Source organism: Ventrimonas sp. (genome assembly GCF_048380235.1).
GTDB lineage: Bacteria > Bacillota > Clostridia > Lachnospirales > Lachnospiraceae > Brotaphodocola.
On the sequence record NZ_DBFCCJ010000041.1, the window covers coordinates 1 to 56009 of the forward strand.

A 56009-nucleotide genomic window follows, 5' to 3' on the forward strand; every position below is an offset into this window, starting at 1 on the left:
AATTTGCTTTGTGAGCGAGCATAGCGTCAGACCGGAGACCCTTGTTTGAGCACGCAGCGCGTGCGAGTTTGGGTCGCAGGTCTGACAATAGGCGGCGCAGTGAACAAAGCGCAAAATTCCACCGTTTCTGCGTTTCTGTACGCGCTTTCCGGAACTTCGGACCTTTTAGTGGTTCCGTCTCAATATTTTTATTTCCTGACGGAATCAAATTCTCTGCAGATTTCCTCGGATGGTGCCTTGGTTGCCAGAGATACGATCACGATGGCCAGTGCGGATACAAGGAATGCCGGAAGCAGTTCATAAATATTCCAGGTGCCTCCCATCGGGCGTACTAGGTATTTCCATACGAATACCATCACGCCGCCTGTTACCATTCCGGCCAGGGCACCCTGCAGGTTAGTGCGTTTCCAGAACAGGGCGAAGAGTACCAGCGGGCCGAATGCGGCACCGAAGCCTGCCCATGCGAAGGATACGATGTAGAATACGGAGCTGTCCGGGTTCCAGGCCAGGAATACACCGACAATGGCAATACCGACTACGGTCAGGCGGGCTGCCATCATGGAAGCTGCCGTGCTCATTTTAATCTTTAAGAAATCCTGGAGCAGATTCTGGGAGACACCGGATGCTGCGGTTAACAGCTGGGAGTCTGCGGTGGACATGGTGCACGCCAGGATACCGGCCAGAACCACGCCCGCAACCAGGGAAAGCAGGAAGTTGTGCTGTCCCAGCAGATGCGCGAACTGGATGATGACGGTCTCAGACTCAGAGCTCTGGGTAAAGAGCGGGATTGCGCCCGCCACGGAAGCAGCATAACCAATGATGCCGATTAAGATAGCCACGCACATGGAAATCAGTACCCATACGGTTGCGATCCGGCGAGAAAGGGTCAGCTTTTTCTCATCCTCAATTGCCATGAAGCGGAGCAGGATATGCGGCATACCGAAATAGCCAAGTCCCCATGCCACGGTAGATATGATGGTCAGCAGACTGTATGGAGCTGCGTTTCCGCTTGCACGGTCATGAATGTGGTTCATGGAAAGGTAACCGGCCAGGGAGGTTGCATTGTTTACGACCTCCTCCCAGCCACCGGCCATGTGGATACCGTAAAATACAATGATGATCAGAGAGATGGTCATAACAACACTCTGGATGAGGTCAGTGGTAGACACTGCCATAAAGCCGCCCATGACAGTATATCCTACAATAACAATGGCGCCTACGATCATGGCAACGTGATAATCTGCTCCGAACAGGCTGGAGAACAGGGTTCCGATAGCCTTAAAGCCGGAGGCGGTGTACGGAATAAAGAAAATCAGGATGATGATCGCGGAGATGCACATCAGGATATTCTTCTGATCGTGAAAACGTCTGGAGAAGAAATCCGGGATGGTGATGGCATTGCAGACTACGGAATAGCGGCGAAGTCTCTGTGCTACGATCAGCCAGTTTAAATAAGTGCCAACGCCAAGACCGATGGCAGTCCAGCCCGCGTCAGCGATGCCGGAAAGATAAGCCACACCCGGAAGTCCCATAAGGAGCCAGCTGCTCATGTCGGATGCCTCCGCGCTCATGGCGGTTACAAGCGGTCCGAGCTTCCGGCCGCCTAAGTAGAAATCGTCAGCGGAATCGCCGCTGCCCTGTTTGCTGAAATAGAATCCCACGTATACCATTGCCGCAAGATAAATGACAATGGCTGCCAGGATTCCAATCTGTCCTGATAGCATAAATTTTCCTCCTCATTCCCTTTGTCGGCATAAATAAAGAACCGACGTAACTGTTCAGTACCTTCACAGTTACGAACCGACAGCATGATGTGCTCAATTATAGCATGAACTAAAATAGACCACAATACAGAATGAAGTATAGAATGAATACTGTACGATTAGTGAAATATAAGCGAAAAACACTAGATTTTATAAGAAAAACAGAGTAGACGATATAATAAAAGAAAGTCAATACAAAAATTAAAATTTTTCATTTTTACAGCTTCCGGCCGGTCAGGGCTGGAAGCTGCTTAAGAATCCGGGCATGACTTTCCCGGCATATTCCACCAGGGAATACTCTCCCGAGCAGAGGCACCAGTCATAGAGAAGCGCCCGCTCGCACAGGGCATAGAGCTTTACCATCTCGTTCACATTCGAGCGGGTACTGAGCTGTCCGTCTGCCTGCCCCTTTGCAATGATCTTCCGCAGAAGCTTGTAATAAATACGGTTATGGTCCAGCAGATGCTTCTCACCATTGGTGGTAAGCTGGGTGGAATAAAGTCTTGCCAGAAGATCCAGGGAGATGCTGTTTTCGATCATACGAAACAGTTCCTGGTTTAAGAAGAGAAGCTGGTCCATGGCGCTCATGGCCGGTGTCAGCTCCAGGGTAAGCGCTTCATATTTTTCATCAAACAGGGAGCTTAAGGTGGAAAGAAGCGCATCCTTACCGTCAAAATAGTGGTAAAAGGATCCCTTGGAGGTGCCGGACAGGTCAATGATCTCTTCCACGGTGGTATCCTCATAGCCCTGCTCGTAGAAGAGCTTCCATGCGGCATTTACGATCTTTCCGCGTGTGTTTCGTGCGTTTTTCTTTGCCATAATATCCTCCTGCTTTTTTCTGTTCTGCTGTTTTGGCACTTCCCGGGCAGCCGCATTATTTCCGCCATTTTCGGCTCTTGATCCGCCAGATGCACAGCACCATGCGGATGAAGCAGTCTGCGGCAATGGCCAGCCATACGCCTGTCACGCCCAGCGCCAGGAGGTGGATCGCCAGCCATACCAGGCCGATCCGCAGTCCCCACATACCGATGATGCTCACCAGAAGGGAGAAACGCACATCGCCGGAGCCGCGGCAGATGCCGCCTGCGATGACAGTAAAGCTGAAGAAGATTTCCGTGGCTGCCGCAATAAACAGCGTTTTGCTGCCCAGGGCAATGACCTCAGGTTCCCGGCTGAACAGGCTGATGATGGGCCTTGAAAAAATGGCAACCGGCACGCAGGCTGCGATAATAACGACAGAACCGATCCAGCAGATGCGGAAGGCGAACCGGTCCGCCAGATCCCTGCGTCCGGCACCAAGAGCCTGGCCCACCAGCGCAGTAGCTGTGTAGGCGAAGCCGTAGGCCGGCAGATAAAGCAGTCCCTCAGTTTGATTGGTCAGATAGTGCGCTGCCAGGGAAATAGTCCCAAGACCGGAGATCATGGCGGTTAAGGCCACCTGTCCGGAGGTCAGAGTCAGACGTTCCAGAAGAACCGGAATACTGATATGCCAGAGCTGACCGAGTACCTGCCGTTCCACGTGGTAATCTGTATGGAACGGATGCAGCCGGATCGGTGTTTTGGCAGTTGTCAGGAACACCAGCAGAATGACCAGCAGAAGCATCTGGGAAAGCATGGTGGAGCAGGCCGCTCCTGCAACACCAAGCCCGGCGCCCCAGATGGAAATGGTGTGGGAGCCGATGGTTAGGCTTCGTACCGGATAGATCAGGAAAAAGTTTCCGACAATGTTGGCTGCGTTAGAGGTCAGATTGGCAGCCAGCGGGATCCGCGTGTTTCCGGCAGAACGAAAAATCGCGGAGAGTACTACCGAGAGTGTCTGGGCCGTGAGGCCGTAGCCGATGATCTGCATGTAGCGCTGTGCCTGGGGAATGACCTCCGGAGCAGCACCAAGCCAGATGGGGAGCGGATGGCAGATGAGCTCTACGCCAAGAGCCAGCAAAAGACCAAGCACGGCTGCGCACACAAGTCCCTGGGCCGTGATCCGGCGGGAACGATCATCATCACCGGAGCCTACTGCATGGGAGATCAGATAGGAAAAGCCCACGCTTAAGGAGGTGATAAAGCCGTTGATGAGCCAGATACTGGAAATATTGACAGCCACTGCGGCAGTGGCAGAAGCACCGATAGAGCCTACCATGGCGGTGTCGGCCAGGGATGCCATACAGATCAGAAATTGCTCCAGGATCGCGGGCCAGGCCAGCTTCAGGATGGTACGGTTTAAGTGGCTCTGTGCCTGGTCGGAGAGAATATCCGGTGCCTGTTTATTCATGATCCGGTACCTGGAAGCCGTTTTCTTTTAATACCCAGGAGGCAACGGCACGGTTGGTATCCAGCCAGGCACCGTGGGATTTCATGTAGCCGATCAGGCGGCTGAGCATCTGCACGCGGCTGGCCCGGCCTACAAACTGCGGATGCAGCACAAAATTGATCATGCGGCCCTCTACAGCCAGGGAATCAAATTCCTCTTTCCAGATCTCAAACATCTCATCCGGGGATTTGAGTCCGTAGCGCTCCGGGGCAGCATCGGTATAAAAGTCGTAGGCGGTATCATCGAAAATGGAATCCTTCGGAAGCTCCACCAGCGGAATGGTCTTACCGTCGATCTGATGAAGAAACGGGCCGTCACTGTCGCGCCAGTTGCTGCTGTAAATATAGCCATGCTCCAAAAACAGGCGCAGGCTGTAGTCATGGATAACGCCGCCCGGTGCTCGGTGTCCGGCAATCTTCTGCCCGGTCAGATCGTAGATGATCTTCTCACTGCGGTGCATGGTGGCATCTTCCTGCTCATAGGTAGTTTTTGTGGATTCCTCATGCAGATAGCCATGAAAGCCGATGTCGTGTCCTCTGCGTGCAATCTCCTTCACGACCTCCGGGTAATGCTCAGCGACTACGCCGGGAATGAAAAAAGTTGCCTTTACCTGGTGGCTGTCCAGCATGTCAAGGATGCGCGGTACACCCTGTTTGGGGCCGTAGGCGCCGCGGGAAAGGTTTGTCATATGGGCAGTACTGCCGTCTCCGTGAGTGGTCCACATCGTTTCTGCGTCCAGGTCAAATGCCATCATCACGGCAATGCGTTTGTTGTCAGGCCAGTTCATCATGCTCTGTTTCCTCCGTTCTGCTTCTGTACATAACGTGCTACATCCTCGCAGGTGGTGATCCATGCGCCGTGATTCTGCATGTAGGCAATGAATTCGCCTACCATGCCGATGCGGCTCGTGCGACCGATCATCTGCGGATGCAGCTTTAAGATGAAGATCTTGTTGCCCTCCAGGGCCAGACCGTCAAATTCCTGCTTCCAGTTGCCGAAGACCTCCCGGTTCGGGTACATACAGCGGACTGCAGGATCACTGAAGGTGAAATAATAATAGGTAAAGTCATCCATGGTGATATCGTTTGGGAGCTCTACCAGGGGCAGCTCCTTTTGATCCTTTTCCCAGAGATAAGCCCAGTCACAGTCCTTCATGGAAGAACTGTACAGATAGCCACGCTCAGCCAGAAGCTCCGGCATAAAATCCTGGAGCACGCTTTCCGGTGCCCGGTGTCCCACCGGCTTTTTTCCGGTGATCTCTGCGAGCAGCGCTTCACTTTTATCCAGGATTTTTATCATCTCGTCCCGGGAAAGCTCCGGATCGGATTCATGCCGGTAGCCGTGGCAGGCCAGCTCATGGCCGTGCCGGTGGATTTCCTCTACGGTATCCCGGTAGGTCTCGATCACAGCGCCCGGCACAAAAAAGGTAGATTTGATGTTCATGGTATCCAACATATCAAGGCATCTGGCCAGTCCCTCATGAGGGCCGTACTGACCTCGTGAAAAATCGGTAAAGCCAATGCTCGTTCCCTTGCTTTTGGCGCGGGATATCCGTAAAAATTCAGCGTCATAATCAAATGTAACCATCACGGCAATGCGTTTGCCGTCTGGCCAGGAAAACGCTGGTCCGTTTGTTTTTCCATCTGCAATGTACATAAAATGCTCCTTTCGCGGTCTGAAAACTTTCTTTTATAATTAGGAAGAGTTTTCCTTTCATAGTTCGATTATAAGCATGGGAAAGATCAATGTCAACCGCCCGGTCCGGTATAACCGCGCAGGAGTATTCTTATAAATATTTTGTATGGGAATTTATGAATAATATTCACCGGTTTAGTTGAAATGGGGAAATAAAAGTGATATAATCAGCCAGAATATTTATTTTTATGCACAATCATACACTTGAGGAGGAATGAAATTATGAAAAAACATATTCTTTTCGCAGCTGGTGCAATGCTGGCCGCTGTGCTTATGACCGGATGCGGCAGCAAGCCGGCAGAGACCACCGCAGCAGCGACAGCTGCCGAGACAGAGAGCACTGCAGCAGAGACAACACAAGCAGCAGGCAGCGAAGCAGAGAGCAGTGAGGCTGAGGTATCTGCAGATAACCCGTTTGCAGGCAAGACCGTGAAGGTTGGCTGTTCCGCAACCTTTGTTCCGTTTGAGTCCATCGAGATGGCAGCAGACGGAAGCAAGAACTATGTTGGCATGAATATTGATATTGTTAAGGCAATCGTTGAGAAAAACGGAGGAAGCGTTGAGTTTGTAGATATGCCGTTTAAGAGTCTGATGGCAGCAATCCAGGCCGGCCAGATTGATTTCTGCAGCGGCGGCATGGCACCGACCGAGGAGCGTGAGAAGACTCTGGATTTCTCCGAAATCTTCTTCTATCCGAGAAATGCGATCGTTTACCGCGCAGAGGATGATTACCCGGATCTGGATTCCCTCCAGGGCAAGACCGTAGCATATGTATTTGGTACCAACTATCAGCAGGTAGCTGAAAGTATCCCGGATGTCAACGCAGTTGGTATTCAGGGAAGCCCGGCCTGCATCGAGGAAGTAAAGAGTAAACGTGCGGATGCCTGCATCATTGATGGCGCCGGCGCAAGCGAATTCCTGAAGAATAACGATACGTTAAAGATGAGCCTTCTGGACAAGACCGATGACTGCTTTGCAATCGGCTTCCCGAAGGAGTCTCCGTACTATGAGACCTTCAACAACACTCTGAAAGAGATGATGGATGACGGCGAGTTAAACAAGATCATCGCAGAGCACTTAAGCGAGCAGTTCATCCTGGACTAATTTTGAAAAGAAAGGAAATCATATGAAGCTTGATTTTAGCAGTGTCTGGCAGTATTGGCCGTTCTTATACCATGGTGCACTGACTACTTTAAAAATAACGGCCATGGCGGCGGTACTTGGATTTATACTGGGTGTGCTTCTGTCGCTGATCAAAATCAGTAAATGTAAGCCTCTTGTCTGGTTTGGTAACTTTTACACCTCGATCTTCCGTGGTACCCCGCTTCTGGTACAGCTCTGTATCGTGCATTTTGGCCTTCCGCAGTTAACCGGTATGACCCTTACCACGATGCAGTCCGGTGTGCTGACCTTCTCACTGAACTCAGCTGCATATATTTCCGAGATTTTCCGTGGCGGAATCAATGCCATTGACCGCGGACAGTATGAGGCTGCCATGTCCCTGGGTGTGGGATATCGGGACATGATGAAGGATATCATCCTTCCGCAGGCAGTCAAGCATATCCTGCCGAGCCTGGTAAATGAGGCAATTTCCCTGTTAAAAGAGTCTTCCATCCTTTCCTATATCGGAGCGGTGGAACTGCTTCGTGCAGCAGACCAGATCACGGTACTGACCTTCCGGTTCTTTGAGCCGTATCTGGTGATCGCATTGATCTATTATGTTTTTGTCATGCTGCTGTCTATGGTAGCCAGTCGTGTAGAAAGGTGGGTGAACCGAAGTGATCGAGTTTCATGATGTCCATAAGAGCTTTGGCTCTCTTGATGTGTTAAAAGGAATCAATTTAAAGATTGAAAAGAGCCAGGTTGTTACCCTGATCGGTCCTTCCGGTTCCGGTAAATCTACGATTCTGCGGTGCATGAATCTGCTGGAGCGGCCGACCAGCGGCCAGGTGCTCATTGAAGGACAGGACATTACGGCACCGAAGACCGACATTCAGAAGATCCGCAAGGATATCGGCATGGTGTTCCAGCATTTCAATCTGTTTCCGCATATGACAGTCATGGAAAACATGGTCTATGCGCCGATCCGGGTCAATAAGATGCCGAAGGATCAGGCGAAGGAAAAGGCTCTGGAGCTTTTAAAGCTGGTCGGCCTGACCGAGAAGGCAGACGTGTATCCGGGCAAGCTTTCCGGAGGACAGAAGCAGCGTATAGCCATCGCGCGGGCGCTGGCCATGGAGCCGAAGATTATGCTGTTCGATGAGCCGACCAGCGCACTGGATCCGGAGATGGTAAAAGAGGTTCTGGAGGTAATCAAGGGCCTGGCCCACACCGGGATCACCATGGCGCTTGTTACCCATGAGATGGGCTTTGCAAGGGAAGTCTCCGACCGCATCTGCTTCATCGATAACGGGCAGATCGTGGAGGACTCCAACCCGGCCGAATTCTTTTCAAACCCGAAGAGCGAGCGTGCACAGAACTTCCTCGAGAAGGTGCTGTAGATCATATTGCAGAATGCCGGACGGCAGTGCGTACAAAAAATACGTACTGCCGTTTTTGCATAAAAGATTTGACATTCCTGCCGCGACAGGATATAGTTCTTAATACATTGCTGTTTTCCGTCCGGGCAGACTGCAATGGATAAAAAGAAAAAAGGCAGGGATGTTATGACTATTTACCAGGAATTACAGTTAAGCTCCGCAGGATCGAAGAATCTGATCCGGCGGTCAGAAAATAAAGAAGAAAAAAAGCGTCATATTTTTATTTATAACGCGAAGGTGTATCTTGTGGTAGCGTTTTGCTTTGCGGTGGTGACCGCCTTCAGCCTGCTGTTTGGTTCAGCCAACAGCATCGTGGGCGTGGTGGTGCTTCTGGCGCTTCTGGTGCTACGTCAGGCAGATTTCGGAATCCGCACGTCGCACGGACTCATCTGTATCGGATTGATCTTCGGCGTGCTGATTGCAGGTCCGCGCCTCTCCAATATGCTGCCACCGGGATATGCGTTTCTTGCAAACTGTATCTTCATCATGATTCTGATGGTGCTGGGCTGCCACAATGTGATCATGTCGAATCATTCTACATTCGTTCTGAGCTATCTGCTGCTTCAGGGCTACGATGTCAGCGGAGCCGATTATGAAAAACGTATCGTGGGACTGCTTTTGGGAATGCTCATCTGCATGGCTGTATTTTATAAAAATCAGAGACTGCGTCCGTACCGCAGAAGCTTTCTGGATCTGTTCCGGGAATTCCATTTCCGTTCGGCAAGAAACTGGTGGTATATCCGTATGACGCTGACGGTCTCCACGGCACTTCTCATCATGAATCTTCTGGGAATTTCCAGAGCCATGTGGGCCGGAATTGCCTGCATGTCCGTGTGCCTGCCATTTTCCGGGGATATGCAGCCAAGGGCGAAAATCCGTGGCTTATACAATGTTCTGGGCTGTGCGGTATTCGCTGTTTTATATTTTCTGCTGCCCCAGTCACTGCATCCATATCTGGGCATTTTGGGCGGAATTGGTGTCGGTTATTCTGCCGGATACGCATGGCAGACGGTGTTTAATACCTTCGGTGCACTTTATATTGCGTCCGGGGCCTTTGGACTAGTGGGAGCCATTGTCTTAAGAATCGGGACCAACGTGGGAGCAGCAGCTTATACCATGCTGTTAGATCAGATCTTAAACCGGCTGTTTGGCCGCGAAATGAAAAGGAGAGAAGGCTATGTTTGAGAGAGTCGAGTATACCGTAGCAAGAATTGACGGAGATTACGCATATTTACAGCGGGTGGACGATCCGTCCGCAGAAGAAAAATGCGTGGCAAGAGCGTTGCTTCCGGCAGAGATCAGCGAAGGCTGCCGCGTGGCATATGAGATGCTGGAATACAGTATGGCATAAAAGTGAATAAACGGTATAACCCCTCAGAGTTCTTCATAGACTGTAAAAAAGAATTCTGAGGGGTTTTCTTTTGAAGGATTATATCGAAGAGCGGGCCGTTGCCATTGCCAATTACATCATAGACCACAATGCCACGGTGCGGCAGACGGCGAAGAAATTTGGGATAAGCAAGAGCACGGTCCACAAGGACGTCACGGACCGGCTGGAGTACATAAATCCGGCGCTGGCAGCCCGGGCCAGGATCGTCCTGAACATCAACAAATCGGAGCGCCATATCCGCGGCGGCATGGCCACCCGGGAGAAGTATCAGCACAGGGTGGCTATCTGCAGCCGGGAGGAGAACTTGTAGCAGTGAGCGGCATGTTCAGTCATGCCGCTCTTTTTTATTGTCCCAGGTTTCACAGAAGCGGGCCGCAAAGGAAGGCTCCTCCCCTGCCGCGTAGAGATGGGAAACATCTCCGAATGTGCCGGCCCGAAAGCTTGCGATGCCCTGTCGACGCTCCTCCGTGTAAATGGTGGTGACGGAGGACGGTGCCGCGCACAGGCCGTGCCAGAGCGGCATCGGGGAAACGTGTATCAGATGGCTTAACAGCACACATTCCACGCCAAAATGACAGAACAGCACGATGGTGTCGCGGTTTGGCCGGACAGCACGGTAGTACAGGCCTTCCCGCTCATATCCGTGGGCGGCCAGGAGCCGGTCGAATTCTGAGGTGACCCGTTTGAATTCCTCTTCGACATGAATGGATCGCATGGCATCGGTATGATACCATTCTTCCGGATCATAATAGCGCAGCTCCTTTGTCCAGAGCTCCGGGAGCCAGTCCCAGATGCAGCTGGTCCGGTCCATGCCGGGTTTTATGATACGTGGAGAAAACTCCTGCAGCCATTCGCAGGTTTCGGCAGTGCGATTTAGCTTTTTTAAAGTCAGGGAAGCTGTGTCCTGTGCCCGGCCTAAAGGCGAGACATAATAAAAGTCCGCCGGAGTACGGACAAGCCGGTCAGAAAGCAGTTCCGCTTCCCGCCAGCCGGTTGGGGTTAAGGAGTCGATGGAATAGTCCGGATCAGCGTGTCTTACAATCAGAAGTTTCATGTTGGAATCCTTTCAGTCAAAACCGGAAGATAAGATCCGGTATCACATGTGATTTTGAGAGTTAGTTATGGTTATGATAACATAATTTCACAGTTTTTTGCATTGTGCATTTCTTTATTTTATTTTAAAATGAAACGGAAAACCATTACAATACGGAGGATCCCCCAATGAAGCATATCTTAGTAGCCATGCCTTTCGATGATACGCATAAGGCATACATAGAGAAAATCGGAACGGACTGTGAGTTTCGTTACACCACCATCAAGACTGCCACTGCAGAGGAGGTAAAGGCAGCGGACATCATTTTTGGCAACATCAGTCCGGAGCTTGTGAAGCAGAATGACCATCTGGAGTGGATGCAGTTAAATTCTGCAGGCTCTGACCAGTATTGCAAGCCGGGAGTCATTGGCCCGGATACGATTCTGACCTGTGCCACCGGTGCCTATGGTCTGTCTGTTTCCGAGCATATGGTTTCCATGTCCATGATGCTCTGCCGCAAGATGGATTTATATATGAAGAATCAGATCAACCATGAGTGGAAGGAAGAGGGCAGCGTAACCTCCATCTGGAATTCCACCACACTGGTAGCAGGGCTTGGTGATATCGGAAGTGAGTATGCAAAACGCATGAAGGCGCTGGGCAGTCATGTCATTGGTATTCGCCGCAACGTGGCAGAGAAGCCGGATTTCATCGACGAACTCTACACCATGGACCAGCTGGATGAGGTTTTACCGAAGGTGGATTTCGCTGTATTTATTCTGCCGAGTACCCCGGCGACCCATCACATCATGGATGAGCGCCGTCTGCGCCTGATGAAGCCGGGCAGTTATCTCATCAACGCAGGACGCGGCGATGCGGTAGACTGCGATGCGTTAAATAAAGTCCTGCGTGAGGGCGGTGCGCTGGCCGGTTGTGCGTTAGATGTAACCGAGCCGGAGCCGCTTCCGGCAGACCATCCCCTCTGGGATGCGCCGCGCACCATCATAACCCCGCACAGCGCAGGAAAATTCCATCTGCGTGAGACCTTTGAGCGCATTGTACGGATCACCGGGGAAAATCTGGAGAAATATCTGGCCGGAGAGAAGGAAGAGATGCGCAATCAGGTAAATGTAAAGACCGGAAATCGGAAATAGGCCCCGTTTTTGGTTTACGATCTCGCCTGCAGGTAATGTAGCATGGTCTGTGACACTACGGAGCTTGCGGTTCTGGAGAAGGCCAGACCGATGGTACGATGGTGGGGTGGATCCAATGGGCGGGAAACCAGCTGATTCGGAAATGCTTTCATGACCAGCTCCTGGGAAATGGTGATGCCCAGTCCATTCTGCACAAAGGCCATGATCAGATTATCATCCCGGAAACTGTAGACAATATCCGGCCGGCGCCGGCATTGGGACAGAAGATGCTGAATGTCATTGTCGCAGCCAGGTGTCTCGATGATCATGGGATAATCCAGTAAGCTTTCTAAGGAGACCTTCTCTTTTGCTGCCAGCGGATGAAATGCCGGAAAGACAGCACAGAGAGGGTCTTCTTTTAGTGGATAAAAGGTCAGGTCATCGGCCATGATCGAGGAGAGAAAGCCACAGTCAACCTGTCCGTGCAGGATCCATTCCCGGATCTCGTTATAGTTTCCATCCAGAACCTCAACTTCCACACCGGGATGATGTTCCGTGAAAAAATGGATCACGTCCGGCATCCACAGAGCAGTGATGCTGGAAAAGCTGCCTACCCGCAGCTTTCCTTCTATCTTGTGGTTGATGTTAAAGGCGGCCTGGCGCAGTTTATCCTTCTGGTTTACCATTTCCTGAATGTAGGGGATCAGCCGTGCACCGTTGTCCGTTAAGATTACACCACGTTTTATCCGTGCAAAAAGCTGAACGCCAAGCTCTTCCTCCAGCCCGGCCATCATCTGGCTGATACCGGACTGGGTATAATTTAAAGCAGTGGCAGCCCCGGAAAAGCTGCCGGTCTCACAGACCTTTAAAAATATCTCATAGCGGTCTTTCTGTTCCTTCATAATCTCCATCCATTACAAAAATTTATATATAGCAGTAAAAACATTTGATTTACTGATATCATAACACATGCTATCTTAATAAAGCAATATGGGCTGGTTTTTTGACAGTCCCATGAAAGAAAAAGAGAAGGTGTTTTGTTATGGAAAAGAAATCAAGTCATTTTTCGGGACAGATCGGATTTGTTCTTGCAGCTGCCGGAAGTGCTGTTGGTGTGGGAAACCTGTGGCGGTTCCCATATCTGGCAGCAAAAGACGGAGGCGGCCTGTTTTTGATCGTGTATCTGGTTCTGGTACTCACATTTGGCTTTACCCTGCTGACCTCAGATATTGCCATTGGGCGCAGAACAAAAGAAAGTGCCATCGGAGCTTACAGCAAAATGCAGGAAAGATGGAAATTTCTGGGAATCCTGACATTCCTGGTACCGGTTCTGATCATGACCTATTATGCAGTCATCGGAGGCTGGATTACCCGCTATGCGGTGGTCTACCTGAGCGGGCAGGCAGAAGCGGCAGCCCGGGACGGGTACTTCACATCCTTTATCACTTCACCGGTTTCGCCGGTCATTTTTGCACTTTTATTTATGGGCGTAACAGCGTTGATCGTTTATAATGGTGTTGAGGGCGGTATCGAACGGGTATCCAAGTGCATGATGCCGGTGCTTCTTGTTCTGGTGGTTATCATTGCCGGATATTCGCTGACACTGCATCATGTAGATGCAGATGGTCAGGTACGCACCGGTATGGAGGGCTTTTTGTATTATATCAGGCCGGATCTGGAAGGTATAACATTACGCCGGTTTTTACAGATCCTGCTGGATGCCATGAGCCAGATGTTTTTCTCCCTCAGTGTTTCCATGGGAATTATGATCACCTATGGTTCTTATGTAAAACCGGAGGTGGATTTAAACCGGGCGGTCAACCAGATCGAGATTTTTGACACCGGAGTGGCTTTGCTGGCCGGTGCCATGATCATTCCGGCTGTATACGTGTTTTCCGGAACAGAAGGGATGAGCGCAGGTCCGAGCTTGATGTTTATTTCTCTTCCGAAGGTCTTTGCGGCTATGGGGAAGGCTGGTGTGTTTATGGGAATCCTGTTTTTCGTAGCAGCAATTTTCGCAACCCTGACCTCCTGCATTTCCGTGCTGGAATCCATTACGGCCAACTGCATGGAGATTTTCCACACAGAACGCAAAAAGACCGTCCTGGTGCTGGCGGTCATTTACCTGGCAGCATCAGCGGTCATTGCGCTGGGATACAGTGTTTTTTATTTTGAAATTACGCTGCCGAACGGTTCTGGCGCGCAGCTTTTAGATGTTATGGACTACATCAGCAACAGTGTCATGATGCCGTTCATTGCCCTGCTTTCCGCCATTCTCATTGGCTGGATCAAAACTCCGGACTATGTCATCGGAGAGATGGAGCGAAATGGAGAGACCTTTGGACGAAAAGCAATCTACCGGGTGATGATACGCTACATCGCTCCGTTGATGATGCTTGTGCTGTTCTTGCAGTCTACCGGAATTTTTGCATGACCCCAGGCCTGCTTTCGTTCTTTTACAGAGTTAAACAGAAAAAATTTACAGAGCCAGGCATAGGCGCACCGGAATTAGAATAGGCTATTACTATCAAATTTTTTCGGGGAGGCTGTTATGGGAAAGAAAAAAAGCGGAAAGGTGCTGTTGGTGGCGGCTCTTTTGGCCTGGGTCTTCGTGGTGCGGTTTCTGACGGCCTGCAGCGTGGAGAAGGAAGATCTGCAAAAGGTGCGCGATCTGGAATTTACCGTAGTGGGAGAGACAGATCTTCCGGAGGAGCTGAAGAATGTGATCGGAGAGAAAAAGATGGCGCCCTTTAAGCTGACCTATACCGATGACCAGAATCTTTACATAGTCGTGGGCTACGGAGAACAGGAGACCGGAGGCTGCAGCATTTCCGTGAAGGAGCTTTACCTGACGGAGAATGCGATTGTGGCAGATACGGAGCTTCTGGGGCCGGAGAGTGCGGAACAGGCCGGAACAGAAAAATCGTATCCGTACATTGTCGTAAAAACCGAACATCTGGAGGAACCTGTTATATTCCAGTAATTTACTAGGAATTCATCTGCCGGTACTTGTATTTCTTTCATATCATATGGTAAAATAAAAGCTAAAATTCTAACGTATATTGCGGAGGATTGGGATTATGATTTTGAAAGATATCTGGTTGGATGTAAAAGCCGTACAGGAGCGGGATCCGGCAGCGCGGAGCGCACTGGAAGTGCTGCTGCTTTATCAGGGTGTCCATGCGCTGATCTGGCATCGGTTTGCCCATTGGTTTTATAAGCATCATATGTTTTTTATCGCGCGTCTGATCTCTCAGATTGCCAGATTTTTTACCCTGATCGAGATTCATCCCGGTGCGCAGCTGGGGCATGGCATTCTCATTGATCATGGCTGCGGTGTTGTCATCGGTGAAACGACTGTCGTTGGCGATAACTGTACTATTTATCAGGGCGTTACCCTGGGCGGAGTGGGTCTGAACAAGGGCAAGCGTCATCCTACTCTGGGCAATAATGTTACCGTAGGCTGCGGTGCAAAGATCCTTGGCGCCTTTGAGGTGGGAGACAACTGTAATATTGCTGCCAACGCGGTGTTGTTAAAGCCGCTTGACAACGATACCACCGCAGTAGGTATTCCGGCCCGGCCGGTCAAGGTAGCCGGGGTTTCCATTGAGAACCGCAAAAAAGCGGTTACCATGGAACATTTCGAAAAGATGGAACAGCGTGTTAAAGAGCTGGAAGCAGAGCTGGAGCATTTAAAGGGAGAGCTGGAGGAAGCCTCCAGGGAAGCGTAGCAGCAGACAACGCCCCGTATGGAGGCGGTATCATAAAAAGAAAAGCACTCACATAGACTTTCTGTAAAGGGTTTCTGATATGGAAAGAAAGGTGGGTGCTTTTTTATGCTGGAACTGGAAAAGCGGAACATACACAGGAACCGTCTGAAGAGCCAGACGGGAACGCAGGTGACCCTGGATGATGATTTTATCGTTCCGGATACCATGGATGATATCAGTGAGGTGATCCTGGATTCCGGACTGATCCAGCTGGAGCCGGTGAAGGTGCAGAGGGAGCGGATCACGGTGCGTGGAAAGCTGGAATTCCATGTGCTTTACCGGACAGAAGAAGGCGGACTGCAGACACTGGGTGGAGCAATCCCGTTCGAGGAAGGTATCAATGTGCCGGAACTGGAGGAAAAGGACTATGTCAGTGTGGGCTGGCAGCTGGATGATCTGGATACTGAGATGATTCATTCGCGCAAACTGGGGGTCCGGGCCATTGTGACGCTGGAGGTGAAGGCAGAAAGCCTGTATGACACAGAGGCCGCCGTGGATGTGAGAGACAGCGGGGCTGCTGACGGAGAAATTCATCTTCAGGTGAAGAAGAGGCAGATTCCCACAGCAGCGATTGCTCTTCGCAGAAAGGATACCTACCGATTAAAAGAGGATGTTACCCTGCCCGGCAGTAAACCGGCTATTGAACGTATGCTGTGGACTGAGATGAGTCTGGCCGGCTGTCTCGCGAAGCCGCTGGATGGTCAGATCCATCTGGAGGGAACCCTGATGGTATTTGTTCTTTACGAGGGCGGCGGAGACGGACAGGTGCAGTGGGTGGAGGAAAACATTCCGTTTTCCGGAGAAGTTAAGATGCAGGGAGCAGAGGCAGAGATGATACCGGCAATCGGCATGAAGCTGGTTCACCGGGAAATAGAGGAAAAACCGGATTATGACGGGGAACTGCGGGAACTTTCTGTTGACGCTGTGATCGAGCTGGATGTACGTCTCTACGAGGAGCAGGAACTGGAGCTATTGCAGGATCTCTATGCCACGAACCGGGAAATCGTGCCGGAAACCGCAGATGCAGTATTTGACCGGATCCTGACCCGAAACTTTGGAAAATGCAAGGTTGCGGAAAAGGTAAATCTGGAAACAGATCCCAGGGTCCTGCAAATCTGTCACAGCGGCGGAAGTGTGAAGCTGGACGGAGTGGAGAGCAGAGAGGAAATTCTGGCCCTGGACGGAGTTCTGGAGGTGAAGCTTTTGTACCTGACGGATGATGATGCGCGCCCGGTACAGGCAGTGACCCGGCTGGTTCCGTTTCATTATGAGGCAGAGGTGCCCGGAATCCGTGAGGACAGCAGCTGGTATCTGGAGCCTGGGCTGGAACAGCTGACTGCGGTTATGGCCGGAGGCGGACAGGCGGAGCTGCGTGGAGTGATCGCGTTTGATCTGTTGGTTTTGCAGTCTGAGCCGGGGCAGGTGATCCGGCAGGTACAGGTCCTGCCGGCAGATACGGAAAAGATGAAGGCCATGCCGGGAATCGTGGGATACTTTGTGCAGCCGCAGGATAGCCTGTGGGATGTGGCAAAGCACTTTCATACCACAGAGGACTCCATTCTGGCCTCCAACGAGCTGCCCGGCGGAGAAATCAAAGCAGGAGACTGCCTGATCCTGGTAAAGGAAATTGGATGAGTTTCCGGAAAAATAAAAAAACGGACAGACACAAAAGAAAACAGACCGGCGTAGGATATACTATGAAACATAGCTGATCCATGCAGATAGCGGCGAGTCAGCCAGAAACCGGGGTATCGCATCAGGCCGGTGCTTTTCATAGATCAGGGAAACCTGGGCGGCGCATGCTGTACTTGCAAGCAGCAGGCACCGCCTACATAGCGTTTTGTGGTGGGAACCGGAGCGTTGCGCGGCAGCGTTTCTTATGATAGGATGATAGGGAACGTGTGAACGGCTGATCCCGGAAAACCCGGAGAAGCCGGAAAAGAGGCATAACATGACAGAGGAAAATTATACATATATCCTGGAATGTGCGGACGGAACCCTCTACTGCGGATGGACAAACCATCTGCAGGAACGGGTTGCAGCCCACAATGCGGGGAAGGGTGCCAGGTATACAAAAAGCCGCAGGCCTGTGGTACTGAAGTATTATGAAACCTTCAGTACAAAGCAGGAGGCCATGCGGCGGGAATGGGCGGTCAAACAGCTAAGCCGGAAGGAAAAGCTGGAGCTGATCGAGGCGTTTACGCAACAAATGCGTACATCATGATGTAATGGCAGAGACTTCCACCCATTACGAACAGATGAAAGATTTCGTGAGAACCGAAATAGCGGTGCTTCTGGTTAAAGATCGGCAGCTTCATGGCATAGATCACGCCGCCTGCGGTATAAATGATACCGCCGGCCAGAAGCCAGCCAAAGGCCTGCCGCGGAAGTGCCGCGATGATCTTTCCAAAGGCAAGTACGCAGACCCAGCCCATGGCAATGTAGACCATGGAGGAAAACCACTTGGGACAGGTGATCCACAAAGCGTTGATGAGGATGCCTGCAGCAGCAATGCCCCATACCAGTGCCAGCATGATCCAGCCGGTGCGGTCTCCCAGAACCAGCATGCAGACTGGCGTGTAGGTTCCTGCAATCAGAATAAAGATCATCATGTGATCCACCTTGCGCAGCATGCGGTTGATCTTCGGTGAAATATCCAGTGTATGGTAAATGGTGCTGGCTGCATAGAGCAGGATCATGCTGATAATAAATATGGAAAGAGCCAGTACATGGGATTTGTCCGGTTCTGCGGCAGCCTTGATGATGAGCGGGGAAGCGGCGCACAGAGCCAGGATCATGGCGATAAAATGAGTCAGGGCACTGCCCGGATCTTTGATTTTCAGAGTCATGATGATTCCTCCTTTCGGAAATGTGATGAGCAAAAGGATACATGTAGTTTTGAAAACTACATTAAGCTGTTTTATATACTATACAGCGGTGCGGCAAAAAATGCAATAGATTTTCCTGAAAAACTTTGAAATTCAAACTAGTTGCCAAAATGCAGGCAAAAATCCCATTGCCGAAGGCAATTTTCAATGGATTTTTGCTCGTAACTGTGAGGGTACTGAACAGTTACGGATATTGTTAAAAAGGAGAGGAAACAGAAGAATGCTGAATATACTATATGAAGATGAAGCGGTGCTGGTGGTGTGGAAACCGGTGGGCATGGAGTCCCAGTCCGGCCACGGTTTTGACGCGGACATGGTCAGTGAGATCCGCCGGTATTTATCCACAGGAAAACCAGTGGATAATCACAAGCTGTCCACAAAATCTGTGGAACCTTATGTGGGAGTTATCCACAGACTGGATAAGCCGGTGAGTGGTGTTATGGTGTATGCCAAAACGAAAAATGCCGCAGCTGCGCTGAGTAAGCAGGTAGCAGAAGGGAAAATGCACAAGAAATACCTTGCTGTACTCTGTGGAAAACCTGTGGATAATGTGGAAAAGTATGTGGATTATCTGTTGAAAGATGAAAAGGAAAATACATCACGAATTGTGGATATGGGGATAAAAGGTGGAAAACGTGCAGAACTCATCTGCCGCGTGCTTGAGTCAAAGACGGTGGAGCCCTATGGGGAACTGACCCTTGCAGAGATTGAGCTTCTGACCGGCCGCCATCACCAGATCCGGGTGCAGATGTCCGGCCACGGGCTGCCGCTCTGGGGAGATAACCGCTACAATCCGGCATTTTGTCAGGGAGACCAGGCGGCAGGATCCATCGCTGCTGACAGTGCAGATTCTCCGGCAGGCGGTTTTGGCCGCAGACGTGCCCTGTCCGGCCGCAGGAGCGCCGCACAGGCCGGTACTGACCGCATAGCGGCCCGCCGTCCGCGTGCGCATCGTGCCGACATCGCGCTTGCAGCGTATGAACTCCGTTTTACTCATCCGGTCACCGGAAAGATCATGACCTTCCGGCAGAATCCGTCCGGCGGTATCTTCCGCAAGTTTGCGATCGGACAGGAGCATGTATAAATCCGTAAAGGATGGACAGACTAGAAAATGTACAAAGGAAGTACAAATCAAAAAGCGGGTGGATCCATGGGGAAACCGGCGGAGCACAAAAGATAATCCATTTACATATCTGCGATAATGTCGTATACTGATACTGCTTCGTTTAAACAAGCCTGCAGCGTGGATTCATGCGCTGAGCTGGATTAACGGAAAGAAAATGGAGGCAGGAACATGACATTTACCTATCCAGCGGTAATCACACCGCATAAAGACGATGATGGTTTCCATATCGTATTCCCGGACCTGGAGCTCTGTGAAGGAGACGGCCCGGATCTGGAGGATGCTCTGGATGACGCAAGAGAAGCAGCTTATAACTGGCTGATGGTGGAACTGGAAGAGGGAGGAGAATTCCCGGCACAGAGCCATGAGGAGGATATTGAGGTTCCGGAGGGCGGTTTCGTCCGCAGGATCATCGTGCGCATCAAGCTTCTTCCGGACAGTGACTGATACGTCTGGAGACAAGGACCAGGCTGTTTGCGGCAGCCTGGGTTGCCGAAGCAACTACGCCTCGGCATAAGAATGTGCCAGGGCACATTCTTTGTCACGAAAACGAATGATAAGGAGGAGTTGGATCATGAGATACACTGTAAAACCGCACAATGTGTGCGCAGCCTCTCTGTCTTTTGACTTAGATGGTGATGTTGTCAGAAACGTAGAATTTACCAGAGGCTGTGATGGCAATTTAAAGGCAATCAGTAAACTGGTAGACGGCATGACCGTAGACCAGATCTACAATACGCTGCATGGCAATACATGCGGTTTTAAGGATACATCCTGCGCAGACCAGCTGGCCCAGGCTGTGCGCAAATGTTACGATGAGAGCCGGAAATAGGCTGAAGGGGCTTAGCTCATCTTGTCTGCCAGGCGCAGAAATTCCTGCATTTCCCTGGTGACCCATTTATCCTTGTGGTAGAAAATCTGCCGCCAGGTCTGCATCTGGAAGCCGCGGACATTTAAGGCAGTCAGCTGCTTTTGCTGTAATTCCCGCTGGACCGTGAATTTCGGAAGAAATGAGATCCCGGTATTTTTCAATAGCATATGGATGATGAATTCTGTACTGCCGATTTCCAGAAACGGCTTTACGGAACGATTTATGGATGCCAGATACTGTTCAAGCATATGACGGTAGCTGGCATCTTTTTCTGTCAGGAAAAACGGAAAGCGCAGAACCTCATCAAGCTCCAGTTCACGCTTTGCCAGGGCCAGCTCATGGTCCGGGGAGGCCACAAAGATATTTTCTTCCGGTTCCTCCAGGGTCTTGCACCAGCGGTTGTTATAGATCCTCCGGTCCAGAAGATACACGATATCGATGGTGTTTTCGTTCATCCGGTCGAGCAGTACTCCGGGAGAATCCGTTACGATGCTGATGGTGACCTCCGGGTGCAGCCGGTGGTATTCGGCCAGAAGATCCGGGAAAATGGAAGCGCAGATGGACTCGATGGTGCCGAGGCAGAGCTTGCCGCTTAGCGTGGAAGGATCGGAAACTGCGTTTTTTGCCTGCTCCAGATCGTTGCGGATGGAGACGGCGTACTGATAGAATACCTGTCCCTGATGCGTCAGGGAAATCTGTTTTCCGATCCGGTCAAAAAGATGGACACCAAGCTCCTGCTCCAGCTGCTTGATCTGAATGGTGACGGCGGCCTGGGAGTATCCCAGATGTCTGGCTGCCTTGGAAAAGCTCTGATATTGTGCAACCTGCAGAAAGGTGCTGATCTCGCGAAATTCCATAGGAAATCTCCTTAGATAATTAAAAAATTTTAAACGATGTGATAAAAACTTTAAATTTTACATTAATGTAACTATATGGTACGATAAATTTATCAATAAGGCAAGCCACAATGATAAAGCAGGTCGGACATACCTGATCAATATGTGCCGTCTGTCAGAAATGCAGAAAAAGGGGAAAATCAGAATGGAGAAGAAAGATCCACGTTATCAGGCATATATTCAGATTCTGAAAGAGGAATTGATTCCGGCTATGGGATGTACCGAACCGATCGCGCTGGCCTATGCAGCAGCAGTAGCAAGAAAAACTCTCGGCGAGATGCCGGATAAGGTAGTCGTAGAAGCCAGCGGCAGCATTATCAAGAACGTAAAATCTGTAATCGTACCGAATACCGGTCATTTAAAGGGTATCAATGCAGCAGCGGCAGCAGGCATTGTGGCCGGTGACCCGGACAAGAAGTTAGAGGTTATTGCCACGGTAAGCCAGGAGCAGATCCGTCAGATGAAGCAGTTCATGGAAGAGGTTCCGATCCAGGTAGTGCACATGGAGGACGGCTGTACCTTTGATATCATTGTGACAGTATTTAGCGGCAAGTCCTACGCAAAGGTACGTATCGCAAACTTCCACACCAACATTGTTCTGATCGAGAAGAATGGAGAGGTTTTAAAGAGCGAGGCAGTTTCCGATGACAGTGAGGAAGGTCTGACCGATCGCACTCTGCTTGACATGGAGCATATCTGGGATTTTGCAATGACAGCAGATATTGACGATGTCAAAGCCCTTCTGGACCAGCAGGTAGCTTTTAACGTAGCTATTGCGGAAGAGGGTATCAAGAATGATTACGGCGCAAACATCGGTAAAGTGCTCCTTGATATGGACGGCAACAATGTACGTGTCCGTGCAAAGGCAATGGCAGCAGCAGGCTCTGATGCCCGCATGAATGGCTGTGAGATGCCGGTTGTGATCAACTCCGGAAGCGGAAACCAGGGTATCACCACCTCTGTACCGGTCGTTGTATATGCAAAAGAGCTTGGTGTCAGCGAGGAGAATCGTTATCGCGCACTGATCCTGTCAAACCTGACAACCATTCACGTAAAGACACCGATCGGCCGTCTGTCTGCTTACTGTGGAGCAGTAGGAGCAGGTGCCGGAGCAGGTGCCGGAATCGCATATCTGTGCGGCGGCGGCCTGAAGGAAGTAGAGCACACTGTAGTCAATGCCCTGGCAATCGTATCCGGCATTGTATGTGATGGCGCTAAGGCATCCTGCGCAGCCAAGATCGCGGCAGCAGTCGATGCCGGCATCCTCGGCTACAACATGTATATCCGCGGCCAGCAGTTCCGCGGCGGAGACGGTATTGTATCCAAGGGCGTAGAGAATACCTTACGGAATGTCGGACGTCTCGGAAAAGACGGTATGAAAGAAACCAACGAAGAGATCATCAAGATTATGATCGAAGCATAATTCGGGACAGAACCTGAAACAGGATAAAACCCTCTGCATCTGGTAACTTTTTGATGCAGAGGGTTTCTTTTTTTATTTTACATAGTATTGCGTGAAAAGTCAGACAGGATGTGATAATATAAAATTATAGATTTATGTAGCGTCAGAAATCCTGACTGTTTCAGTAAAGGAAGAATGTTGATGAAAAAAAGAAAAGGAAGAATTGCGCAGCTGCTGGTCATGAGCGTGATAACCCTGGCTATGGCACTGAGTATATACCGAAATCCGGAACATGAAAGTCTGGTTGTGCTTCTGCTTCTCTGGTGTTATTTTGGCTGGAATCTCTGGACCACCCAACAGCTTGCAAAAAGCCGTTCGGAGGCGGTGGTGGAACTGGAACGCAGTACGGTGCTGATCCGCTGCGTGACAGAGCTTTCTTCTCATGAAGACATGGATCGGGCAATCAATAACCTTCTGAAAATCGTGACGGAGTATTTTGAGGGAGACCGGTCCTATATCGTTAAGGTGGATTATGAGAACCAGCTGGTTCACAATACATATGAGTATGCCGCACCCGGGATCACAAAAGAAATTGACAATCTTCAGCAGGTGCCGCTTCAGGTTGTTCAGTCCTGGCTTGATATGTTTCAGAAGCAGGGTATGTTTTATATATCTGATCTGGACCGTGAAAAGAAAAAGGAGGCCAAGACCTATGATATTCTGAAAGCACAGAATATCAACAGTCTGATCGCGGTTCCATTTAAAAAAGACGGTACGGTGATAGGATTTTTTGGTGTAGACAATCCAAGGAAATACTACCGGGATTTTCAGCTCCTTTCTTCCATTCAGTTCTTTCTCATGAACCGTCTGGAGATGAAGGACCGCCAGGAACAGCTTCAGTATTTAAGCTACCGCGATCTGCTGACGAATCTGTATAACCGTAACTATTACATTCGCCTGCTGGAAAAATCCCGGGGCAGATGCTTTAAAAATATCGGAGTGGTTTATATTGATTTAAATGGTTTAAAGCAGATCAACGATGAGCAGGGGCATGAAGCAGGTGATTCCTTTATCCGTCGGGCAGCCCAGCAGATCGTGGCAGTTTTCCCGGAGCATACCTACCGGATCGGCGGGGATGAATTTGTGGTGATTTATCCAGACATTCTGCAGCAGCAGTTTGAATTCCTGATAAACCAGCTTCGCTTGAATGCCAGACAGCATCATGTCAGTATTTCCTGCGGTTCGGTCTGGAGAACAGAATGCATGGCTCTGGATGAGATGCTGAAGGAAGCCGACGAAAAAATGTATGAGGACAAAAAGAAATTTTATGAAAAAAGAGAACATGACCGGAGACGCGATATCCGGAGAAGCGAGTATATGTAAAGAACAGGTTATCCGGACCACCGGACGCAATAACTGCGGCGGACGCTGTGTGATCTGCGTACACATGAAAGCTGGAAAAATCGATCATCTGAGTACGGAGCACCCATGCGATGCACCTGAGGAAGAGATTCCGCTCACAGCCTGCGTGCGCGGTCTGAATTACCATAAGACCTTTCTGGGCGAGGACCGGCTGCGTTATCCTATGAAGCGGGTGGGGAAGCGCGGTGAAGGCAGATTTGAGCGTATCAGCTGGGAAGAAGCGGTAGATATCATTGCCTCCGAGTGGATCCGTATTCGCGATACTTACGGACCGGGAGCACGCTATGTTAATTATGCAACGGGCATCAGTGCCTTGAATCGCGGCAATAGCCTGGCGAAGCGCCTTCTGAATCTGGACGGAGGATTTCTTGATTATTACAATTCCTACAGCTCAGCCTGTATTCGGCAGGCAACTCCTCTCATGTATGGCACCAACGAGACGGGGCAGAACCCGGAGGACTGGCTGAATGCGAATTTCATTATCCTCTGGGGCCATAATCCGGAAGAAACAAAGTTTGACAGCGTTACCATGAACGTACTTCTGCGCGCAAAGAAGAAGGGCATTCCCATTGTCGTTGTTGATCCGAGAAAGAATGACACGGTGGTACGCTTGGAGGCAGAGTGGATTCCTGTGCGCCCTGCCACCGACAGTGCCATGATGGATGCCATGGCATGGGTCATTGTGGAAGAAAACCTGCAGGATCAGGAATTTCTGAACCGCTGCTGTATTGGCTTTGATAAGGAGCATATGCCGGATGGAGTGGACCCGTCAGAGTGTTATCTCTCTTATCTGTACGGTGAAAAGGACGGCGTGGAGAAAACGCCGGAATGGGCAGAAACGATCACCGGAGTACCGGCAGACACCATCCGAAGTCTGGCAAGGCGTTATGCCCTGGCAAAGCCGGCTGCCCTCATTCAGGGATACGGACCGCAGCGCAATGCTAATGGAGAACAGAGCACCCGGGGCGGCATTCTGCTTGCCTGTATGACCGGAAATGTGGGAATTTCCGGCGGCTGGGCCAGCGGAACCGCAGACTGGATGGAACATAAAAAACCATCCTGGCCGAAGCAGGTGAATCATTACAACCGTCAGATCCCGGTTTACCTCTGGACCGAGGCCGTGCTGCATGGCCATACCATGAACCAGCAAGATGGGGTACAGTGGATTGACGGACCGGAAGAACCGGTTACGCTGGAAAGTGATATCAAGATGATCCTCAATCTGGCGGGCAACACACTCATCAACCAGCATGGAGATATCAACCGTACGGCAGAGATCCTGCGGGATGAAAGCAAATGTGAGTTCATTGTAGTCAGTGATCTGTTTATGACGGCCAGCGCGAAATATGCCGATATCCTGCTTCCGGGAATTTCCATGTTTGAATGCGAAAACATTACCATGCCCTGGAAATATGGCAATTTCCTTGGCTTCAACAATAAGGTGATCGAGCCTTTGTATGAGGGAAGATTTGAGTATGACTGGCTCGCTGAGGTTGCGGATCGCCTTGGGTTAAAAGAACAGTTTACCTGCGGCCGTACCTCGTCAGAGTGGCTGGAATATTTATATGAAGAATTGAGAAAGACAGAAACAGAACTGCCGGATTATGAAGCCTTTAAAAAGCAGGCGCTGTTCCGCTATCAGAAGCAGCCGGTCCAGCCTGCTTTTGCAGAAGAACGCCGTGATCCGCAAGCACATCCGTTTCCGACAAAGAGTGGAAAAATAGAGATTTTCTCTGAGAAAGTATACAGGACAGAATTTAAAGAATTTGTGCCGGCCATCCCACGGTATGTGCCGCCGGTAGAGGGACCGCAGGATCCTCTGACAGAGAAATATCCGCTGCAGCTGACCGGCTGGCATACCAAACGGCGTTGCCACAGCATCCATGACAACAACCAGGCCATGCATAAGATCGATCCTCAGATGCTGTGGATGAATCCGGTCGATGCCGCAGCCCGGAACCTGCAGGACGGAGACCTGGCAGAGGTGTTCAATGACCGCGGCCGGATCCGCATGCCGGTGCGCGTCACCGACCGGATCATGCCGGGGGTGACCGCCATCTCCCAGGGCGCCTGGTACCGGCCGGACGAAAACGGAACCGACACAGCCGGTTCCATCAACGTGCTGACATCCCTGCACCCGACCCCTTACGCCCGGGGCAACGGGCAGCATACGAACCTTGTGGAGGTGACCCGGGAAGAATCCAGAAAATAAAATAGATTTCAAAACAAGAGGCTGACGCCAAGCGCCAGCCTCTTGTTTTGAAATCTATGGAGTATATTAAATGGCATAGAGGTCTTTGCTATGGTCCTCGCCGTAGATGCCCCATTTCTCAATGGCTACAGTCAGTTCCTTGCAGTCTTTTGCCTTTTCACGCAGTGGGATACCATTCATCACGGCATCGATGGCATTGCGGAATGCAATCGCACCGGCTCTCGGCCCCATCGGATGAGCGTGGATACCTGCACCAACACCAAGGAGAACATCCGGACCGCAGTCATCAACGAACTTCGGAACCAGTCCCGGAACTACGCCGCCGCCCACGAATGGAAGCATCGGCTTTAAATCATAGAATTTTGCCTTGGAAGCGTTGATGTTGGTGATGTAGTTATCAAAGGTATTATCAAATTTTCCGTACGGAGGCTGGGTCAGATAAATATCAGCACCGCTGAGACGGACAAGCTTGTTGACTACCTTGGAGCTTATGCCCTGGTACGGGGAACAAGTAAAGGCACCGTTGAAGCAGGAGTGAGCCAGAATCGGAACGGTGATCTCCGGATCCTCAGCCAGCATGCGGACTGCGCTGTAGCCAGTACCGTGAATGTCTACCATGATCAGGTTGCCACCGTTGTTGATGACGGTCATGGCATTCTCTTTCAGACGGCAGACTTCATCGGTGATGTTGCAGGCGTACATGGTATTCTCACCTTTAATGGCTTTCGCGCGCTCAACGGCATCCATGTTTCTCTTTACACGTTCAGCCAGGCTGTTAAATTTCCGGTTTCCGCCGATCAGCTCGTCATCCTTGATGATGTCAACACCACCGGCTGCAGCCTCAAAGAACAGCTTTTCGCCAACCTCTGGAGTATAACCGGTACAAGGCTTGATCATGTTGTTTAACAGTGGTCTGTCGTAAACATTTAAAATCTTGCGGATTCCATCGATACCGAATTTCGGTCCCTGGAATGCATCGGTGAATTTCTTCGGGAAGTCAATATCCAGCAGCTTCAGATACGGCATGGACATGATATTGCCGCAGATAGAACCGATCAGCAGTGGGATATTGTTTTCAATATTATCAACCGGATAGCCGATGCGAATCACGTAAAAGCGAAGGCCGTCCGGAGCCACATCCAGATTTACATTAGTCTGATTTTCATAGTTCGGTACTTCATATACACCGATAATCTTGGATGCGTATTTCGCACGCATTTCATCCGTCTCAGCCGGTACGTCCACCCAGGAACCGGTAGTCTGCTCAATACCGATACTGACAGCCTTTAAGATTGCGCCTTCTTCTTTTGCCGCACCAATCAGGTAGGTGGCTACGCATAAGTCATTCAGGTCACATCCCTCATATAAAGGGTTCAGCAGGGTGTTGTAGAATCTGTTCTGTTTAATCATAAGATACCTCCATGTGTGATATATTTAATTTTTTGTGTTCCTGTTTTGTTTCTGTAGCTCCAATATACGGGGTATGAAAAATAATTACAACTCTGAAAATAATTTCATATTCGGCCTGTGAGAGGCGGGTACTGGAAAAAATTTCAATATTGAAATTATTAACATATCTGATAACATGAAACTATGAGAAAATATACAACATGATGGGATGTTTTTCTGAAAGTAGAAAAATATAGATAAATTGTTATATATATATCAGAAAAGGAGCACGGAAAGTATGCATATTGACAAGTTTGACCAGTCTACGTTCCTGGTTTTGAAAGCGGCATACCTCTATTACATTTCAGAAAAACCGCAGAATCAGATTGCGGAAGAACTGGGAATCTCGATTACGACTGTATCGAGATTGCTCAAACGTGCCAAGGAAGAAAAAATTATCGAATTTGTAATTCGCGATCCTTTTGTGGAATGTATCGAGGTAGAGCGCCAGCTAAAAGAGCTTCTTGGGATTAAAGAAGTGATCATTGCACCGGCTGTGAGTATGGAAGGCGTGGATCATCCGGAGGACCCGGAAAATGTGAAGAAACTGGTGGCTCTGGAAGCAGCGCGGTATTTGCAGAGGATCATCAAAAAGGGTGACGTGATCGGATTTACCTGGGGCAGCACGATTTACCAGATGATCAATTACCTGAATCCGGCTCAGAAGGTAGAGGCAGATTTTGTCACGCTGCATGGCAGCCTTGCGAGCAGTGTGGCAGAGTGGGATGTAAGAACCTTGGTAACCCGCTCAGCGAAGGCATTTTCCGGAAAGAAACATATTCTGCTTACCGATACTCTCATGAGTTCATCAAAAATTACAGGGCTATTGAAAAATGAAAAAAGCATTGCGCAGGTTTATTCCATGTTTGATCGGGTGAATATTGCTATTAATGGAATCGGAGCCTTCTATCCAGAAACAACAACGGTTTTAGCCCGGCCGGAATATCTGCCGCCAGAGGATTTGAAGGAGCTGCGCAAATGCGGAGTTGTGGGGGATGTTGTGGTGAGATTCTTAGACATCAATGGAAATGAATGTAATACAAGCTTAAAAGACCGGACAGTTTCCATTGAACTGGAGCAGTTTAAAAAGATTCCGAGAAAGATCACACTTGCTTCCGGAGTTGAGAAGGCCTATGCGATTATGGCGGCGGTGAAAGGAGGGCTGATAGATACGCTGATCATCGATAGCAGGCTGGGAACAGAGCTGATTGATATCTGGAAAACGCATCAGGGTACTTCGGATTGAGAAGGTAAAGAACATAAGGAGGGGATAACATGAAAGTTGCAATTGGATGCGACCCAAACGCATCAGAACACAAGAAGGTATTAAAAAAGTTGGTAGAGGATCTGGGACATGAGTGCGTAGATTTTGGAAGTGAGGATCCGATCTATGCCAATACAGCCATTCGTCTGGCAGAGGCCGTGGCAGCGGGGGAATGTGACCGGGGAATCCTAATCTGCGGAACTGGAATCGGAGTCTGCATTGCAGCCAATAAGGTAAAAGGCGCTTATGCAGCGGAGGTGAATAATATTTACCAGGCAGAGCGGGCCCAACTCAGCAACTGTGCCAATATCATTACCATTGGTGCGCAGGTGACGGGAATTGAACTGGCGAAGTGCCTGGTACGGGAATACCTGAAGAATACCTTTGATCCGCAGTCCAGATCGAAAGTAAAAGTACAGCGGATCTATGATTATGAAACTCAAAAAGTGTGACAGCAATATAACAAAGTAACAGAAGTTAGTAAATATGAATAGTATGAAAATATTTTCAAACTATTCATAAAAAGAAGGACATTATATAATCTGACTATCAAATAATAAAATTTGGATAGTTGATTGGTGAAAATGACGATTAATCGTATTTTTGGCAGGAATGGCCATGAATGCCAGAATAAAAACATGCATGTATGAAAACCACAGGAAATCCAAATGGACGCATTGAACGGAAAGGAAGGTAATTGTTTATGATTATGGATTTTATTAAAAAGGTTCCGGCAGGCATGATGGTTGTTCCGTTGATTCTTGGATGTCTGGTAAATACATTTTTCCCGTCTGCATTGCAGATCGGTGGTATTACAACGGCAACATTCTCCAGCGCGGGTGGTTCCTGCGCGTTAGGCATCCTGTTGTTCTGTATGGGAACAACACTGACCGTGAAAGATATGCCTGCAGTCGTAAAACGAGGCGGACTGCTTCTGGTATCCAAATTCGTGATTGGCGCAGCGCTTGGTATAGCAGTAGGAAAGATTTTTGGAAGCGCAGGTTTCCTTGGTATTTCCAGTATGGCAATTATTTGTGCAGTAACCAACAGTAATGGTTCTGTTTACTATGCACTGATGGAACAGTACGGAGACGAAAAAGATTGTGCATGCATGCCGATTCTGGCTTTGAACGATGGTCCGTTCCTGACCCTGGTTGCCCTTGGCGCATCCGGTCTTGCGGATATTCCGTTCATGAGCCTGGTTGCAGCAGTTGTTCCAATCTTTGCAGGTATGCTTCTTGGCAACATTGATCCGAAGGTAAAAGATTTCTTTGGACCAGTTGGCTCTGCAATCATTCCGTTTACCGGTTTCTCACTGGGTGCAGGCATCAACCTGGCTAACGTGGTAAAGGGAGGAGTTTCCGGTGTTGTACTTGGCCTGATCACTATCTTTATCGGCGGCGCATTTATCGTATGCTGTGACAGATTTATCGGCAAGCGTCCTGGTTATGCAGGGTGGGCCGTAGCTACAACCGCAGGAAATGCAGTAGCAGTACCGGCAGCCATTGCCATCGCAGATCCGGCATGGGAAGCATTTGCATCTGTAGCAACTGTACAGGTGGCAGCATCTACTGTTTTAAGCGCACTGCTCGTACCGTTTATCACAACCTGGTGGGCAAAGAAGTTTGGCTGTCCGAAGTATCCAAAACAATAACCGGAAAGATAAAGAGGAATCTGTTATGGGCAAATTACTGATGTTGGCAGATGATTTTACGGGTGCCGGAGATGCTGGTGTGCAGATGACCAAAAACGGAATTGAAGCACACATTATTTTTGATACGGACGAGATTAATCCGGAAAAGTCTTATGTGATCGATACGGAATCACGCAATATTCCGGCTGAGGAGGCTTACACGAAGGTAAAAAGCATTCTGCAGAGCATGAATCCGTATCCATACGAATATTACTACAAAAAGATTGATTCCACGCTGCGAGGAAATCTGAAGGCTGAGATGACTGCAGCCAAGGAAGTACTGAAACCGGATCTTATTGTGTTTAATCCGGCTAATCCGGATTCCAACCGGATGGTTGTGGATGGCACCCTGATGATGAACGGTGTGCGGATTACCGAAACAGAGATTATGAAGGATCCGCTGTGTCTGGTAACCGAGGATAATCTGGAAAAGCTCATGAAGAAGGAGATGGAAGAGCCGGTGGTGCACTTCTCCCTCAATGAAGTGAGAAATCAGACCATGGATGTGGGGCAGGCAAAGATTGTGACCTTTGATGTCCTGGAGAATTCAGACCTGAATGTGGTAGTGGAATACATTTTAAGTCTGAAGAAAAAGGTTCTCTGGGTAGGCTCGGCTGGTATGGCCAATGCGCTGGTAAAGACCATGCGTGTACAGTATCCGGTGCTCGCTTTGGTGGGAAGCATTAGTGAGACCTCCAGAATGCAGGTGCGGGTGGCGCAGGAAGCCGGAGCGAAGGTTGTGGAAATGAATATCGCGGAACTGCTTCGCGGCGGCGATATTCAGAAAGCAGCCAGGGAAGCCATTGACCTGCTTCACTATGGACAGGATGTTGTTGTTGTGACGGCCAGGGAGCATGAGGACTATCTGGAAGCTGTTAAAGTCGGTAAAGAAAAGGGAATGAGCCGCACGGCAGTAGCCAAATACGCCCAGTCCCGGATTGGAGAGCTTTCTGCTCTGATACTGAAGGAAGCAAAGGTATGCGGATGCTTTCTGACCGGCGGTGATACCGCCATCAGCGTCAATAATTATAATCACGCCCACGGCGCAAAACTGGTGGAGGAGGTTCTTCCAATTATTGCCCTGATTCAGCTGGACGGCGGTGATTATCCGGGACTTCCCTGTATTGTAAAGGGTGGCTCCATCGGAGACCGGGAAGCACTGGCAAAATCCATCGTGTATTTCAAAGAGCGGATGTAAAAATAAAGTTTGAGCGGAAGGGAAGGATTGTTCATGAAAAGACTGGGAATCACCATGGGAGATCCGGCCGGAGTCGGACCGGAAATTATTATGAAAGCGCTGGGAGACGGCACAGAGTTTGGGGGAAAATACGTTGTGTACGGTGCTGTCGATATTCTGAAATTTTATAATGATCTGTTAAAGCTGGATTGTAAATTTAAGGAAATTCAGGCTCCGGAGGAGTACGAGGACGGTGTGATCAATGTAATCGATCCGAATCATCTGACCATGGACCAGTATGAGATTGGCAAGCTTTCCGCTAAATGCGGAGATGCGGCATACCAGTACATCGCACATGCCATTGCAGATGCGAACGCAGGGAAAATTGATGCAGTGGTAACTGCACCGCTCAACAAAGAAGCCCTGCATATGGGCGGTCATAATTATGACGGTCATACTGAGATCTTTGCAACCCTGACAGGAACCAAAAAGTATGCTATGATGTTTTACGGACCGCTTAAGATCATGCATGTTTCGACCCATTGTTCTCTTCGTGAGGCTTGCAACCGGGCAACGAAGCAGCGTGTCCTGGATTGCATTGAGCTGATGGACAAGGCATTAAAGCAGACCGGAATGGAGAATCCGCTGATCGCGGTAGCCGGATTAAATCCGCATGCAGGAGAACACGGGCTGTTCGGTATGGAGGAGATTGAAGAGATCATTCCGGCCATTGAAGCGGCAAAGGAAGAGGGCATCAACGTTACCGGCCCGATTCCGCCGGATTCTGTGTTCAACAAGACATTAAATGGTATCTATGATGCAGCTATTGCCATGTATCATGATCAGGGACATATCGCAGCGAAGCTGCAGCTCATGAGCGAGTGTGTAAACTGCACTATCGGACTTCCGATCATCCGTACTTCCGTTGATCACGGAACCGCGTTTGATATTGCCGGAAAAGGCATTGCCAGCGGAGATAACATGAAGCAGTCCATGCGTGTGGCAGAGGAATTTTTGAATAATAAGTAGTAAGGTGGAGAATAACGTGAAGCATTTCATTTGTGGTTCCGGATGGAAAATGGTAAATGGATATCAGGACAGCATCCGCATTGCGAGAGAGCTGCAGGAGAAACTGAAGGACTTTCATGACTATCCGGTTGTGATCTTTCCATCCTTTCCAGTGATCCCGGAGATTACAAAGCATCTAAATCCGGACAGTGTGGTAAAGGTGGGGGGCCAGGACATGTTCTGGGAACTGGACGGTGCCTACACTGGTGAGGTGTCCGGGCAGATGCTCCTGGACATCGGCTGCCGGTATGTGGAGATCAATCATCAGGAACGGCGGCGTTACCTGAAGGAAGATAACCAGATGTCAAACCGGAAACTGAAAACTGCTGTGAAGATTGGTTTGCATCCGTTCCTGTGTGTGGGCGAGGAGCTGAAAGAATCGGATGAGCAGGTTCAGGCATTCATCCAAAAACAACTGGAGGAGCTTCTGGATGGAGTGTCGAAGGAGGAGGCGAGGAGGATTATCTTTGCTTATGAGCCTATGTGGGCCATTGGAAAGAAATCTACTGCAGACCTTTCTCATATTCAGATGGTTCATCATTATATTCGCAGTGTTGTGGCTTCCTTATATGGAAGTGATGTAGCAGAAGCGGTGTACATTGTATATGGTGGTGGCGTGAATATGGAAACGTATCTTGATATTGCAGCTCTGCCAGATGTCAATGGCCTGTTTACCACCGGTTGCGGTGTAAACGCGGAGACTTACAGCGAACTGGCCATCACAACCGCGGTAATGTTAAAAAGAATGTCGTAAGTGAAGGAAAACAGCGTGAAATTATATGTGATAAGACACGGGGAAACCGACTGGAACTGCAGAAGAAAGCTACAGGGAGAATCGGATATTCTATTGAATGAAAATGGACGAAGGCTTGCGGAGATTACCCGTGAGAATATGGGAACGATCCCGTTTGACCTGGTAATTACGAGTCCTTATCAGCGTGCACGGGAGACCGCGCAGATCATAACGGGAAATGCGGATATTCCCTGTATCCAGGATGCCAGAATCCGGGAGATTACCTGGGGAGACTGGGACGGCCTGACACCGGAAGAAATTGCAGAAGCTGGAGGAAAAGAACGGTTTGAACTATTTTACACCAATCCGTTCTTTTTTCGGGGAGCACCCGGTGGGGAGAATATACGTCAGGTATGCGAGCGAGGAAAAGATTTTTATGAGGAACTGATTCGGAACGAAGTCTTTCAGGACAAAACCATTCTCGTTGCAACCCACGGTTGTGCACTGCGGGGAATCCTGAACCATCTGTATGAGAATCCCTCTGATTTCTGGCAGGGTGGTGTGCCAGCCAACTGCGCCGTCACTATTCTGGAAGTGAAGCATGGAAAAAGCTGTTTTCTGGAACGGGATAAAATTTATTATGATGTATCCCTGATTCAAGATTTCTATACATTAAAAGCATGAAAAGACGGTGCTGCCCTATTTTGAGCAGCGCCGTCTTTTCTGTTTTAACATTCAATTTTTCATAGGAGAATCAAATTGCACCAGCGGGGAAATTACAGTATACTGAAACTGGAAAAAAGAGGAGGAATCCATTATGGTTTATGAATTAACCGTTCAGTCTGTAAAACTGAAATCAACCCTGTTTACGCCGCCGTCCCGGCTTATCAATACCTGTGAAGTAACATGTGCCATCGGCATGCTGTACAAAAAAGCAGGCCAGCCCATGCCGGAGGTGAAAGCGGGCGATAACCTGGGAAAACTCATCGAGAGCATTCCACAACAGGTCTACGACGCAGAAAACGGCAATCTATCCGAAATTGTCCGTAGCTACACCTGGTTCGACAACGATGAAGTGACGGAAGATGCGGCCATCACGCTTCAGATGGGGTACGAATCAATATAAAAATTTGAGCTACAAAGCTGAATAAAGGTCCGGAAGTGAATGAGACCGCCTTCCTCTATTTTCACATATCGTTGTTTCACAAAAAACTGATAACAATTTCACATAACATGGAAAAAGGAAAGTTCAGCTTCCCTTGACAAAGTGCGGAAAATGGCTTAAAATCAAGCAAGAGAAAACGACAGTGAAGAGGATTAGTAAGCAGACATTACATCACAGAGAGATGGCTATCTGGTGCAAGGCCGTCATGTCCCTGGAAGCTGAACCGGCCTTGGAGTCCTGCAGTGAACTGCAGCGTAGTTTCCGGCGTTAACGGAGCATAGAGTGAGCGATTCTGCATTCATTGCAGCGCTAATCAGGGTGGTACCGCCGAATTTATCTGGTCATTCGGTCCCTTGTCAGAAATGGCAGAGGACCGGATGATTTTTTATTTCATAGGAAATTACGTCCTATGAAATAAAATGCGTCGCGAGGAAGCGCACTTTTTTTCATTAAAAATAAAGGAGAGTTATCATGGCAAAGGATAAGAAATTAGTAGAAGCCATCACATCCATGGACGAGGATTTCGCCCAGTGGTATACGGATGTGGTAAAAAAAGCAGAGCTGTGTGACTACGCAAGCGTAAAGGGCTGCATGGTCATCAAACCGGCTGGTTATGCAATCTGGGAGAATATCCAGCATGAGCTGGACCGCCGCTTTAAGGAAACCGGAGTTCAGAATGTATATATGCCGCTCTTCATTCCGGAGAGCCTTCTGGAGAAAGAAAAAGATCATGTGGAAGGCTTTGCGCCGGAGGTTGCATGGGTAACCCACGGCGGCCTGGAGCCGCTTCAGGAGCGTCTGTGCGTGCGCCCGACCTCAGAGACTCTGTTCTGTGATTTCTATGCAAAGGATATCCACTCTTACCGTGACCTGCCGAAGGTATACAACCAGTGGTGTTCTGTAGTCAGATGGGAAAAAACCACCCGTCCGTTCCTGCGTTCCAGAGAGTTCTTATGGCAGGAGGGGCACACCGCTCACGCAACCGCAGAGGAAGCAGAGGCAAGAACCATCCAGATGCTGAATCTCTATGCAGATTTCTGTGAGCAGGTGCTGGCTATTCCGGTAATCCGCGGTCAGAAGACTGATAAAGAGAAATTCGCAGGCGCAGAGGCTACCTACACCATCGAGTCCCTGATGCATGACGGAAAAGCACTGCAGTCCGGAACCAGCCATAACTTTGGTGACGGCTTTGCAAAGGCATTCGGCATCCAGTATGCAGCAAAGGACAATACTCTGCAGTACGTTCATCAGACTTCCTGGGGCATGACGACCCGTATGATCGGTGCGATCATCATGGTACACGGTGATAACAACGGTCTGGTGCTGCCGCCGAGAATCGCTCCGACCCAGGTTGTGATCGTGCCGATCCAGCAGCAGAAAGAGGGCGTTCTGGACAAGGCATTTGCACTGAAAGACGTTCTTTCCAACTTCCGCGTAAAAGTAGATGATTCTGACAAGAGCCCGGGCTGGAAGTTCAGTGAGTCTGAGATGCGCGGAATTCCGGTACGTGTGGAGATCGGACCGAGAGATATCGAGAACAACGAGGCAGTTCTGGTCCGCCGTGATACTCATGAGAAGATCACGGTTTCCTTAGACGAGATCGAAGCCAAGATAAGCGAGCTCTTAGACACTATCCAGAGTGATATGTTGGAGCGCGCAAGAGCACACCGCGATTCTCACACCTACGTTGCAACCACCTACGATGAGTTTGTAAAAACCATCAACGAGAAGCCGGGCTTTGTAAAAGCTATGTGGTGCGGCGATCAGGCCTGCGAGGACAAAATCAAAGAAGATACAGCTGCGACCTCCCGCTGCATGCCGTTTGCACAGGAGAATCTCTCCGATAAGTGCGTATGCTGCGGCAAGCCGGCCAAGAAGATGGTTTACTGGGGCAGAGCATACTAAAATTTTATATGAAATCGGTAAAAAGGTCCGGGAAAGCGCCTGTTCGGCGGTCTTTCCCGGACCTTTTTCGTTTTTGCTGATGTTGTCAGGCCCAGAAGGCGCGGACCAGTTCAATAAAGTATTTAGCGGCTTCGCTTAAGTATCCGTTTTTGCGGTAGTTGGCTACAATGTCCCAGGACGGATGGGATGCAAATGAGAAACAGCTGATTCCCTTTGGCAGCCTGCGTACATAGTGTTCAGGAACTACGCCGCAGCAGAGGTTTGCCTCGATCATGGAGAGTACAGTATTGTTGCTGGCAGTTTCAAAAAGAACATTTGGGGTAAAACCGGATTTTCGGAAAATCTCATCGGTGATGGCCCGGATAGTGGACTCCTTGTACATCAGGACGAAGGGCTCATACTGGAAGCGGGCGAGGCTGACGGTGGGGTAAGGCCCGGTCAGCTGACCCTGCTGATCAGCTGCTGCCTGTGCAGCCGTCAGTTCCTCCACAGCGGGATGAATGCTGGGCACCAGAAGAAAAATCTCCTCTTCGCCAAGCTTTATGTATTCGCTGTCGTTGCGCTGCCGCTCCGAGAGTGTCTGAAATCCGATGTCCAGGTTGCCCTGGGTGATCATCTGCTGCTGGCGGTGTACGCTAAGCTCATGAGGCTCAACGACAACATTCGGATAAGCCTGGTGAAATGCGGGGTAAACGTGGGTAAACATCTCACTGCCGCGGCCCGGCGTGAAGCCAATGGAAAGGCGGCCCTTCTTGGCATCTGTCATGTCATTTATGAGGTTGTAGGTGCGCTGCTTGATCCGCAGGATTTCCCGGGCATTGTCCAGATAAACCTGTCCGATCTCGGTGGGGCGCATATCTATCTTGCTGCGGTGAAAAAGCGGTGCCCCAAGCTCCTTCTCCAGCCGCAGAAGCTGCTGGTTTAAGGCGGACTGGGTTACGAACAGCTTTTCCGCCGCGCGGGTGATGCTGTGTTCATCATCAATTTTTACAATGTATTCAATCTGTTTTAAATCCATAAAAGTGCCTCCGGCATGGAATTATTCGTAACTGTTCAGTACCTTCACAGTCACAATTATTCTTTAAAAAGCTCCTTCCAGGCATTGGCAAAACGCCGGGATACAGCAGTTGGATTACGTCGCAGGATGGACGGGCGGAGTATTGATTTTTTATTGTTTAAGAGGCGGGTTGTGTCTGCCATCTTCTCGTTCAGCGTGCTGATACGTGCCGCCAGAGTCTCCCTGCGTGCAGCGGCAGCCTCGGCCAGCTCTTCCCTGCGTGTGGCAACAGCTTCCTTATGGGCTTCGACAGCCTCAGACAGCTCTTCCCTTCGTACGGCAACAGCTTCCTTATGAGCTTCGACAGCCTCGGCCAGTTCTTCCCTGCGTGCAGCAACAGCTTCTTCCAGAGCCTCCCTGCGTGCGGATACCATCTCTTTGTGTGCTTCTACATTTTCGGCCACGGCCGCGCGCAGCTCCTCCTTCGCGTTTTCGATATTTTGTTCGGTCTCGGCCTTCAGGAGAGCAAGCTGTACCTGCATTTCTTCCAGGTCAGCACGCAGCTTAGAAACAGATTCCAGAGTCTTTGCCAGGCTGAGAGCCTCTCTGGTGGACTGGATGGTATCCATGACAAAGCATCCGCTCACGATCCCAAGCAGGCACCATTCCAGTGACGGCGGAAGATTCAGAACAAAACGTTCAATGGGCCTGTGGATGATCTCGGTCATAAAGATGGTTAAGAAGCCCCAGGCAATGGAAGAGGTCAGGCAGATGTAACCATGAAGATTGAACTTCTGACTGCTGTAATCCCAGTAACGGACCTTGAACAGACGCTCCATAATATAGCCGGTTACATATTCCAGCAGGGTGGCTGCCACCACACCGGAGCAGTAGACCAGAAGGAGATTGTCCTTGACCGGAAGGGATACCCACAGCATCATGACGGCTCCGGTGCCATACAGAGGCAGCATGGGAAGCCTCAGAAAGCCGCGGTTGACAAAATGGTGCTGCTTTAAGGAAACATAGGTGGATTCAAAAATCCAGCCGAAGAAGCAATATATATAGAAGAAAGTAAGCCAGTGATACCAGGCGTATGTGTACATGATCGAAATCCTCTTTTGCGAATCAACAACTTATCTTAGTTTAGCATATCCGGAAAAAACCTTCAATATGCCTTCAGAGGCTTTTGTTTGCAAAAGAAAGCATGGACAAAGGATATTGGTCTGTGCTACAATCAACAAAAATATAGTTACATGTGCAGCTGCACAAAAATGTATTCTGAAATGGGAGAAAGGAAAGAGAGCTATGAATTTAACATATCAGAGCACAAGAGGCGGAGAGAGCGGACTGACTGCATCTCAGGCAATCTTAAAAGGATTGGCTGATGACGGCGGCCTGTTTATGCCGACTTCAATCCCGAAACTGGATGTAACGATGGAAGAGCTGGCAGGCATGAGTTACCAGGAAACTGCTTACCGTGTTATGAAACAGTTCTTAACAGATTTCACCGAGGAAGAACTGCGCTATTGCATCGATCACGCTTACGACAGCAAGTTTGACACGGAGGAGATTGCTCCGCTTGTCAAGGCAGACGGTGCCTATTATCTGGAACTCTTCCACGGAAGCACCATTGCGTTCAAAGATATGGCACTGTCCATTCTTCCGTATCTGATGACTACCTCTGCAAAGAAGAATCATGTAGAGAATGAAATTGTCATTCTGACTGCAACCTCCGGAGATACCGGAAAGGCAGCTATGGCAGGTTTCGCGGATGTACCGGGAACCCGCATCATTGTCTTCTATCCGAAGGGCGGCGTCAGCAAGGTTCAGGAGCTGCAGATGGTGACCCAGAAAGGAGCCAATACCGCCGTTGTTTCCATTCACGGCAACTTCGATGATGCGCAGACCGGCGTAAAGAAGATCTTTGGTGACAAAGAGTTTGCTGCAAAGCTGGCTGCAAAGGGCTTCCAGCTTTCCTCTGCAAACTCCATCAACATCGGCCGTCTGGTTCCGCAGGTGGTTTACTATGTTTATGCTTACGCCAAGCTGGTGCAGAACGGAGAAATCCAGAACGGTGATCTTATCAATGTGACTGTTCCGACCGGAAACTTCGGCAATATCCTGGCTGCATACCTGGCAAAACAGATGGGCGTGCCGATCAAAACCCTCATCTGTGCATCTAACGACAATAAAGTCCTGTATGACTTTTTCAAGACCGGTACTTACGATCGCAAGAGAGAGTTTATCCTGACCAATTCCCCGTCCATGGATATCCTCATCTCCAGCAACTTAGAGCGCCTGATCTACTTAAGCACCGGCTGTGATGCAGCAGCCAACAGGCAGCTGATGGAAGATTTAAGCACCAAGGGCGCTTATACGGTTACGGATTCCATGAAAGCCTTCATGAAGGATTTTGTGGGCGGTTATGCAACCGAGGCAGAGAATGCCGCAGGTATCAGACACCTGGCTGATGAGACCGGATATATCATTGATACACATACCGGTGTGGCTTCCTGCGTATATAAAAAATATGTGGCAGAGACCGGAGACAAGACCCCAACGGTTATTGCGTCTACCGCAAGTCCGTACAAGTTCTCCCACAGCGTTATGGCGGCAGTGACCGGCAAGGAGGCAAAGACAGATGAGTTTGCGTCCATCGATGCTTTGTGCAAGGCATCCGGCGTAGCCATCCCGCGCGCAGTGGAGGAAATCCGCAACGCAGAGATCCGTCACAACAGAGAGTGCGACGCAGCCGACATGGAAAAGACTGTGGCAGAGATTCTGGGCTTATAATTCGTTATCTGCTTCACAAAAAACTGTTTTTGTAATATAATAAAGACAGTTATGCCCCCCGGCCTGAATTTGGGACAGGCTGCGCGGAAAACTATAGAAAAACGGAGGTTTTGAACATGTTAGTATCTGCAACAGAAATGCTGAAAAAGGCAGTAGAAGGCCACTATGCAGTAGGTCAGTTCAACATCAATAACCTGGAGTGGACCAAGGCTATCCTGGCAACCGCACAGGAGTTAAACTCCCCGGTCATCCTGGGTGTATCTGAGGGCGCAGGAAAGTACATGACCGGATTTAAGACGGTTTCCGCTATGGTAAAGGCCATGATCGAGGAAATGAACATTACCGTTCCGGTAGCACTGCACTTAGACCACGGCACCTACGATGGCTGCTACAAGTGCATTAAGGCAGGATTCTCCTCCATCATGTTCGATGGTTCTCACTATGCCATTGAAGAAAATGTAGAGAAGACAAAAGAGTTAGTAAAGGTTGCTCACGCTATGGGTCTTTCCATCGAGGCTGAGGTTGGTTCCATCGGCGGCGAGGAAGACGGTGTGATCGGTATGGGCGAGTGCGCAGATCCGAACGAGTGCAAGATGATCGCAGACCTGGGCGTAGACTTCCTGGCAGCAGGCATCGGCAACATCCACGGCAAATATCCGGCAAACTGGCAGGGCTTAAGCTTTGAGACTCTGGCAGCAGTCAAGGAGAAGGTGGGCGACCTGCCGTTAGTTCTTCATGGCGGTACCGGTATCCCGGCTGACATGATCAAAAAAGCGATCGATCTTGGTGTGGCAAAGATCAACGTAAATACCGAGTGTCAGCTTTCCTTTGCAGACGCTACCCGTAAGTATGTCGAGGCAGGCAAGGATTTAGAGGGCAAGGGCTTCGATCCGCGTAAGCTGCTCGCACCGGGCGCAGAGGCTATCAAGGCAACTGTAAAAGAGAAAATGGAGCTGTTCGGTTCCGTTGGAAAAGCCTGAAAATCAGTGCTTTGAAAAAAATACGGGAAAATGCAAAAAAACACTTGCTTTTTCCAACCTGATGGTTTATTTTAATTAGGGAACGATGGTGTTCTTCCACATGGGAAGAGCACCATTTTTTTTAACCAGATACCCAGCTTAAGAAAATTAAGTATACATAAAAATAATTTAGGGCAGGGTGAGGAGACCGGGAACGGCAATTCTAAGTGAGAGGAAGGAAAAAGTCTATGAGCGAAATCGTAAATGTAGCTGAGATTTTTGGCAAGAACGTCTTCAACGAAACCGTTATGAAAGAGCGCTTACCAAAGAGCGTTTTCAAAAAAATGAAAAAGACCATCGAAGATGGTGCTGAGCTGGATCCGTCCATTGCAGATGTAGTTGCACATGCAATGAAGGACTGGGCTATTGAGAGAGGAGCAACCCACTATACCCATTGGTTCCAGCCGCTGACCGGCGTAACCGCAGAGAAGCATGATTCCTTCATTTCCGCACCGGATGCGGAGGGAAAGGTCATCATGGAATTCTCTGGCAAGGAGCTCATCAAGGGCGAGCCGGATGCATCCTCCTTCCCGTCAGGCGGCCTGCGTGCTACCTTCGAGGCAAGAGGCTATACCGCATGGGACTGTACCTCCCCGGCCTTTTTAAGAGAAGATGCCTGCGGCGTGACTCTTTGCATTCCGACCGCGTTCTGCTCCTACACTGGTGAGGCACTGGATCAGAAGACCCCGCTTCTTCGTTCTATGCAGGCCATTGACGAGCAGTCCTTAAGAATTTTAAGACTCTTCGGCAACACCACCGCAAAGCGTGTCTGCCCGTCTGTTGGACCGGAGCAGGAGTACTTCATCGTAGACCGTCAGAAGTATTTACAGAGAAAAGATCTGATCTACACCGGCCGCACCCTGTTCGGTGCCATGCCTCCAAAGGGCCAGGAGCTGGACGACCATTACTTCGGTGCAATCCGTGAGCGCATCGGTGCTTACATGAAGGCAGTCAACGAGGAGCTCTGGAAGCTTGGTGTTACCGCTAAGACCCAGCACAACGAGGTAGCACCGGCACAGCATGAGCTGGCTCCAATTTACGACCAGGCAAACCTGGCAGTTGACCACAACCAGATGGTTATGGAAACCTTAAAGAAAGTTGCCGGACGTCAGGGCCTTACCTGCCTGCTTCATGAGAAGCCATTTGCAGGTGTGAACGGTTCCGGTAAGCACAATAACTGGTCTCTTACCTCTGATGATGGTGTGAACCTGTTAAACCCGGGCGATACCCCGCACGAGAACATCCAGTTTCTTCTTGTTCTGGCCTGCATCTTAAAGGCAGTCGATACCCACGCAGACCTGCTTCGTGAATCCGCAGCCGACATCGGAAACGATCACCGTCTGGGTGCGAACGAGGCACCGCCGGCAATCATTTCCGTATTTCTGGGCGAGCAGCTTGAGGATGTGATCGATCAGTTGTGCAGCACTGGTGAGGCAACTCACTCTAAGAGCGGCGGTACCTTAAAGACTGGCGTTGCAACCCTTCCGGATCTGGATAAAGACGCAACCGATCGTAACCGTACTTCACCGTTTGCTTTCACCGGAAACAAGTTTGAGTTCCGTATGGTAGGCTCTTCCGATTCCATTGCTCCGGCAAACGTAGTCCTGAACACCATCGTTGCAGAGGCATTCAAGGAAGCAGCAGATGAGCTGGAAAAGGCAGACGATTTCGATACCGCAGTTCATGACATGATCAAGAAACTGCTTCGCGATCACAAGCGCATCATCTTCAACGGCAACGGTTACTCTGATGCATGGGTGGAAGAGGCAGAAAGACGCGGTCTTCCGAATATCCGCTCCATGGTAGAGGCTATTCCGGCTCTTACCACCGACAAGGCTGTGAAGCTGTACGAGTCCTTTGGCGTATTTACCAAGGCAGAGCTGGAGTCTCGTGCCGAGGTTGAGTATGAGGCATATGGCAAGATGATCAACATCGAGGCAAGAACCATGATCGATATGGCGAGCAAGCAGATCATCCCGGCTGTGATCAAGTACACCACTCAGTTGGCAGGTTCTCTTGGTGCAGTCAAGGCTGCATGCCCGGAGGCAGATACCAGCGTACAGGCTGAACTGCTGACAGAGACCTCTGCTCTTCTGTCTGATATGAAGGTTGCTCTGGCAGCCCTGATCGATATTACGGAAGAGGCAGCAGGCGTTGACGGTGCTGAGACTCAGGCACACGTTTACCACGAAAAGGTGGTTCCGGCTATGGCAGCGCTCCGCACACCGGCAGACAAGCTTGAAATGATCGTAGACAAAGACCTGTGGCCGCTTCCGAGCTACGGCGATCTGATCTTCGAGGTATAAAGTTCCAATCATATTAGAAAAAAATCAGGGCAGGCTTTCGCTGTTTGGCGGAGGCCTGCTTTGTAATTACGGGTAAGAATACAGCGGGAAAGCTTTTTGAATCGGACCTTCCGGCCGATAGGAAATCGTAAGAATCTATTTGCGCGAATTGGTTGAATATTTATGCCGTTATTGTTAAAATGAAACGTATAAGAGACCGCCCGGGGAAAGCAGGCATCTGCGCAGGCAGACTGGCTGCAAAAAAGAAGAAACGGCGGTGCAACGATACGAAGGAGCTTTTATATATGAAGAAAAAGGGTTTGGCAATGTTTGCCCTGGCAGCAGTCATGAGCCTTGGCGCGATGGGGATTACGGCGTTTGCGGCCGGCTGGTCACAGGAAGGCAGCAACTGGGTATACTATAATAACAATGGAAGCAAGGTAACCAATGCGTGGCGTCAGGCACAGGATGGAACCTGGCGTTATCTGGAAAGCAGCGGAGCCATGGCAACCAACAAATGGGTCGATAACGATGATTACTATGTAGATGCCAGCGGTATCATGATCACCAATAAATGGCTTCAGGTGGCAAACAGCCGGAAAACCAGCGGGTATGACTGGTATTATTTCGGAAATAACGGCAAGTGCTCGAAAGAAAAATGGGTGCAGATCGATGGTAAGTATTATTATTTCGGAGATACCGGCGCCATGGAGACGGGCTGGATTCTGGATGACATGTATTACTGCGACGATGTGGGCGTTATGGTGACCGGATGGAAGAAGCTGACCCCGCCGGAGGAATATCAGGATGAGGACAAGCACACCGGTCCGTTTGAAACTGCCAGTGATGGTCAGTACTGGTACTATTTCGGAACCAACGGAAAGAAAACGGTTCCAAGCGAGAACGGAACCAATATCAAACAGAAAAAGATCAACGGAACCTATTATTGCCTGCGCGAGGACGGTGCTGTTCAGACCGGCTGGGTCTGCGTCACCGGCGATGAATCCGACAACATTGAGGATTACCGCCTGGTAGATGCCGAGGGAAAAGTCCGCACCGGCTGGTATTCTGCCGAGCCGCCGGAATATCTGGCGGGGCATTATGATCATGACGTCGAGTGGTTTTATTTCAATTCCAAGGGTGTTCCGGAAGTGGGACCGGCAAAGGGCAGTGCGAAAACCAGTGATTTAAAGCGCATCAACGGATATACACATTTGTTCAATGAATATGGAACTCCTGTATATGGCGTTCAGAAGGTGTATACCAACAGCAGTGAGTATACCGCCTATTACTTTGGCAATTATCCGCAGAGCAGTATGCTGACAGGCAAGTACAATATCACGGAGGGAGGAGTTTCCTGGCCGTATTATTTCAACTCTACCGGAAAAGGCTATACCGGAGTGTATGACAATTATCTGTATTATATGGGTAAACTGCAGAAGGCAGATTCCGGCAGCAAATACGAAGTCTTCTCCGTTCCGAACGGAAACAGCTATAAGAACTATGTAGTGAACACTTCCGGCAAGATTGCCAAGAACACTACGGTCAAGGACAGCAATGGCGTAAAATACAAAACCAACAGCAGCGGGGTCCTGACTAAAGAAGATGACGAGAGCGTAGACGGCGGAAGCTACCGCAGCCCGGAAGAACCGGAATGGGATAACGAATAAAGCAGAATACCATTACAGAAACAGAGGCTGATACAGGGAAAAGCTGTATCGGCCTCTTTGTTGTATTATATATAGAAGAAACACAGCTCTGGCCAATGCACGGAAAATTGCATGAGAATAAAAACATTAAAATAATAGATAAAATACTTGCTTTTTTGGAAAGACTATGATATCATACAAAGGCTGTGACATGATAGCAATGAAGCGCGAGGTTGCTGCCAAAATGGCAGGTTTTCCGTGGAGCGAATGTCAAGTTAGGAAACTGACGACAAGTCACTGTACCAATTTAACAGCTGTAGTAAAGAGTAATTGCAGTAACGCAGTGTGTAGTCCGCGCGACACACACGGAGATGTGTACAGTCACCGCTTGTCGTACTTCAAACAAAAGTGCGAAAAGGAGGCGACTTTTTTTATGGCAAGTCAAGTAATGAGAATCACATTAAAAGCTTATGATCATCAGTTAGTTGATCAGTCTGCTGGAAAAATCATCGAGACCGTAAAGAAGACAGGGGCTCAGGTGAGCGGACCGGTACCGTTACCGACCAAGAAAGAGGTAGTAACTATTCTGAGAGCGGTACACAAGTACAAAGATTCCAGAGAGCAGTTCGAGCAGAGAACTCACAAAAGACTTATCGATATCACCACTCCGAGCCAGAAGACAGTTGATGCATTAAGCAAACTGGAAATGCCGGCTGGTGTTTATATCGACATCAAAATGAAACAGAAATAAGCTTTAGTATGATTGCCGTAAAAGGTAATCCGCTGTAAGGAGGAAATTGAAATGAAGAAAGCTATCTTAGCTACCAAAGTCGGAATGACTCAGATCTTCAACGAAGATGGCGTGTTAGTTCCGGTAACCGTTCTTCAGGCTGGCCCGTGTGTAGTAACCCAGGTTAAGACCGTTGAGAACGATGGCTACAAAGCAGTTCAGGTTGGTTTTGTAGACAAGAGAGACAAACTGGTTAGCAAACCGGTTAAGGGACACTTCGACAAGGCAGGTGTTTCCTACAAGAGATTCGTCCGCGAGTTCCGTTTCGAGAACGCAGAAGAGTATTCTGTAAAGGACGAGATCAAAGCTGACATCTTCGCTAACGGCGATAAGGTGGATGCAACCGCTGTTTCCAAAGGTAAAGGTTTCCAGGGCGCGATCAAGAGACACGGCCAGCACAGAGGACCTATGGCTCATGGTTCTAAATTCCATCGTCATCAGGGTTCCAACGGTGCTTGTTCTGATCCGAGCAAGGTATTCAAGGGTAAAGGCATGCCGGGACATATGGGTTCCAAGCAGGTTACCATTCAGAACCTTGAGATTGTCCGCGTAGACGTTGAGAACAATCTGCTTCTGGTTAAGGGCGCTGTTCCGGGACCGAAGAAATCTTTAGTAACGATCAAAGAAACAGTGAAAGCTTCCAAGTAAGCTTTGACGAGAAAGGAGGAACACACAGATGGCAAACGTATCTGTTTACAATATGGAAGGTAATGAAGTAGGCAAGATGGATTTAAACGATGCTGTATTCGGTGTTGAGGTTAACGAGCACTTAGTACACATGGCAGTCGTTGCACAGCTTGCTAACAATCGTCAGGGTACTCAGAAAGCAAAAACCCGTTCTGAGGTATCTGGTGGCGGCAGAAAACCGTGGAGACAGAAAGGAACCGGACATGCACGTCAGGGTTCAACCAGAGCTCCGCAGTGGACCGGCGGCGGTATCGTATTCGCTCCGACTCCGAGAGATTATACAATCAGACTCAACAAGAAAGAGAAGAGAGCAGCTCTGAAGTCTGCACTGACCAGCAGAGTGCTTGAAAACAAGTTCATCGTTGTTGACGAGCTGAAGCTTGATGAAATCAAGACCAAAAAATTCCAGAACGTCCTGAATAACTTAAAGGTTAACAAGGCTCTGGTAGTAGTTGACGAGAACAGCGACAACGTTGTTAAGTCCGCTAAGAACATCCAGTCTGTAAAGACCGCTTATGTCAATACCATCAACGTATATGACATTCTGAAATACAACACCGTAGTAGCTACCAAGGCTGCTGTTGCAAATATCGAGGAGGTGTACGCATAATGGCTAACGTTCAGTACTATGACGTCATTCTGAAACCGGTTGTAACCGAGAAGAGCATGAACGCAATGAGCGAGAAGAAATACACTTTCCTGGTTCACACCGATGCGAACAAGTCCATGATCAAAGAGGCTGTTGAGAAGATGTTCCCGGGAACCAAAGTTAAGAGTGTAAACACCATGAACAGCGAAGGCAAGAACAAGAGACGTGGTATGACCTTCGGCAAGACCGCTGCAACCAAGAAGGCTATCGTTCAGTTAACTGAGGACAGCAAAGAGATCGAGGTATTTGCAGGTCTGTAGGCATTGAACACTTAACGAGCGCACAGAGCGCGAGTTTAGTGAGAAAGCCCATCGCGAACCTTAACGAAGCGAAGCTGAGTTTAGTTGAGCGATGAGAATTAATGAAACTATACGGTGACTAGTGAAAAAAATATACTGCGCCGTGATAAAGAGATACACGCGAGTGCGTTGATAACGCACGACCGTGTACGGAATTGAAAGGAGTTCAAGTCATGGGAATTAAAACATACAACCCATATACACCTTCCAGAAGACATATGACCGGATCTGACTTCAGTGAGATCACCAAGTCCACTCCGGAGAAGTCTCTGGTTACTTCTTTAAAGAAGAATGCTGGCCGTAACAACCAGGGTAAGATTACCGTTAGACATCGTGGTGGCGGTTCCAGAAGAAAATACAGAATCATCGATTTCAAGAGAAACAGCAAGGATGGTATCCCGGCAACCGTTATCGGTATCGAGTACGATCCGAACAGAACTGCAAACATCGCACTGATCTGCTACGCAGACGGCGAGAAGGCTTATATCCTGGCTCCGGCTGGTTTAACCGATGGCATGAAGGTTATGAGCGGCGAGACTGCAGAGGCTAAAGTTGGTAACTGCTTACCGCTGGCAAACATTCCGGTTGGTGCGCAGATTCATAATATTGAGCTGTATCCGGGCAAGGGTGGTCAGCTGGTTCGTTCCGCTGGTAACGCTGCTCAGCTTATGGCAAAAGAAGGCAAATATGCAACCTTAAGACTTCCTTCTGGCGAGATGAGAATGGTTCCGATCGTATGCCGCGCAACCATCGGTGTTGTAGGTAACGGCGAGCACAATCTGATCAACCTCGGTAAGGCTGGTAGAAAACGTCATATGGGTATCCGTCCTACAGTTCGCGGTTCCGTTATGAACCCGAATGACCATCCGCACGGTGGTGGTGAAGGTAAGACTGGTATCGGTCGTCCGGGTCCTTCTACTCCGTGGGGCAAGCCTGCTCTGGGTCTGAAGACCAGAAAGAAAAACAAGCAGTCTAATAAGCTGATTGTAAGAAGACGCGACGGCAAGACCATTAAATAATTCAAGGAGGATACAAAACCTATGGCACGTTCATTAAAAAAAGGACCATTTGCAGATGCACACTTACTGAAAAAAGTTGATGCAATGAACGCAGCAGGACAGCATCAGGTAATCAAGACCTGGTCCCGCCGTTCTACAATCTTCCCGCAGATGGTTGGACATACAATCGCAGTTCACGACGGCAGAAAGCATGTTCCGGTATATGTTACCGAGGATATGGTTGGCCACAAACTGGGTGAGTTCGTAGCTACCAGAACTTACAGAGGACATGGAAAAGACGAGAAGAAATCCAAGCGATAATCGTCAGGATTGAAAGGAGGTTAATTAGCAATGGCTAAAGGACATAGAAGTCAGATTAAGAGAGAGAGAAATGCCCAGAAGGACACCAGACCGAGCGCAAAGTTATCTTACGCACGTGTTTCCGTTCAGAAGGCTTGCTTCGTATTAGATGCCATCAGAGGCAAAGATGTACAGACCGCACTTGGTATTGTAACTTACAACCCAAGATATGCTTCTTCTTTAATTAAAAAATTACTGGAATCTGCAATTGCTAATGCAGAGAACAACAACAACATGGATCCGGCTAAACTTTACGTGGAGGAGTGCTTCGCTAACAAGGGACCGACCATGAAGAGAGTAAAACCGAGAGCACAGGGCAGAGCTTACAGAATCGAGAAGAGAATGAGCCACATCACTGTTGTGCTGAATGAGAGATAAGAGGAGGCAATTATGGGACAGAAAGTTAATCCGCACGGCTTAAGAGTCGGTGTTATTAAAGACTGGGATTCCAAGTGGTATGCAGAAGGCAACTTCGCTGATTGCCTGGTAGAGGATTACAACATCCGTAAATTCCTCAAGAAAAAACTGTATAGCGCTGGTGTTTCCAAAATCGAGATCGAGAGAGCATCTGCATCCGACAGAGTAAAAATCATCATCTTCACCGCTAAACCGGGCGTAGTAATCGGTAAAGGCGGCGCAGAGATCGAGAAGCTCAGAGCTGAGGTTCAGAAGCTGACCGACAAAAAAGTATTTATCGACATTAAAGAAATCAAGAGACCGGACCGCGATGCTCAGTTAGTAGCTGAGAACATTGCACAGCAGCTGGAAAACCGTGTTTCCTTCCGTCGTGCTATGAAGTCTACCATGGGTCGTTCCATGAAGGCTGGCGTTAAGGGAATCAAGACCGCTGTTGGCGGACGTCTTGGCGGTGCTGATATCGCTCGTACCGAGTTCTACAGCGAGGGCACCATTCCGTTACAGACATTAAGAGCAGATATTGACTATGGTTTCGCTGAGGCAGATACCACCTACGGCAAGCTTGGCGTTAAGGTTTGGATCTACAAAGGCGAGGTACTTCCTACTAGAGGAAACAAGGAAGGGAGCGATAAATAATGTTAATGCCTAAGAGAGTAAAGCGCCGCAAACAGTTCCGTGGAACTATGACCGGTAAGGCTTTAAGAGGAAATAAAATTAACTACGGTGAGTTCGGTCTGGTGGCTACTGAGCCGTGCTGGATCAAGTCCAATCAGATCGAGGCAGCCCGTGTTGCCATGACCCGTTACATCAAACGTGGTGGTAAAGTCTGGATCAAGATTTTCCCGGACAAACCTGTAACTGCTAAGCCGGCTGAGACTCGAATGGGTTCCGGTAAAGGCGCTCTGGAGTACTGGGTAGCAGTTGTTAAACCGGGCAGAGTAATGTTCGAGATCGCTGGCGTTCCGGAGGAAACCGCGCGTGAGGCATTACGTCTTGCTATGCACAAGTTACCATGCAAATGTAAGATTGCTGCTAAAGCAGATTTAGAAGGCGGTGATAACAGTGAAAACTAATAAATTCGTAGAAGGCTTAAAGGCAAAATCAGCGGCTGAGTTACAGGAAGAATTAGTAGCTGCAAAGAAAGAACTTTTCAACTTAAGATTCCAGAATGCAACCAACCAGTTAGATAATACCAGCAGAATCAAAGAGGTTCGCAAGAATATCGCTAGAATTCAGACTGTTATTACAGAGAAATCTAAACTGGCTTAAGGTTTGAAAGGAGAACATGACCGTGGAAAGAAATTTAAGAAAAACCCGCGTAGGTAAAGTCGTAAGCGACAAGATGGACAAGACCATCGTTGTAGCAATCGAGGACCACATCAAACATCCTTTATACGGCAAGATCGTAAAAAAGACCGTTAAGTTAAAAGCTCATGACGAGAACAACGAGTGCGGCAAGGGTGATACCGTTAAAGTTATGGAAACCAGACCGCTGTCCAAGGACAAGAGATGGAGACTGGTTGAGATTATCGAGAAGGCTAAATAAGTTATCCAGGAAGGAGTATCAGGCATGATTCAGCAGGAAACCAGACTGAAGGTTGCTGATAACACCGGCGCAAAAGAGTTACTTTGCATCCGTGTTATGGGTGGCTCTACAAGAAGATATGCTAACATTGGTGATGTAATCGTCGCTTCCGTTAAAGATGCAACACCAGGCGGCGTTGTAAAGAAAGGCGATGTTGTGAAGGCCGTTGTAGTTCGTTCCGTTAAGGGCGCACGCAGAAAAGACGGTTCTTATATCAAGTTCGATGAGAACGCAGCAGTTATTATCAAAGATGACAAGACCCCAAGAGGAACCCGTATCTTTGGACCGGTAGCAAGAGAATTACGTGAGAAACAGTTCATGAAGATCGTATCTCTGGCTCCGGAAGTACTGTAAGGAGGTATTGGCTGTGCAGAAAATTAAAAAAGACGACCTGGTAAAGGTTATCGCAGGTAAAGATAAAGACAAAACCGGTAAAGTCCTGAGCGTTAAGGGCGGTAAAGTTCTGGTTGAGGGCTGCAACATGGTTACCAAGCACTCCAAACCGAACGCTGCTAACCCGCAGGGCGGCATCGTAAATCAGGAAGCAGCTATGGATATTTCCAACGTTATGCTGGTTGTTGATGGCAAAGCTACCCGTGTTGGCTTTGAAGTAAAAGATGGTAAGAAAGTCCGCGTTGCAAAGGCAACCGGTAAAGTTATCGACTAATTGCAGAGAGGAGGAACAGAGAGTTGGCTAGATTAAAAGAACAGTATCAGAGCGAGATGGTTGACGCACTGATTAAGAAATTTGGTTACAAGAACATCATGGAAGTCCCGAAGCTTGATAAGATCGTTATCAACATGGGCGTTGGTGAGGCAAAAGACAATGCTAAGGTTCTGGATTCTGCAGTTAGAGATTTAGAGCTGATCACCGGACAGAAGGCAGTTACCACCAAGGCTAAAAAGTCCGTTGCAAACTTCAAAATCAGAGAAGGTATGCCGATCGGTTGTAAGGTTACCCTTCGTGGTGAGAAGATGTACGAGTTCGTTGATCGTCTGATCAACCTGGCTCTGCCGCGTGTACGTGACTTCCGCGGTGTTAACCCGAACGCATTTGATGGCAGAGGTAACTACGCTCTGGGTATCAAAGAGCAGTTGATCTTCCCTGAGATTGAATACGATAAAGTTGACAAGGTAAGAGGTATGGATATCATCTTCGTTACCACTGCCAAGACTGATGAAGAAGCTCGTGAACTTTTGACATTATTCAATATGCCATTTGCAAAATAACAGGAGGAAAGATCCATGGCTAAGACTTCAATGAAGATTAAGCAGCAGCGTCCGGCGAAGTTCTCCACCAGAGAGTACAATCGTTGCAGAATCTGTGGACGTCCGCATGCATATTTAAGAAAATACGGTATCTGCCGTATCTGCTTCCGTGAGCTGGCATATAAGGGCCAGATCCCGGGCGTAAAGAAGGCAAGCTGGTAGGCCGAAAGCAACTTAGCGAGTCCGAGCCGCAAGGCGACGGACAAGCTTAGTGCGAGGCCCATCGCGAACCTTAGCAAGTGCAAGCCGCAAGGCGCCGCACGCGCTTAGTTGAGCGATGCTGCTGACTGTGAGAAATTACAGTTCAAGCAAATCAGCAGATGTCCCTCCCGAAACTTATGAGCCCCTGCGGCTTCGTAAGTTTCGAAGGAGTGAGGTCCAACAAAAAGGAAACCAACTAACAATATTAAGGAGGAATTATCCATCATGACTATGAGTGATCCGATCGCAGATATGCTTACAAGAATCCGTAACGCAAACACTGCTAAACATGACACTGTTGACGTACCGTCTTCCAAGATGAAGCTTGCTATTGCAGACATCCTGGTAAAAGAGGGTTACATTCAGAAATACGATATCGTTGAGGACGGCGCATTCAAGACTATCCACATCACCTTAAAGTATGGTGCAGATAAGAATGAGAAGATCATCAGCGGCATCAAGAGAATTTCCAAACCGGGTCTGCGTGTATACGCAAACAAAGAGGATCTCCCGAGAGTACTTGGCGGTCTGGGAATCGCAATCATTTCTACCAACCAGGGCGTTATCACCGATAAGGAAGCACGTCGTCTGGGCGTAGGCGGAGAGGTATTAGCATTCGTTTGGTAATTCGTTGCCGCGAAGCTACTTCTATATATTATGTAACTGAAAACAGAAAACGCACAGAGCGTTTTCCGAAAATTTAAGTAGGAGGTAAATGGCATGTCACGTATCGGAAGAATGCCAATCGCAATCCCGGCAGGCGTAACTGTAACGATTGCAGAGAATAATAAAGTGACTGTAAAAGGTCCTAAGGGAACCCTTGAGAGAGAGTTACCGGTAGAGATGGACATCAAGGAAGAAGATGGACATATTGTTGTAACCAGACCGAATGACTTAAAGAAGATGAAATCTTTACACGGTCTGACCAGAACCCTGATCAATAACATGGTGGTTGGTGTTACCGCTGGCTACGAGAAAGTTCTGGAAGTAAACGGTGTAGGTTACAGAGCATCTAAGCAGGGCAAGAAATTAACCCTTAACCTGGGCTATTCCCATCCGGTAGAGATGGAAGATCCGGAAGGTCTTGAGACTGTTCTGGACGGTCAGAATAAGATCACGGTTAAAGGTATCGATAAAGAGAAAGTTGGCCAGTACGCTGCAGAGATCAGAGACAAGAGAAGACCTGAGCCGTATAAGGGCAAGGGTATCAAGTATGCTGATGAGACTATCAGACGTAAAGTTGGTAAGACTGGTAAGAAATAATTAAGGAGAGTACAAAGATGGTTAGTAAGAAATCAAGAAGCGAAATTCGCGTTAAAAAGCATACCAGATTACGTAATCGCTTTGCAGGTACTGCAGAGAGACCGCGTCTGGCTGTTTTCAGAAGTAATAATCATATGTATGCTCAGATTATTGACGACTCAGTCGGCAATACTCTGGTAGCAGCATCCACCAATGAGAAGGCAGTTAAGGCTGAGCTTGAGCACACCAATGACACTGCAGCAGCAACTTATGTTGGAACTCTGATCGCTAAGAGAGCTCTGGAGAAGGGTATCGAGGAAGTCGTTTTCGATAGAGGCGGTTTCATTTACCAGGGTAAGATCCAGGCACTCGCAGACGCAGCTCGTGAAGCTGGTCTGAAATTCTAGTAGAGAGGAGAACGGCATGAAGCGTACAATTATTGACCCAAGTCAGTTTGAATTAAATGACAACGTAGTAGCAATCAAGCGTGTATCCAAAACCGTAAAAGGTGGACGTACCATGAGATTCTCTGCTCTGGTAGTAGTAGGTGATGGCAATGGTCACGTAGGTGCAGGTCTTGGTAAGGCTGGTGAGGTTCCGGAGGCAATCCGCAAAGGAAGAGAAGCAGCTATGAAGAACCTGGTAGAGATTCCGGTTGACGAGAACAAGAGTATCCCGCACGACCACATCTGCAAGTTCGGCAGCTCTTCTGTACTGTTAAAGAAGGCTCCGGAAGGTACTGGTATCATCGCTGGTGGTCCGGCTCGTTCCGTACTGGAGCTTGCTGGTATCAAGAACATCCGTGCTAAGTCTTTAGGCTCCAACAACAAGACCAACGTTGTTCTTGCAGTGATCAACGGTCTGACTCAGCTTAAGACTCCGGAAGAGTATGCAAGACTTCGCGGCAAATCTGTTGAAGAGATCTTAGGCTAAGGAGGGTAATGAAATGGCAGAGAAGTTAAAAGTAACGTTAGTCAAATCCCCGATCGGTGCTATCCCGAAGCAGAAAGCTACCGTAGAGGCTCTGGGCCTGAAGAAAGTCAACAAGACTGTTGAACTTCCGGATAACGAGGCTGTCAGAGGTATGATCTGGCACGTAAAGCATTTAGTTAAGGTAGAAGAAATCTAATTATAGAAGTAAGGAGGTGCAGTGCAATGGATTTATCCAATTTACAGCCTGCTGTTGGTTCTAAACATAGTGATAATTTCAGAAGAGGACGCGGTCACGCTTCCGGAAACGGCAAAACTGCTGGTAAGGGCCACAAGGGTCAGAAAGCACGTTCTGGCGCACCGAGACCTGGTTTCGAGGGTGGTCAGATGCCGTTATACAGACGTCTCCCGAAGAGAGGCTTCAAGAATCGTAACACCAAAGTTATCGTTGGTATCAATGTAAGCGCTTTAGAGTGCTTCGAGAACGATGCAGTTGTTACTGTTGAGACTCTTCTTGAGAGCGGAATCGTTAAGAATCCGAGAGATGGCGTCAAGATCCTGGGTAACGGAGAACTGACCAAAAAGCTGACCGTAAAGGCAGATGCATTCAGTGAGGGTGCGAAGGCTAAAATTGAAGCTTTAGGTGGAACCTGCGAGGTGATCTAATATGTTAAAGACACTCCGAAATGCATGGAAGATCAAGGAGATCAGAACAAAACTGATCTTCACCTTCCTCATGCTGGTGGTCATCCGTTTTGGATCTGAACTGCCGATTCCTGGAGTTAAGACGGACTTTTTCGCGAATTTCTTCGCGAATCAGTCCACTGATGCATTTGGATTTTTCAATGCGATGACAGGTGGATCTTTCTCCTCCATGTCTCTTTTCGCATTGAGCATCACCCCGTACATTACATCTTCTATCATCATGCAGCTGCTCAC

Annotated in this window: 65 protein-coding genes and 1 other annotated feature (1 of these 66 running past the window's edge); of the genes, 53 read left to right on the plus strand and 12 right to left on the minus strand. The window is 49.1% G+C overall.

Translation table 11 applies throughout. The features are described 5' to 3' along the window. Positions 1–188 precede the first annotated feature (188 nt). From ACMP1L_RS07180 to ACMP1L_RS07200, 5 genes are all read right to left on the minus strand, one after another. The gene (locus tag ACMP1L_RS07180; protein ID WP_418452478.1) at positions 189–1724 is read right to left on the minus strand and encodes a sodium/proline symporter; all 1536 of its coding nucleotides are present in this window, start codon (positions 1722–1724) and stop codon (positions 189–191) included. A 273-nt stretch (positions 1725–1997) separates the two neighbouring features. Further along, positions 1998–2582 carry a TetR/AcrR family transcriptional regulator gene (locus ACMP1L_RS07185; protein ID WP_118732839.1) on the minus strand — a complete coding sequence of 195 codons (585 nt, stop codon included), beginning with the start codon at positions 2580–2582 and terminating at the stop codon, positions 1998–2000. A 55-nt stretch (positions 2583–2637) separates the two neighbouring features. Continuing rightward, on the minus strand, positions 2638–4032 hold the full coding sequence (locus ACMP1L_RS07190; RefSeq protein WP_418452479.1) for an MATE family efflux transporter: 1395 nt from the start codon (positions 4030–4032) through the stop codon (positions 2638–2640). Beyond that, complete coding sequence (locus ACMP1L_RS07195; protein WP_418452480.1) at positions 4025–4861, minus strand: polysaccharide deacetylase family protein; 837 nt, start codon at positions 4859–4861, stop codon at positions 4025–4027. Before ACMP1L_RS07195 ends, ACMP1L_RS07190 begins: the two co-directional genes overlap by 8 nt. Then, positions 4858–5727: a polysaccharide deacetylase family protein gene (locus ACMP1L_RS07200; RefSeq protein ID WP_418452482.1), complete on the minus strand. Its 870-nt coding sequence runs from the start codon at positions 5725–5727 to the stop codon at positions 4858–4860. Before ACMP1L_RS07200 ends, ACMP1L_RS07195 begins: the two co-directional genes overlap by 4 nt. Before the next feature lie 261 nt (positions 5728–5988). Between ACMP1L_RS07200 and ACMP1L_RS07205 the strand changes: the two genes are divergently transcribed. The 6 genes from ACMP1L_RS07205 (at position 5989) to spoIIID (ending at position 10006) form a co-directional block, all read left to right on the plus strand. Next, positions 5989–6870, plus strand: coding sequence for a substrate-binding periplasmic protein (locus ACMP1L_RS07205; RefSeq protein WP_243025692.1), 882 nt, complete (start codon positions 5989–5991; stop codon positions 6868–6870). A 22-nt stretch (positions 6871–6892) separates the two neighbouring features. Beyond that, complete coding sequence (locus ACMP1L_RS07210) at positions 6893–7561, plus strand: amino acid ABC transporter permease (protein ID WP_118732844.1); 669 nt, start codon at positions 6893–6895, stop codon at positions 7559–7561. Beyond that, positions 7545–8267: an amino acid ABC transporter ATP-binding protein gene (locus ACMP1L_RS07215; RefSeq protein WP_118732845.1), complete on the plus strand. Its 723-nt coding sequence runs from the start codon at positions 7545–7547 to the stop codon at positions 8265–8267. The genes ACMP1L_RS07210 and ACMP1L_RS07215 overlap by 17 nt, the downstream gene beginning before the upstream one ends. Positions 8268–8432: 165 nt before the next feature. Beyond that, on the plus strand, positions 8433–9491 hold the full coding sequence (locus tag ACMP1L_RS07220; protein ID WP_475544527.1) for an FUSC family protein: 1059 nt from the start codon (positions 8433–8435) through the stop codon (positions 9489–9491). Further along, the gene (locus ACMP1L_RS07225) at positions 9484–9657 is read left to right on the plus strand and encodes a chorismate--pyruvate lyase (RefSeq protein WP_118533521.1); all 174 of its coding nucleotides are present in this window, start codon (positions 9484–9486) and stop codon (positions 9655–9657) included. The genes ACMP1L_RS07220 and ACMP1L_RS07225 overlap by 8 nt, the downstream gene beginning before the upstream one ends. A gap of 70 nt (positions 9658–9727) precedes the next feature. Continuing rightward, a complete protein-coding gene (spoIIID, locus tag ACMP1L_RS07230) occupies positions 9728–10006 on the plus strand; it encodes a sporulation transcriptional regulator SpoIIID (RefSeq protein ID WP_118732846.1) in 279 nt (92 codons plus the stop codon). Between the two features lie 15 nt (positions 10007–10021). Here spoIIID and ACMP1L_RS07235 read toward each other — a convergent pair whose 3' ends face one another. After that, positions 10022–10750, minus strand: coding sequence for a histidine phosphatase family protein (locus tag ACMP1L_RS07235; RefSeq protein ID WP_418452484.1), 729 nt, complete (start codon positions 10748–10750; stop codon positions 10022–10024). 167 nt (positions 10751–10917) lie between these two features. On the opposite strand from ACMP1L_RS07235, the gene ACMP1L_RS07240 reads away from it, so the two are divergent. Next, the gene (locus ACMP1L_RS07240; protein ID WP_118732848.1) at positions 10918–11883 is read left to right on the plus strand and encodes a D-2-hydroxyacid dehydrogenase; all 966 of its coding nucleotides are present in this window, start codon (positions 10918–10920) and stop codon (positions 11881–11883) included. Positions 11884–11897: 14 nt separating this feature from the next. Here ACMP1L_RS07240 and ACMP1L_RS07245 read toward each other — a convergent pair whose 3' ends face one another. After that, the gene (locus ACMP1L_RS07245; RefSeq protein ID WP_418452486.1) at positions 11898–12764 is read right to left on the minus strand and encodes a LysR family transcriptional regulator; all 867 of its coding nucleotides are present in this window, start codon (positions 12762–12764) and stop codon (positions 11898–11900) included. A gap of 140 nt (positions 12765–12904) precedes the next feature. On the opposite strand from ACMP1L_RS07245, the gene ACMP1L_RS07250 reads away from it, so the two are divergent. The 5 genes from ACMP1L_RS07250 to ACMP1L_RS07270 all read left to right on the plus strand — a co-directional run bounded on the left by ACMP1L_RS07250 (position 12905) and on the right by ACMP1L_RS07270 (position 17856). Beyond that, the gene (locus tag ACMP1L_RS07250) at positions 12905–14296 is read left to right on the plus strand and encodes a sodium-dependent transporter (RefSeq protein WP_177303686.1); all 1392 of its coding nucleotides are present in this window, start codon (positions 12905–12907) and stop codon (positions 14294–14296) included. 117 nt (positions 14297–14413) lie between these two features. Further along, positions 14414–14845 (plus strand): protease complex subunit PrcB family protein, encoded by a 432-nt coding sequence (locus ACMP1L_RS07255; protein ID WP_118732851.1) that lies wholly within the window; start codon positions 14414–14416, stop codon positions 14843–14845. Between the two features lie 97 nt (positions 14846–14942). Then, positions 14943–15593: a serine O-acetyltransferase gene (cysE, locus tag ACMP1L_RS07260; RefSeq protein WP_418452488.1), complete on the plus strand. Its 651-nt coding sequence runs from the start codon at positions 14943–14945 to the stop codon at positions 15591–15593. 105 nt (positions 15594–15698) lie between these two features. Continuing rightward, complete coding sequence (locus ACMP1L_RS07265) at positions 15699–17267, plus strand: DUF3794 and LysM peptidoglycan-binding domain-containing protein (RefSeq protein ID WP_418452489.1); 1569 nt, start codon at positions 15699–15701, stop codon at positions 17265–17267. A gap of 316 nt (positions 17268–17583) precedes the next feature. After that, positions 17584–17856, plus strand: coding sequence for a GIY-YIG nuclease family protein (locus tag ACMP1L_RS07270; RefSeq protein WP_373245618.1), 273 nt, complete (start codon positions 17584–17586; stop codon positions 17854–17856). Here ACMP1L_RS07270 and trhA read toward each other — a convergent pair. Next, positions 17831–18481, minus strand: a complete 651-nt coding sequence (trhA, locus tag ACMP1L_RS07275) for a PAQR family membrane homeostasis protein TrhA (protein ID WP_418452491.1) — start codon at positions 18479–18481, stop codon at positions 17831–17833. The genes ACMP1L_RS07270 and trhA overlap by 26 nt on opposite strands. A 259-nt stretch (positions 18482–18740) precedes the next feature. Between trhA and ACMP1L_RS07280 the strand changes: the two genes are divergently transcribed. The 3 genes from ACMP1L_RS07280 to ACMP1L_RS07290 all read left to right on the plus strand — a co-directional run bounded on the left by ACMP1L_RS07280 (position 18741) and on the right by ACMP1L_RS07290 (position 20475). Continuing rightward, complete coding sequence (locus ACMP1L_RS07280; protein WP_418452493.1) at positions 18741–19604, plus strand: RluA family pseudouridine synthase; 864 nt, start codon at positions 18741–18743, stop codon at positions 19602–19604. Positions 19605–19814: 210 nt separating this feature from the next. Next, complete coding sequence (locus tag ACMP1L_RS07285) at positions 19815–20090, plus strand: type II toxin-antitoxin system HicB family antitoxin (RefSeq protein WP_118732857.1); 276 nt, start codon at positions 19815–19817, stop codon at positions 20088–20090. 127 nt (positions 20091–20217) lie between these two features. Next, complete coding sequence (locus ACMP1L_RS07290; protein ID WP_373245616.1) at positions 20218–20475, plus strand: TIGR03905 family TSCPD domain-containing protein; 258 nt, start codon at positions 20218–20220, stop codon at positions 20473–20475. Positions 20476–20486: 11 nt separating this feature from the next. Here ACMP1L_RS07290 and ACMP1L_RS07295 read toward each other — a convergent pair whose 3' ends face one another. Beyond that, a complete protein-coding gene (locus tag ACMP1L_RS07295) occupies positions 20487–21371 on the minus strand; it encodes a LysR family transcriptional regulator (RefSeq protein WP_418452495.1) in 885 nt (294 codons plus the stop codon). 184 nt (positions 21372–21555) lie between these two features. On the opposite strand from ACMP1L_RS07295, the gene ACMP1L_RS07300 reads away from it, so the two are divergent. From ACMP1L_RS07300 to ACMP1L_RS07310, 3 genes are all read left to right on the plus strand, one after another. Further along, the gene (locus ACMP1L_RS07300) at positions 21556–22833 is read left to right on the plus strand and encodes an L-cysteine desulfidase family protein (RefSeq protein WP_475544526.1); all 1278 of its coding nucleotides are present in this window, start codon (positions 21556–21558) and stop codon (positions 22831–22833) included. A 180-nt stretch (positions 22834–23013) separates the two neighbouring features. Beyond that, on the plus strand, positions 23014–24195 hold the full coding sequence (locus ACMP1L_RS07305; RefSeq protein ID WP_177303683.1) for a sensor domain-containing diguanylate cyclase: 1182 nt from the start codon (positions 23014–23016) through the stop codon (positions 24193–24195). Beyond that, the gene (locus ACMP1L_RS07310; RefSeq protein ID WP_418452496.1) at positions 24140–26446 is read left to right on the plus strand and encodes a DMSO/selenate family reductase complex A subunit; all 2307 of its coding nucleotides are present in this window, start codon (positions 24140–24142) and stop codon (positions 26444–26446) included. Before ACMP1L_RS07305 ends, ACMP1L_RS07310 begins: the two co-directional genes overlap by 56 nt. Positions 26447–26512: 66 nt before the next feature. On the opposite strand, the gene ACMP1L_RS07315 is transcribed toward ACMP1L_RS07310, so the two are convergent. Beyond that, entirely contained in the window at positions 26513–27856 is a 1344-nt protein-coding gene (locus ACMP1L_RS07315; protein ID WP_118732862.1) for a RuBisCO large subunit C-terminal-like domain-containing protein, read from the minus strand. Between the two features lie 277 nt (positions 27857–28133). Between ACMP1L_RS07315 and ACMP1L_RS07320 the strand changes: the two genes are divergently transcribed. The 9 genes from ACMP1L_RS07320 (at position 28134) to proS (ending at position 36900) form a co-directional block, all read left to right on the plus strand. Beyond that, positions 28134–29141 carry a sugar-binding transcriptional regulator gene (locus tag ACMP1L_RS07320; RefSeq protein ID WP_118732863.1) on the plus strand — a complete coding sequence of 336 codons (1008 nt, stop codon included), beginning with the start codon at positions 28134–28136 and terminating at the stop codon, positions 29139–29141. Between the two features lie 29 nt (positions 29142–29170). Further along, positions 29171–29611 (plus strand): RpiB/LacA/LacB family sugar-phosphate isomerase, encoded by a 441-nt coding sequence (locus ACMP1L_RS07325; RefSeq protein ID WP_118732864.1) that lies wholly within the window; start codon positions 29171–29173, stop codon positions 29609–29611. A gap of 251 nt (positions 29612–29862) precedes the next feature. Continuing rightward, entirely contained in the window at positions 29863–30813 is a 951-nt protein-coding gene (locus tag ACMP1L_RS07330; RefSeq protein ID WP_118732865.1) for a 2-keto-3-deoxygluconate permease, read from the plus strand. A 25-nt stretch (positions 30814–30838) separates the two neighbouring features. Further along, positions 30839–32050: a four-carbon acid sugar kinase family protein gene (locus ACMP1L_RS07335; RefSeq protein WP_418452498.1), complete on the plus strand. Its 1212-nt coding sequence runs from the start codon at positions 30839–30841 to the stop codon at positions 32048–32050. Positions 32051–32083: 33 nt separating this feature from the next. After that, positions 32084–33058: a 4-hydroxythreonine-4-phosphate dehydrogenase PdxA gene (pdxA, locus tag ACMP1L_RS07340; protein WP_118732867.1), complete on the plus strand. Its 975-nt coding sequence runs from the start codon at positions 32084–32086 to the stop codon at positions 33056–33058. Positions 33059–33074: 16 nt separating this feature from the next. After that, a complete protein-coding gene (locus tag ACMP1L_RS07345) occupies positions 33075–33851 on the plus strand; it encodes a triose-phosphate isomerase family protein (protein WP_118732868.1) in 777 nt (258 codons plus the stop codon). A 15-nt stretch (positions 33852–33866) separates the two neighbouring features. Then, on the plus strand, positions 33867–34514 hold the full coding sequence (locus ACMP1L_RS07350) for a histidine phosphatase family protein (RefSeq protein ID WP_418452500.1): 648 nt from the start codon (positions 33867–33869) through the stop codon (positions 34512–34514). A gap of 133 nt (positions 34515–34647) precedes the next feature. Further along, positions 34648–34956, plus strand: coding sequence for a DUF3837 family protein (locus ACMP1L_RS07355; RefSeq protein WP_118732870.1), 309 nt, complete (start codon positions 34648–34650; stop codon positions 34954–34956). Positions 34957–35128: 172 nt separating this feature from the next. Then, positions 35129–35352: a binding site (T-box leader), on the plus strand. 114 nt (positions 35353–35466) lie between these two features. Continuing rightward, positions 35467–36900, plus strand: a complete 1434-nt coding sequence (gene proS, locus ACMP1L_RS07360) for a proline--tRNA ligase (RefSeq protein ID WP_418452501.1) — start codon at positions 35467–35469, stop codon at positions 36898–36900. Between the two features lie 85 nt (positions 36901–36985). Here the strand turns inward: proS and ACMP1L_RS07365 are convergent, their stop codons facing one another. Together ACMP1L_RS07365 and ACMP1L_RS07370 are read right to left on the minus strand one after the other, a co-directional pair. Then, positions 36986–37918, minus strand: coding sequence for a LysR family transcriptional regulator (locus tag ACMP1L_RS07365; RefSeq protein ID WP_418452502.1), 933 nt, complete (start codon positions 37916–37918; stop codon positions 36986–36988). A gap of 56 nt (positions 37919–37974) precedes the next feature. Then, positions 37975–39000, minus strand: coding sequence for a putative ABC transporter permease (locus ACMP1L_RS07370; protein ID WP_418452503.1), 1026 nt, complete (start codon positions 38998–39000; stop codon positions 37975–37977). A gap of 202 nt (positions 39001–39202) precedes the next feature. On the opposite strand from ACMP1L_RS07370, the gene thrC reads away from it, so the two are divergent. The 26 genes from thrC to secY all read left to right on the plus strand — a co-directional run. Beyond that, positions 39203–40690, plus strand: coding sequence for a threonine synthase (gene thrC / locus ACMP1L_RS07375; protein ID WP_118732874.1), 1488 nt, complete (start codon positions 39203–39205; stop codon positions 40688–40690). Between the two features lie 116 nt (positions 40691–40806). Continuing rightward, a complete protein-coding gene (gene fba / locus ACMP1L_RS07380) occupies positions 40807–41670 on the plus strand; it encodes a class II fructose-1,6-bisphosphate aldolase (protein ID WP_118533469.1) in 864 nt (287 codons plus the stop codon). Positions 41671–41897: 227 nt separating this feature from the next. Next, on the plus strand, positions 41898–44015 hold the full coding sequence (locus tag ACMP1L_RS07385) for a glutamine synthetase III family protein (RefSeq protein WP_418452505.1): 2118 nt from the start codon (positions 41898–41900) through the stop codon (positions 44013–44015). Between the two features lie 284 nt (positions 44016–44299). Next, positions 44300–45664, plus strand: a complete 1365-nt coding sequence (locus ACMP1L_RS07390) for a PspC-like choline-binding domain-containing protein (protein ID WP_418452507.1) — start codon at positions 44300–44302, stop codon at positions 45662–45664. Between the two features lie 412 nt (positions 45665–46076). Beyond that, entirely contained in the window at positions 46077–46394 is a 318-nt protein-coding gene (rpsJ, locus tag ACMP1L_RS07395; RefSeq protein WP_118533463.1) for a 30S ribosomal protein S10, read from the plus strand. Between the two features lie 51 nt (positions 46395–46445). Beyond that, a complete protein-coding gene (rplC, locus tag ACMP1L_RS07400; protein ID WP_118732876.1) occupies positions 46446–47081 on the plus strand; it encodes a 50S ribosomal protein L3 in 636 nt (211 codons plus the stop codon). A gap of 28 nt (positions 47082–47109) precedes the next feature. Next, a complete protein-coding gene (rplD, locus tag ACMP1L_RS07405; protein WP_118533459.1) occupies positions 47110–47730 on the plus strand; it encodes a 50S ribosomal protein L4 in 621 nt (206 codons plus the stop codon). Continuing rightward, complete coding sequence (gene rplW / locus ACMP1L_RS07410) at positions 47730–48029, plus strand: 50S ribosomal protein L23 (protein WP_118533457.1); 300 nt, start codon at positions 47730–47732, stop codon at positions 48027–48029. Before rplD ends, rplW begins: the two co-directional genes overlap by 1 nt. A 212-nt stretch (positions 48030–48241) precedes the next feature. Further along, positions 48242–49087, plus strand: a complete 846-nt coding sequence (gene rplB, locus ACMP1L_RS07415) for a 50S ribosomal protein L2 (RefSeq protein ID WP_118533455.1) — start codon at positions 48242–48244, stop codon at positions 49085–49087. 21 nt (positions 49088–49108) lie between these two features. Next, positions 49109–49387, plus strand: a complete 279-nt coding sequence (gene rpsS, locus ACMP1L_RS07420) for a 30S ribosomal protein S19 (RefSeq protein ID WP_006782235.1) — start codon at positions 49109–49111, stop codon at positions 49385–49387. Positions 49388–49417: 30 nt separating this feature from the next. Further along, a complete protein-coding gene (gene rplV / locus ACMP1L_RS07425; protein ID WP_118533453.1) occupies positions 49418–49804 on the plus strand; it encodes a 50S ribosomal protein L22 in 387 nt (128 codons plus the stop codon). 12 nt (positions 49805–49816) lie between these two features. Next, entirely contained in the window at positions 49817–50479 is a 663-nt protein-coding gene (gene rpsC / locus ACMP1L_RS07430; RefSeq protein WP_118533451.1) for a 30S ribosomal protein S3, read from the plus strand. Further along, on the plus strand, positions 50479–50916 hold the full coding sequence (gene rplP / locus ACMP1L_RS07435) for a 50S ribosomal protein L16 (RefSeq protein WP_118533449.1): 438 nt from the start codon (positions 50479–50481) through the stop codon (positions 50914–50916). The genes rpsC and rplP overlap by 1 nt, the downstream gene beginning before the upstream one ends. Beyond that, positions 50906–51112, plus strand: coding sequence for a 50S ribosomal protein L29 (rpmC, locus tag ACMP1L_RS07440; RefSeq protein ID WP_118533447.1), 207 nt, complete (start codon positions 50906–50908; stop codon positions 51110–51112). The genes rplP and rpmC overlap by 11 nt, the downstream gene beginning before the upstream one ends. Before the next feature lie 22 nt (positions 51113–51134). Then, positions 51135–51389, plus strand: a complete 255-nt coding sequence (gene rpsQ / locus ACMP1L_RS07445) for a 30S ribosomal protein S17 (protein ID WP_373244534.1) — start codon at positions 51135–51137, stop codon at positions 51387–51389. A gap of 24 nt (positions 51390–51413) precedes the next feature. After that, on the plus strand, positions 51414–51782 hold the full coding sequence (gene rplN, locus ACMP1L_RS07450) for a 50S ribosomal protein L14 (RefSeq protein WP_118533444.1): 369 nt from the start codon (positions 51414–51416) through the stop codon (positions 51780–51782). Between the two features lie 13 nt (positions 51783–51795). Continuing rightward, the gene (rplX, locus tag ACMP1L_RS07455) at positions 51796–52095 is read left to right on the plus strand and encodes a 50S ribosomal protein L24 (RefSeq protein ID WP_118533442.1); all 300 of its coding nucleotides are present in this window, start codon (positions 51796–51798) and stop codon (positions 52093–52095) included. A gap of 23 nt (positions 52096–52118) precedes the next feature. Next, on the plus strand, positions 52119–52658 hold the full coding sequence (gene rplE / locus ACMP1L_RS07460) for a 50S ribosomal protein L5 (protein WP_118533440.1): 540 nt from the start codon (positions 52119–52121) through the stop codon (positions 52656–52658). A 15-nt stretch (positions 52659–52673) separates the two neighbouring features. Then, a complete protein-coding gene (locus ACMP1L_RS07465) occupies positions 52674–52859 on the plus strand; it encodes a type Z 30S ribosomal protein S14 (RefSeq protein WP_002566501.1) in 186 nt (61 codons plus the stop codon). 264 nt (positions 52860–53123) lie between these two features. Continuing rightward, positions 53124–53525: a 30S ribosomal protein S8 gene (gene rpsH / locus ACMP1L_RS07470; RefSeq protein WP_118533438.1), complete on the plus strand. Its 402-nt coding sequence runs from the start codon at positions 53124–53126 to the stop codon at positions 53523–53525. A 93-nt stretch (positions 53526–53618) separates the two neighbouring features. Further along, positions 53619–54161: a 50S ribosomal protein L6 gene (gene rplF, locus ACMP1L_RS07475; protein ID WP_118540162.1), complete on the plus strand. Its 543-nt coding sequence runs from the start codon at positions 53619–53621 to the stop codon at positions 54159–54161. A 17-nt stretch (positions 54162–54178) separates the two neighbouring features. Continuing rightward, positions 54179–54547 carry a 50S ribosomal protein L18 gene (gene rplR, locus ACMP1L_RS07480; RefSeq protein WP_118533434.1) on the plus strand — a complete coding sequence of 123 codons (369 nt, stop codon included), beginning with the start codon at positions 54179–54181 and terminating at the stop codon, positions 54545–54547. Between the two features lie 16 nt (positions 54548–54563). Next, entirely contained in the window at positions 54564–55073 is a 510-nt protein-coding gene (gene rpsE / locus ACMP1L_RS07485) for a 30S ribosomal protein S5 (protein WP_118533432.1), read from the plus strand. 13 nt (positions 55074–55086) lie between these two features. Beyond that, positions 55087–55269, plus strand: a complete 183-nt coding sequence (gene rpmD / locus ACMP1L_RS07490; protein WP_118533430.1) for a 50S ribosomal protein L30 — start codon at positions 55087–55089, stop codon at positions 55267–55269. 26 nt (positions 55270–55295) lie between these two features. Further along, a complete protein-coding gene (gene rplO, locus ACMP1L_RS07495) occupies positions 55296–55736 on the plus strand; it encodes a 50S ribosomal protein L15 (RefSeq protein ID WP_118533428.1) in 441 nt (146 codons plus the stop codon). Position 55737: 1 nt separating this feature from the next. Next, positions 55738–56009, plus strand: partial view of a preprotein translocase subunit SecY gene (gene secY / locus ACMP1L_RS07500; protein WP_177303676.1) — the 5' end (the start) only. Its footprint extends 1048 nt past the window's final position; the window shows 272 of its 1320 coding nt (coding positions 1–272); the start codon lies at positions 55738–55740; its stop codon lies beyond the right edge, outside the window.

Bases quoted from the DNA above. Each gene is read 5' to 3' on its own strand.
- ACMP1L_RS07180 (WP_418452478.1), bottom strand. From the start codon at position 1,724: ATGCTATCAGGACAGATTGGAATCCTGGCAGCCATTGTCATTTATCTT.
- ACMP1L_RS07185 (WP_118732839.1), bottom strand. From the start codon at position 2,582: ATGGCAAAGAAAAACGCACGAAACACACGCGGAAAGATCGTAAATGCC.
- ACMP1L_RS07190 (WP_418452479.1), bottom strand. From the start codon at position 4,032: ATGAATAAACAGGCACCGGATATTCTCTCCGACCAGGCACAGAGCCAC.
- ACMP1L_RS07195 (WP_418452480.1), bottom strand. From the start codon at position 4,861: ATGATGAACTGGCCTGACAACAAACGCATTGCCGTGATGATGGCATTT.
- ACMP1L_RS07200 (WP_418452482.1), bottom strand. From the start codon at position 5,727: ATGTACATTGCAGATGGAAAAACAAACGGACCAGCGTTTTCCTGGCCA.
- ACMP1L_RS07205 (WP_243025692.1), top strand. From the start codon at position 5,989: ATGAAAAAACATATTCTTTTCGCAGCTGGTGCAATGCTGGCCGCTGTG.
- ACMP1L_RS07210 (WP_118732844.1), top strand. From the start codon at position 6,893: ATGAAGCTTGATTTTAGCAGTGTCTGGCAGTATTGGCCGTTCTTATAC.
- ACMP1L_RS07220 (WP_475544527.1), top strand. From the start codon at position 8,433: ATGACTATTTACCAGGAATTACAGTTAAGCTCCGCAGGATCGAAGAAT.
- ACMP1L_RS07225 (WP_118533521.1), top strand. From the start codon at position 9,484: ATGTTTGAGAGAGTCGAGTATACCGTAGCAAGAATTGACGGAGATTAC.
- ACMP1L_RS07235 (WP_418452484.1), bottom strand. From the start codon at position 10,750: ATGAAACTTCTGATTGTAAGACACGCTGATCCGGACTATTCCATCGAC.
- ACMP1L_RS07240 (WP_118732848.1), top strand. From the start codon at position 10,918: ATGAAGCATATCTTAGTAGCCATGCCTTTCGATGATACGCATAAGGCA.
- ACMP1L_RS07245 (WP_418452486.1), bottom strand. From the start codon at position 12,764: ATGAAGGAACAGAAAGACCGCTATGAGATATTTTTAAAGGTCTGTGAG.
- ACMP1L_RS07250 (WP_177303686.1), top strand. From the start codon at position 12,905: ATGGAAAAGAAATCAAGTCATTTTTCGGGACAGATCGGATTTGTTCTT.
- ACMP1L_RS07255 (WP_118732851.1), top strand. From the start codon at position 14,414: ATGGGAAAGAAAAAAAGCGGAAAGGTGCTGTTGGTGGCGGCTCTTTTG.
- cysE (WP_418452488.1), top strand. From the start codon at position 14,943: ATGATTTTGAAAGATATCTGGTTGGATGTAAAAGCCGTACAGGAGCGG.
- ACMP1L_RS07265 (WP_418452489.1), top strand. From the start codon at position 15,699: ATGCTGGAACTGGAAAAGCGGAACATACACAGGAACCGTCTGAAGAGC.
- ACMP1L_RS07270 (WP_373245618.1), top strand. From the start codon at position 17,584: ATGACAGAGGAAAATTATACATATATCCTGGAATGTGCGGACGGAACC.
- trhA (WP_418452491.1), bottom strand. From the start codon at position 18,481: ATGACTCTGAAAATCAAAGATCCGGGCAGTGCCCTGACTCATTTTATC.
- ACMP1L_RS07280 (WP_418452493.1), top strand. From the start codon at position 18,741: ATGCTGAATATACTATATGAAGATGAAGCGGTGCTGGTGGTGTGGAAA.
- ACMP1L_RS07285 (WP_118732857.1), top strand. From the start codon at position 19,815: ATGACATTTACCTATCCAGCGGTAATCACACCGCATAAAGACGATGAT.
- ACMP1L_RS07290 (WP_373245616.1), top strand. From the start codon at position 20,218: ATGAGATACACTGTAAAACCGCACAATGTGTGCGCAGCCTCTCTGTCT.
- ACMP1L_RS07295 (WP_418452495.1), bottom strand. From the start codon at position 21,371: ATGGAATTTCGCGAGATCAGCACCTTTCTGCAGGTTGCACAATATCAG.
- ACMP1L_RS07300 (WP_475544526.1), top strand. From the start codon at position 21,556: ATGGAGAAGAAAGATCCACGTTATCAGGCATATATTCAGATTCTGAAA.
- ACMP1L_RS07305 (WP_177303683.1), top strand. From the start codon at position 23,014: ATGAAAAAAAGAAAAGGAAGAATTGCGCAGCTGCTGGTCATGAGCGTG.
- ACMP1L_RS07310 (WP_418452496.1), top strand. From the start codon at position 24,140: ATGAAAAAAGAGAACATGACCGGAGACGCGATATCCGGAGAAGCGAGT.
- ACMP1L_RS07315 (WP_118732862.1), bottom strand. From the start codon at position 27,856: ATGATTAAACAGAACAGATTCTACAACACCCTGCTGAACCCTTTATAT.
- ACMP1L_RS07320 (WP_118732863.1), top strand. From the start codon at position 28,134: ATGCATATTGACAAGTTTGACCAGTCTACGTTCCTGGTTTTGAAAGCG.
- ACMP1L_RS07325 (WP_118732864.1), top strand. From the start codon at position 29,171: ATGAAAGTTGCAATTGGATGCGACCCAAACGCATCAGAACACAAGAAG.
- ACMP1L_RS07330 (WP_118732865.1), top strand. From the start codon at position 29,863: ATGATTATGGATTTTATTAAAAAGGTTCCGGCAGGCATGATGGTTGTT.
- ACMP1L_RS07335 (WP_418452498.1), top strand. From the start codon at position 30,839: ATGGGCAAATTACTGATGTTGGCAGATGATTTTACGGGTGCCGGAGAT.
- pdxA (WP_118732867.1), top strand. From the start codon at position 32,084: ATGAAAAGACTGGGAATCACCATGGGAGATCCGGCCGGAGTCGGACCG.
- ACMP1L_RS07355 (WP_118732870.1), top strand. From the start codon at position 34,648: ATGGTTTATGAATTAACCGTTCAGTCTGTAAAACTGAAATCAACCCTG.
- proS (WP_418452501.1), top strand. From the start codon at position 35,467: ATGGCAAAGGATAAGAAATTAGTAGAAGCCATCACATCCATGGACGAG.
- ACMP1L_RS07365 (WP_418452502.1), bottom strand. From the start codon at position 37,918: ATGGATTTAAAACAGATTGAATACATTGTAAAAATTGATGATGAACAC.
- ACMP1L_RS07370 (WP_418452503.1), bottom strand. From the start codon at position 39,000: ATGTACACATACGCCTGGTATCACTGGCTTACTTTCTTCTATATATAT.
- thrC (WP_118732874.1), top strand. From the start codon at position 39,203: ATGAATTTAACATATCAGAGCACAAGAGGCGGAGAGAGCGGACTGACT.
- fba (WP_118533469.1), top strand. From the start codon at position 40,807: ATGTTAGTATCTGCAACAGAAATGCTGAAAAAGGCAGTAGAAGGCCAC.
- ACMP1L_RS07385 (WP_418452505.1), top strand. From the start codon at position 41,898: ATGAGCGAAATCGTAAATGTAGCTGAGATTTTTGGCAAGAACGTCTTC.
- ACMP1L_RS07390 (WP_418452507.1), top strand. From the start codon at position 44,300: ATGAAGAAAAAGGGTTTGGCAATGTTTGCCCTGGCAGCAGTCATGAGC.
- rpsJ (WP_118533463.1), top strand. From the start codon at position 46,077: ATGGCAAGTCAAGTAATGAGAATCACATTAAAAGCTTATGATCATCAG.
- rplC (WP_118732876.1), top strand. From the start codon at position 46,446: ATGAAGAAAGCTATCTTAGCTACCAAAGTCGGAATGACTCAGATCTTC.
- rplD (WP_118533459.1), top strand. From the start codon at position 47,110: ATGGCAAACGTATCTGTTTACAATATGGAAGGTAATGAAGTAGGCAAG.
- rplW (WP_118533457.1), top strand. From the start codon at position 47,730: ATGGCTAACGTTCAGTACTATGACGTCATTCTGAAACCGGTTGTAACC.
- rplB (WP_118533455.1), top strand. From the start codon at position 48,242: ATGGGAATTAAAACATACAACCCATATACACCTTCCAGAAGACATATG.
- rpsS (WP_006782235.1), top strand. From the start codon at position 49,109: ATGGCACGTTCATTAAAAAAAGGACCATTTGCAGATGCACACTTACTG.
- rplV (WP_118533453.1), top strand. From the start codon at position 49,418: ATGGCTAAAGGACATAGAAGTCAGATTAAGAGAGAGAGAAATGCCCAG.
- rpsC (WP_118533451.1), top strand. From the start codon at position 49,817: ATGGGACAGAAAGTTAATCCGCACGGCTTAAGAGTCGGTGTTATTAAA.
- rplP (WP_118533449.1), top strand. From the start codon at position 50,479: ATGTTAATGCCTAAGAGAGTAAAGCGCCGCAAACAGTTCCGTGGAACT.
- rplN (WP_118533444.1), top strand. From the start codon at position 51,414: ATGATTCAGCAGGAAACCAGACTGAAGGTTGCTGATAACACCGGCGCA.
- ACMP1L_RS07465 (WP_002566501.1), top strand. From the start codon at position 52,674: ATGGCTAAGACTTCAATGAAGATTAAGCAGCAGCGTCCGGCGAAGTTC.
- rpsH (WP_118533438.1), top strand. From the start codon at position 53,124: ATGACTATGAGTGATCCGATCGCAGATATGCTTACAAGAATCCGTAAC.
- rplF (WP_118540162.1), top strand. From the start codon at position 53,619: ATGTCACGTATCGGAAGAATGCCAATCGCAATCCCGGCAGGCGTAACT.
- rplR (WP_118533434.1), top strand. From the start codon at position 54,179: ATGGTTAGTAAGAAATCAAGAAGCGAAATTCGCGTTAAAAAGCATACC.
- rpsE (WP_118533432.1), top strand. From the start codon at position 54,564: ATGAAGCGTACAATTATTGACCCAAGTCAGTTTGAATTAAATGACAAC.
- rpmD (WP_118533430.1), top strand. From the start codon at position 55,087: ATGGCAGAGAAGTTAAAAGTAACGTTAGTCAAATCCCCGATCGGTGCT.
- rplO (WP_118533428.1), top strand. From the start codon at position 55,296: ATGGATTTATCCAATTTACAGCCTGCTGTTGGTTCTAAACATAGTGAT.